The sequence below is a fragment of the Rhizobium sp. 01N447_2 genome (assembly GCF_056399245.1).
Genome location: NZ_JBFTQY010000020.1, coordinates 1 through 56,679 on the forward strand (window position 1 = coordinate 1; position 56,679 = coordinate 56,679).

Below are 56,679 nucleotides of genomic sequence, written 5' to 3' on the forward strand. Positions count from 1 at the left end.
GCAGGACATGGATGATTCCACTAATCACTCGACGGGCAGGACATGGATGATTCCACTAATCACTCGACGGTCGTCAGTGCGATGAGCACCGGGTTGGTTCGTGGGAAGTAGAGGCGCAATCACCGCCCACTGCTGATCATCAAGCCAGAACTCTCCTGCCATCATCAAAACTCCCATTGTCATCGTAATGAATCACAGCGATCCATTTTGATCAATGGCTTGATTGGGTTTGGAGCCTAAAGCAATTCCAGCAGAAGTGCACAGCGGTTTTGCGTCCGGAATTGCGCAGAACAAAAGACAGCGCAAATTCCAGCAAAACTGCGCAGCGGTCCGGAATTGCGTGAAAACAAAAGGTTAGGGCGGCCGGTTACAGCTCGCCTTTGTGAAAATACGCTTCGAGGCGGTAGCCGTCCGGGTCGATGATGAAGGCGGCGTAATAGAATTGCCCATAATCCGGCCGCACACCCGGTTCACCATTATCCGTGCCGCCGGATGCGACGGCCGCCGCGTGAAAGGCATCGACCGCGGCCTCATCAGGCGCGACGAAGCAGAAATGCAGCCCGGATCGCATGTCGGCAACCACGGGCTGTTCGACCTGCATCACCCAGAGCCCGACCCTTTCCGGGCCATAGCCGATCATGGTGTCGGAATTGGACAGGCGCTCATATCCGAGCGGCGCCAGCGCCRCATCGTAGAAACGGCGAGCTCTTTCGAGGTCTTTTACGCCGATGGAGATATGATCGAACATCAACTGCGAACTCCCTATCTTCCGCTAATCCCCGAAGGATTGCTCACACCCAAGATGGCTCGACGCCAACATCTTTCAACCAGATCATGTCGAGCAAAAGTCTACAGCGATTTTGCKACAACGACATGCGCAAAACAAAGACTTAAAGCGCTAGGAGCGAATCTGAAAGATTGCTATGCGCTTTAAGTCAACGAAGGGGCCTGTATCGTGGGTGTGGATCATTCATGGCCGGCGATCCTGTCCAGCGCCTTGGCGAAGAAATCGGGGGCGCCGAAATTGCCGCTTTTCAGCGCAAGCCCAAGCGGCCCGGAGCGGTCGGCAACGAGGACCGGCACGCCGGGATCGATCTCCGGCCCGATCATCATGTTTTTGAGACCGAGCGAGAAGTGGCCCTCCACTCGAAGACATCCGCACCGGCTTTCGGTGCGAGTCGGCCCTGAACCGGCAATGTGCTAGTTAAGACAAGGCGAGCAACGCTGTCACGTGATTTTGGGGGAGGGCGCAGTTCGGCCAGGAGCTACTGTGGGACAGGCAGTCCGCCGACTGCAGGCGCCTGCGGCAAAGCCTGAGGCTGGACATTGCCGCGCATCCGCCCGGGTCTCGTTCTAAACAGCGCCCCCGGCGACGCTTTGCATCTGTTGCAGGTTCGTCACCTCATAGGTCCAGACTCGAAACGCCTTCAGCACATGCGGACCGAAGGAATTGATGAGCGGTATGTCGGCGGCGTCGCGCCCGCGTGCGACGATGATACGACCAATCCGCGGCGTATTGTTGCGCGGATCGAATGTATGCCATGCACCGTCCAGGAAGACCTCGATCCAGGCGCTGAAGTCCATCGGATCGACGACCGGAATACCGATGTCGCCGAGATGGCCATTGATATATCGGGCAGGAATGTTGAGGCAACGGCACAACGCCACCGCGAGATGCGCAAAGTCGCGACAGACGCCGACACGTTCGTGAAACGCCTCGAAGGCTGTCCGCGTCGATCGCGCCTGCATGTAGTCGAATTGGATGTGGCCGTGAACGAAGTCGCAGATCGCCTGAACGCGGCCCCAGCCAGGTGAGACGGTGCCGAACATATCCCACGCAATTTGACTGAGACGATCCGTCTCGCAATAGCGGCTGCCCATCAGGTAGACGAGGCAATCATCCGGCAATTCCGAAACCGGGAGCTCCCTGGCGCCTGGCAGCGACCTGTCCGGTTTGCCGTCGTCTTCGATCGTCGCATCGCCCCATATGGTCAGGTCGCCCGCCGGGGCAATCAGCCGGAGACAGCGGTTGCCGAAGAGGTCGCGATAAGTCGAAGTGGGAACATCGGGCGTGGTGAAGACCGTTTCCGGAATTCTGATGTCGGCCGCACGATCATCATGAACCGACAACAGGCATACCAATGCGGTCGGCTGCGGGCAGGTCAGCGTAATTTCATAGCCGTAACGGATCAACATGGAGCGTTCTCGCGCGTCCGGATCCGCCTAGCGGAAGTCCGCCGCAGTTAGAGTATAGAAGGCGCGGCGGCGGTAGGAATAGGCTTTGTGTGCCACGTCCTGAATGGAGTTGCGCAGGGCGTCGAATAACGAAAGCCAATTCGTTTCCGAAGGCTCGGTTCTTTGCAATGCGGTGTCGGATTTCGCCAGAGCGCCAACCTCGATGAAGAACAACACCTGGAACATGCCGTCATGGCCGACGAAGCGCACAGCATTTCTCGCCGCATCGAAGCTACGGCTTTGGTTCAGGAAGGCTAGCGCCACGGTTGAACCGGCGGGGTCTCACGAGCACTCCGAGCGGCGTCCGACAGCCTGAGCCATTCCTTCCGGTATCCTATGTTGAGAAGATTGAAGGACATCATGTCGTTCCCGGCCTCCGAACGGCTCTTGCCGGTCATGGCATGGTCGGCGAGCACTGGAACGCCTGCTGAGACACGATAGACGGTCGACGAACGGGCGGATTCGATCCGGCGGTCGTGTTCGATCTCCATGGAGTAGCGACCGGACGCGCCACATTTGTCTTCCCATGTGCCGACGGCAAAGGCATTCCGTCTTCGTTCGGCTTCGTCTTCATGGCTGTTCACGATGTCAACCTTTCGTCATTCGGGCCGTGGCCATGGCCAAACGTCCTCTCGATCAGTGTTGCGCCGCTGCCGGCGGGCGATAGGTTTACCAGTTCCAGGCTGTCTTCCGTCGCGACCCGCTCATGACGTTCATCGTCACTGCGGATGCGGTATTGCAGCACATTTCCTCTCAGAGGCAGCGTAGCGGTAATGCGGTATGTCTCGGGGAGCTTGGAGGGAACGACCAGGAACCCGTCCTTCACCCGGACGGTCTGCCCCACCTTGAAGATATGTGTTGCTGCCTCGCGTCGGATCGAGCGTCCATTGCGTTGCGGGATGCGCGTAGCGGTCATGACAGTTTGTGGTCCTTTTCGAGCGCGGTTTCGAGATCTGACAGGTGGACAGGCATCATCTGCTGCGTCGAACTCTGCGCGGCGATCGCCGGCAAGTGGATGAAGGCGCCGACCCGTCGCCAGGCAAGCCTGGAAACGCTATCGATCAATTCCTCGTCATAATCGACGCGGTATTCTCCGGCTGGCTGCGCCCCGTCGAAACCGGGCAGGCGGAATGGAGATGAAAAACGGACGACGGTTTCTGTGGTGCGACTTGTCACGGCTGAGGCCTCCGCAGGAATACACTGAAGCGTTCCTGTATCGTTGAGATCCGAGCCGGACGAACTCGAGGCTGCCGGTACATCCGCGGTCAGCGCCAAGCTCATTCCGGATCGGAACAGGCGAAATGAACGCCGGAACGACGTCATACATTCGCTATCGAGAATTCAGTGGTGATGGCGGGTCGTAGGTCTCTGACACCGCGAAGCCAAGTCGGCCAAATCGACGAGGTCTATCATTGCGCCTTGATTGAGTTTAAATCAAGATAATTCGGATTTATCTATAAAAAACGCTAAATTAACGTCACGATATGCTAAATAAAATTGAGCGCGACGGCGAAAAAATTCTTTTCATTTCTGGATTAATACAAAATATCCGTTCAAATTGATTTCCTGAATTTTTCAAGAAATTCCCTTGGTGGACAATATTTATTAGCACTCCTATCAATCGAGTGCCACGGGTGCTATTTATGTACTGCAGCCGCCATACGCGCCGGCAGCAGAAAGACCTCTATGAAATTCCGTTCACTTCACGACCGCGTCGTCATTCGACGTGCGGAAGGCGATGTCAAATCCAAGGGCGGGATCATCATTCCAGACACCGCCAGGGAGAAGCCGCAGCAAGGTGAAGTGGTCGCAGTCGGCCCGGGCCTGCGCGACAAAAGCGGCACTCTGGTCCCGCTTGATGTCGAGGTCGGCGATCTCATTCTGTTTGGAAAGTGGTTGGGCACAGAGGTCACGATCGATGGCGAAACCCTTCTGATCATGAAGGAGACCGACATCATGGGCATCGTCGAAAAGACCGAAGCGGCTGCTGACAAAGCCGCCTGAGGGTCGAATTTCCGACCCGCATCTCAAGATCGAACTGGGAAGAAACATCATGTCTGCCAAGGAAATCAGATTCTCCACCGACGCGCGCGACCGCCTGCTGCGCGGCGTCGAATTGCTTAACAACGCCGTCAAGGTGACGCTTGGCCCGAAGGGTCGCAACGTCGTCATTGACAAGGCCTATGGCGCACCGCGCATTACCAAGGACGGCGTTAGCGTCGCCAAGGAGATCGAGCTCGAAGACAAGTTCGAGAACATGGGCGCGCAAATGGTGCGCGAGGTGGCTTCGAAGACCAATGATCTTGCCGGCGACGGCACGACGACGGCAACAGTGCTCGCCGCCTCCATCTTCCGCGAAGGCGCAAAGCTCGTCGCTGCCGGCATGAACCCCATGGATCTCAGGCGCGGCATCGATCTCGGCGTTACCGCCGTCGTCAAGGAAATCCAGGCGAGGGCGATGAAGGTCAAATCGTCAGCCGAGATCGCACAGGTCGGCACCATTGCCGCCAATGGCGACGCCACCATCGGCGAGATGATCGCCAAGGCGATGGACAAGGTCGGCAATGAGGGCGTCATAACAGTCGAAGAGGCGCGAACCGCCGAGACCGAACTCGATGTCGTTGAAGGCATGCAGTTCGATCGTGGGTATCTCTCGCCCTATTTCGTCACCAATGCCGAGAAGATGCGCGTGGAACTGGAGGAGCCCTATATCCTCGTTCACGAGAAGAAACTCGGCAGCCTGCAGGCGATGCTGCCGATCCTGGAAGCCGTCGTACAGACCGGCAAACCGCTGCTCCTCATCTCGGAGGACGTCGAAGGCGAGGCGCTGGCGACGCTTGTCGTCAACAAGCTGCGCGGCGGCCTGAAGGTCGCGGCCGTCAAGGCGCCGGGCTTCGGGGATCGCCGCAAGGCCATGTTGGAAGACATTGCCGTGCTGACCGCCGGCCAGATGATTTCCGAGGATCTCGGCATCAAGCTCGAGAACGTCACGCTCGATATGCTCGGCCACGCCAAGCGTGTGCTGATCGACAAGGAGACCACCACGATCATCGACGGCTCCGGCGAGAAGGCGGCCATCCAGGCGCGCATCCAGCAGATCAAGGCGCAGATCGAAGACACCACCTCCGACTACGACAAGGAAAAGCTGCAGGAACGCCTGGCGAAACTCGCCGGCGGCGTCGCGGTCATCCGCGTCGGCGGCGCGACCGAGACGGAGGTCAAGGAAAAGAAGGACCGCATCGACGATGCGCTGAACGCCACCCGTGCGGCGGTCGAAGAGGGCATCGTGCCCGGCGGCGGCGTGGCACTGTTGCGCGCGAAGTCGGCGCTGACGGGACTGACCGGGGAGAACGCCGACGTGACGGCGGGCATCTCGATCGTGATCAGGGCGCTCGAAGCCCCGATCCGGCAGATCGTCGACAATGCCGGGTTCGAGGGCTCGATCGTCGTCGGAAAACTCGCCGGCAGCAATGATCACAATCAGGGCTTCGACGCACAGACGGAGACCTATGTCGATATGATCGAGGCCGGCATCGTCGATCCTGCCAAGGTCGTCCGCACCGCTCTGCAGGACGCCGGTTCGATCGCGGCGCTGCTGATCACCGCCGAGGTGATGATCGCCGACATTCCCGCAAGAGACACAGCGTCTGCTGCCGGAAATGGTGGCATGGGCGCTATGGGATACTGAGCCAGCCTGAACCGTTCCGGCGTCGCCGGATGGCACAATCCGAACAACAGACAAGGAGAATTCCAATGTCCGTGCAGAGCAGCAGCAAGACATCGATTACCCAGCGTTTCGACAGTTATCAGCCATCCAAGACGCTTCTCGCCTGGGCCTGCGTCGTCACGGCGATCGCCACGATGATCATCGGATTCAGCTGGGGAGGTTGGGTAACAGGCGGCACATCAAGCAAAGCGGCAGCCGCCGCCGGCGACATCGCACGCGGAGAGCTGGCGTCCGCCATTTGCGTCGAGCGGTTCAAGGCGGCGCCGGATGCGAGCGCTAAACTGATCGAGTTCAAGGCGATTACCGAAGGCTACAAGCAGCGTCAGTTTGTCGAGGCCGGCGGCTGGGCGACCATGCCTGGGCAAACCTCTCCCGACAGCCGAAGTGTTCAAGCCTGCGCCACCGCGCTTGCCGTCTGACACCATTTTCCAGAGCGCTCCGATATGGTGCGGAGCGCTGCCACTGTCAAAGCAGGAAATGACCCGTGATCCGTTTCGTGAAAAAGACCGACCCGCAGCCAGCCGCAGAAGACGCGGGCGACAACCGCTTCCAGAAAATCCGCAAGGCAGCTGCCGACGAGCATAAGAAAGCCGCCAATGACAGCACGCGTCGCCGCGCGCCCCAGGCAACGGAAGATGACGATCAGCTTATCTGAGAGGGGGTATGAAGGCGTTCTTGGACAGATCTCCAGCGCAGCCGTGTAAAGCCGGCATACGGTGCGATCTGAGGAGAGGATCCTAGCTGTAATCCAGCCAGATCCCGCCAGCATCGGCGGACCGCACGCAGTTTTCCACCCAGCGCACCCCTTCCAGTCCGGCATCGACATCGGGAAAGACGAGGTCTTCGATCCCCGCAGGGGCGAGGCCGCGCTCATTGTTGATGGCAAAGCCGAAGCGGCGATAGAGGTTCGCCCAGGCTTCGAAGAGACCTTCCGGGTGACCGCCGCCGATCCGGTCGTCGATCCTGGCCTCGGGGTAGAGATAGTCCATGCCGCGCTCGAGGATGCGGGCCGGTTCGCCCTGGATCTCGTAGGAGAGCTGGTTCGGCCGCTCGTCCCACCATTCGATGCTGGCCTTCGAGCCAACGATGCGGATCTTCTGGCCATGCATGGAGCCGGCATTGACGGCGCTCGACCAGATGGTGGCGATCGCGCCATTGTCATATTCCATCAGGGTCACCGCATTGTCTTCGAGCGGCGCGCGGCTTTTGACGAAGCTCTGGCGGGTGCAGAGGAGCCGCCTGATCTTCAGGTGCGGCAAGATGACCTTGGCGATATAAAGCGGGTGGGTCCCCACATCGCCGAGGACATAGCTGGGGCCTGCGAATTTCGGATCGACGCGCCAGCGTGTCGCGGGGTTCTGCTCCCCCACCGCAGCGCTATGGAAACCATGGGCAAATTGCAGGTTGACGATGCGGATCTCGCCGAGATCACCATTCCTGACCATGGCACGCGCCTGTTCGATCATTTGGTGGCCGGCATAGCCATAAGTCACGCCGACGATACGGCCGCGCGCCTGGGACAGCGTCTTCAACTCCTCAGCCCCGGTGGTCGTGAAGCAGAGCGGCTTTTCGCAGATCACATGCAGATCATGTTCGAGCGCTGCCTTGCAGATCGCGAAATGGGTGTTGTTGGGTGTCGCGATCGACACGGCCTCGATGCCGTCGGCCCGCCGGGCCTCAGTCGCAAACATCGCCGCATAGTCCCGGTAGCTCCTGGCTTCGTCGAGCCCGAGATCGACGCCGAACGCGCGGCCGCGTTCCGGATCGATATCGAAGGCACCCGCCGCAAGGGCAAAGACGTCGTCGCGATGCGCTGCCGAGCGATGAATATAGCCGATCTGGCTGCCTCTGCCGCCGCCGACCATGCCCCAACGGATCGGCTTTCGCCTGTCATTCGTCATCATCTTTTCCCTAAAAACCAACCGACCTGAGGTAATCGCGGCTTTGCTTCACATCTTCGAGGCTGCCGGCGACATTCCTCGGATCACGCTCCTGCTCGACGGTGATGAAGCCGTGATAGCCGATCTCCTCGAGCGTTCGCTTGACGGCGGGATAATCGATGACGCCGCGGCCGATCGGGCACATCACGCCCTGTCCGCAGGCATCGAAGAAGCGGATCGTCTCGCCAAGCACACGATCGAAGACGGTCTGGTCGATGTCCTTGAAGTGGACGTAATCGAGCCTGTCGGCATAGCGGCGGAGCATCTCCACGGGATCCATGCCGGCATAATAGCTATGGCCGGTGTCGAGGCAGAAGCCGGCGATCTCCTGCGGAATGTCTCTTGCCACCCGCTCGATCTCATCGGCGAATTCGATATAGCCACCCGCATGCGGGTGGATGACGGCGCGCACGCCATATTTGCGCTGAGCGAGTTCAGCAATCGCCGTGATATTGGCGACCATCCCGGCCCAGGCCTTGTCATCGAGACGCGGTGCACGATCGGAATGGCCGGCGGCATAGTCGCGCTCGTCGTGGCCCCAGTCCATCACTGTGAGATAGGGTGTCCTGAACCGCTGGCCTGCCACCTGATCCGGCTGCGGCAACTTGGTGATGACGGCGCAAATCTCATCCGTCTGCCGCAGCAATGTCTCCCGGTTTTCAGGAGAGACCAGATCGTCGAAGATCGTGCCGGCGACGATGAAGAGATTGCGCTCGGTGAGCGCCTTGGCGACGAGCGCATCATCGAGCGGCACGTAACCATAGGGGCCGAGTTCGAGGCCGCCATAGCCGGCCGCCGCCGCCTCGTCGAAGACGCGTTCCCAGGCGGGAAGGTTTGGATTGTTGACGTCGTCCACGCCCCAGCAACAGGGGGCTGTCGTAATGGTGATGGTCACGGTTTTATTCCTGATAGTGGTGCCGGGGCGGATGTTGACGATCAGCCAAGTTTTCCGGGCCAGTATTTGTCGACATATTTCTGGATTTCGGAGCGCATGAAGCGCCCGGAATCGTCGGCGCGCTCCTCCCAGCCGAAGACGCAGGCGGTGATGATGCCGTCGAATCCGACCGCGGCGAGCGAGGAGAAGAAGACATCCCAATTGATCTCGCCTTGGTACATATCCATGTGCTGATGGATGGTGACCTTCGCGCCCGGCGGATTGATGATGTAGCGCAGCCCGGATGAGGCCTTGTGATTATAGGTATCGGCCACATGCACATGGGCAATCAGCGGGCCGGCATCGCGGATCATCTGCGCCATGTCGTCACCGAAATAGAAGGTATGCGGCGCGCAGTAGAGGAACTTGACGTTCTTCGAACCGATGGTCTTCAGCATGTCGATCGCCGGATGCAGCGTTTCGCACCAGTCTTCCGGATGCGGTTCCATGTTGAGCGTGACGCCTTCGCGCTCGAACACCGGAACGAGTTCTTCTATCGAGCGCCACCAGGCGGCCTCGCTGTGCTCGTGGGTATGCATGCCGCCGCAGCAGCTGGCGCGGTGGCTGCGATCCGGCGACGGCCCGCGGCCGAATTCCGAGTTCATCGTGTCGCAGCCCATTTCGGCGGCGATCGTGATCGCTTCCTTCCAGTAGCGCACCGCCGCCTGCCGCTCGTCCTCATGCGGGCTCGCCCAGCGGTACATCGGCAGGATCGAGGCGAGCTGGACGCCGTGATCCTTCAGGGCCGCCTTGAATTCCGCGATGCGTTCCTTGTGCGCCCGCGGGCGCACCCACCAGGGCAGAAAGTCGTCGCGCGGTGAAAGCTCGATATGCTCGTAGCCGAGCTCCGCCGCCTTGCGGCAGAGGTCGCGCAGGTTGAGGTGACGGTGCATATGCGGGTCGAGTGCGATCTTCATCTGGTTCCTCCGTCATCCCCCGGCCGCATCGGGCCGGCGGATGATCCTTGATCTCGTTTGTTTCGGACGTCCGGTGCTCCTCCCGGATTGCCAGCACGATACTGCCGCGGCGCCCCCATGCTCCAATGCTTCCTTGATCAAATTTGATCATTGACCGCGCAGCAGCCCGGTGCTCTGCTGTGTCAGCTTGGGGAGTGAGTGAGCTTGATGAAGGTGACTTTGAAGGATGTCGCAAGGCAAGCCGGCGTTGGCACCGCCACCGTCGAGCGCGTCCTCAACGGCCGCGGCGGCGTGCGGCCGGAGACGGTGGAGAAAGTCTTCCTGGCGGCAAGACGGCTTGAATACCGGCAAAGCCTGCCGGTCGCCCATCGCGGCCTGATCCGGATAGAGGTGATCCTCGTTCGTCCGGAGACCAGCTTCTACTCGCGTCTGAACCGGGCGTTCGAGCGCATCGCCGCCTCGCTCGACGACAGCATTGTCGTTCACCGCACCTTCGTCCGCGAGAACGAGCCGGCGCAATTCGCTCGCTACATCGCCAACCCGACGGCACGCCGGTCGGCGCTGATCGTGGTTGCGCCCGACCATGCCGATGTCGTCACCAGCGTGYGCAAGGCGGCCGGTCTCGGCATTCCCGTCGTCCAGATCATGACCCGTCCTGCCCCCGAATTGCCCTATGTCGGCATCGACAACTATGCTGCCGGACGCACTGCGGCTCACTACATGTCGGGCATGCTGGCGCAGCGCGCCGGTTCGTTCGTCGCTCTCTGCCACAGCGGCGCCTATGAGAACCATAAGGAGCGGATCCGCGGCTTCTCCAGCTATCTCGCGGACAAGGCTTCGAATGAGGGTTCAAACGAACATCGTTTCATCGAGGTCATGTTCGACCTCGATGACGAGCACAATGCCATCGAACTGCTGCAAGCGGCACTCCGGCGCGAACCCGGCATCATCGGCGTCTATAGTGCAGGCGGCGACAACAAGGGCGTTGCCAGGGTGCTCGAGGCAAACAGGGCTGGGCGGCCGTTCTGGGTCGGCCACGAATTGACGGGAGAGACGCAGGACTATCTCAGCCGCGGCATCATGTCGATCGTGCTCGACCAGGCGCCGGAGGTGCAGGCGAGGCGATCGATAGACCTTGCCCTGAACAGGCTGGGTCTGATTGAGGTGGAGGTCAGCGCCGAGCCGGTGCGCTTCCTGACAATCACACCGGAAAATCTCTGAGGGGGATAAGGATGCCCGGACAATCCGCTCGAATGAGCGCCAGCGGCTTTCACGACGTTGGCGCGACCTTACTGCAGCTGCGGTTTCTTAAGAAAGCTGTTGCGGTCGGCGGATTTGATGCGCAGCCAGGCTTCCCGGCCGTTCCTGAGGATCCGCATGGGGATTTCGGCGCCGGCCGGGCCGCTGCTCCAGAGCTTGCGGTAGAAATCGGCCAGGCCATCGACCTCTTCATCACGGATCTCCGAAATGATATCGCCCTGACGCAGGCCCGCCTGGGCGGCCGGACCGCCTTCGGCCACGCTCATGACCACCACGCCGCCATTGCTCTCGGCGGAGAAGGCGCCGAGCCAGGGCCGCGGCGGCCTGTTGACCTGGCCGCGGTTCAAGAGATCGTCAAGGATCGGCGGCAAAAGGTCGATCGGCACGACCATGTTGATATCGGCAACCTCGTCGCCATCACTCATCTGCAGGCGAAGCGAACCGATGCCGAGAAGCTTGCCGTCCGAACCGATCAGTGCTGCACCGCCCCATGAGGGATGGGCTGGTGCCGTGAAAATCGCCTCGTCGAGCAGATATTCCCAATAGCCGGCAAATTCCTGCCGGGCGACGATATTTGCCTGGACGAATTCTCCGATGCCATCGGCCAGCACGACGGGATCGCCGGCCTTGGCCGTCGCCGCGTCGCCGAGATCCACCGCAGGCGCATTCAGGGGTCCAAGCGCCTGCACCAGGCCGAAGCCGCTTTCCTGATCATAGGCAAGTGCATGCGCGGGAACCACGCGCCCCTCATGGGTCGTCAGCCAGACCTCTTCGGCCTCGGTGATGAGATAACCGATGGTCAGCACCAGCCCGTTGTCGCGAATGACCACGCCGCTGCCCTCCCGGACAGTGCCCAGCGTCTCCGCCGTGAATGCATCTTCCGGAATGGAGGAACGGACGGCCACGACTGACCGCAAAATCGGATCGATATTCATGCTTTCATCCCGATGGGCACCGGCGCGAAAGGCCGAAATCCGGCGCATTCTTCCTTGATAGGTAAGAGAATGGACGGCGGGTGCAAGACCGTATCGGACGGAATTTCGGCAGGCCAACGCGCGACCTCCCTCCGATGTCTGCACCAATCAAGGTTTCACTGAGGGCCGAGACTATCTCGCATGGCACCGGCGGGCGGCTGAGCGCGACCATATTGCCGCGGCGAGCATCCCATCACTCTCTTGAAAGCGGTGCTGAATGCGCTTTCGGATTCATAACCGAGCGACAGGGCGACACCGGCAATTGCTTCGGCCGAGTTTGTCAATCGGTCACCTGCGAGAAGCATGCGCCAGCGCGTCAGATAATCCATCGGCGCAAGCCCGACCTTTTCCTTGAAGTGGAGAGCAAAACTGGACCGGGACATCGAGGCCCGTTCAGCCAGCGACTGCAAGGTCCACTTGCGGGCTGGATCGGCATGCAGGGCAGCGATAGCCGCACCGATCCGCCGGTCGGTAAGCGCGAAAAGCCAGCCGACGCCGCGCGCATTCGGCGATGCGACATGGAGGCGCAACACCTGCATGAGCATGACATGAGCAAAATGCTCCGCCATCAGAAAGCCACCCGGCTGCTGGTCGCGCAATTCGCGCGTCATCCGATCGAGACACCAGCGCAGCACGGCGGCGTGATCGGAATCCCTCTTCACATGGACGATCGGCGGCAGGATTCCGAGAAGGATGTCCGAATTTCCTCCCGAAAAGGAAAAGCGGCTGCCGATCAGGAAGAAATCGCCGCCGCCGTTGCAAGTCGCAATGCCGTCGCGGGCGATCGAATAGATCGCATCGGAGGGGATCGCTTCGAGACCCGGATCGCTGGCGAGACGAAAGGCTCGGCGGCGCGTCAGCAGAAAGCAGTCGCTTTCCTCCAGGCGGACAGCTTCGGGGACGCCATCGACGCTCAGCCAGCAGGCGCCTGAAATCACCGCGTTGAACTTGATGCCATCAGGGGGCGGAAAATCGATCGCCCAGGCGCCGCCGGCGTCAAGCCCCGCGGAAACATAGCTGCGCGGTTTGAGCAATGCGAGAACATCGGATAACGGGTCCATGTAAAAATCCGGACGATGGCGAAGAGATGTCGGATTTTAGCGCATGGATCGTCTGGAGACCACGCCTTATTCTCGCGACCGTCATCCCGAGCGACGCCAACGTCGCAGAACAAAGGTAATTATCATGAATGACAAACAAGTCCCCATCGGCTCCGGATTTGGAGCCCACACGACGGCCGGCGAGGTTCTGGCCGGTCTCGATCTTTCCGGCAAGCGCGCCATCGTCACCGGCGGCCATTCCGGCCTCGGGCTCGAGACCACGCGCGCTCTGGCGGGCGCCGGCGCCAAGGTGACCATCGGCGCAAGGAGCATCGAGGCGGCGCGCAGCGCGGTCGCCGGTATCGATGGCGTAGAGATTGATCGGCTCGACCTTTCCGACCTCGAAAGCGTTCGCGTCTTTGCCGAGCGGTTCGTCGCGTCTGGCCGCAGCATCGACATCCTGATCAACAGCGCCGGCATCATGGCCTGCCCGGAAACGCGTGTCGGCGAAGGATGGGAGGCACAGTTCGCGACCAATCATCTCGGCCATTTCGCCTTGGTCAACCACCTTTGGCCGGCGATCTCGCGCGGCGCTCGCATCGTTTCGGTTTCCTCCGGTGGCCATGGCAACTCGGCCATACGATGGGAGGATGTGCAATTCGAGACCGGTTACGACAAATGGCAGGCCTACGGCCAGTCGAAGACCGCCAACGCACTTTTCGCCGTGCATCTGGACAGGCTCGGGCGCGACACCGGCATCCGCGCCTTCTCGCTGCACCCGGGCAAGATCTTTACCCCCTTGCAGCGCTATCTCGCAAAGGAGGAAATGGTCGGTGCCGGCTGGATCGATGCGGACGGCAATCCGATTGACCCGACATTCAAGACGCCATCCCAGGGCGCCGCCACGCAGGTTTGGGCGGCGACCTCACCGCAACTCGACGGTATGGGAGGCCTCTATTGCGAGGACTGCGATATCGCCATCCGCGCAGCCGATGGAGCACCCGGCGGCGTCAGCGACCATGCAGCCGATCCCGAGGAGGCGGCACGCTTGTGGATCTTGTCGGCAAGGCTGACCGGCATTGACGCTTTCGCGGCGCACGCCTGAAGCCATAGCGCGCGGCAAACCCTCGTCAATGCGCGCTGAAGACGCTGCCGATTGTCTTGCCATCCTCGCGCCTCACCCGGGCCCTCTCGGGTGAAAGCGTCATTGGCGCGCACGCTGCCGAAATCGGCCTGCGACAGCGCGGTCGCCATGCCAGATTGTATTTGCGCAAATAGTAGTCAAATCCGGCGACAATCCGTCATTAAACGTATCAAGGCGTGCGCAAAAGCTGTGGCATTCCGTCCTGCGTCGCTCTGCGGACTCGGAGGCGCGACATTTTTCGTGACAGCGGCATTGTGCAACAATATACGGTCAATCTCATCAGGAATCAGACTGACACGGATCACGACATGAAAGACTGGCATCCCGATCTCAGCCGCAGCAGCAGCCCCCGTTATATGGCGATCGCGGATGTGATTGAAATGGATCTGCGCAGCGGGCATCTGGTGGTTGGGGATCGGCTGCCGCCGCAACGCGAACTCGCCAAGCGGCTGAATGTCGATTTCACGACGGTGGCCAGAGGGTATGTCGAGGCGCAGAAGCGCGGGCTTGTGGATTCGCATGTCGGCCGAGGCACCTTCGTCACCGGTGGCGCGGACAAGGAGCGCCAGGGATTCGCGCCCGACGCTGCGCCCGATCCCCGCCGCGCCTCCATCGTCGATTTCTCGATGAACATGCCCCCGGAACCGGACGACCCCGAGTTGATCGCCCGCATGCGCGAGGGCATGTCGGCGGTGGCGGCGAGCCTCATTCCGCTTTTGCGCTACCAGGGTTTCGGCGGCTCCAGCATGGACAAGGAGGCTGCTGCCTCCTGGCTCAGCCGTCGCGGGCTGGTGCCCTCGCAAGAGCGCATCTTCGTCACACCCGGCGCCCATCCGGCCCTGCTGGCGATCTTTGGCCTGCTGGCGAAACCGGGCGAAACCGTGCTTTCGGAAATCATCACCTATCCCGGCATGCGCTCGATCGCCGCCCAGCTGCGGCTCAATCTGGTCGGCTTGCCGATGGACGAGGACGGTATCCTGCCGGATGCCTTTGCAGACGCCTGTGAGAGATTGAAACCGAAGGCGCTCTATCTCAATCCGACGCTGCAGAACCCGACGACGCTGACCATCCCGGCCAGGCGCCGCGAGGAGATCTGCGCCGTCGCCCGCAAATATCATGTACCGATCGTCGAAGACGATGCCTACGGTTTCATTCCGCAGCAAGGCCCGGCGCCGCTCGCCGCCATGGCGCCCGATCTGACCTGGCATATCGGCGGGCTGGCGAAATGCATCGGCGCGGGTCTGCGCCTTGCCTATGTCGTGGCGCCTGACAGCAAGGCCGTGTGGCCCTTCGTCAGCGCCATGCGCGCCAACAATGTCATGGCCTCGCCACTGACCGTGGCGCTCGCCACCCGCTGGATCGAGGACGGCACCGCCGATACGATCCTGCGTTTCATCCGCGCTGAGGCCGCCGCCCGCCAGCAAATGGTCGCTGCCATCCTGCCGGCCGGCAGCTACCGCGCCGATCCGATCAGCTTCAACATCTGGCTGCCGCTCTCCAACGGCTGGACCCGCTCCACCTTCGGCAGCCATACCCGTTCTTCCGGCATCGGCGTCGTCGCAAGCGATGCCTTCACGGTCGAGGGCACGGCACCCGAGGCCGTGCGCGTCTGCCTTGGCGGACCGATCACCCGGGAGAAACTGCAGGGCGCACTGGAATTCATGGCCCATGCGCTGGAAGGCCCGCCTGAGATGGCGGCGTCGTTCTTCTGACGCAGAATTCCGCCACGGGCTGATTAGGCACTGACAAAAGCCGGAAGCGGTCAAGAATCAGATCGGCCGCACCCAAATGCTGCTTCGGAAATCTGCAGTCAGCTTGCTGCCGGCCTGCGCTGGGAGCTCTGCGGCATTCTGGCGAATTGACTGGTAATTTCCTTCCAATGTAATTATATTGCGTGCAGTCATTATAGGGTATTGATCGCATCAATGTCTGCGGCACAGAAAAGCGAGATCGTCATGGATACGGAATATCCCCCACTTCCTCCGATACAGACCGGTATCAGGGGGCGCTGCCCGCGCTGCGGCCAAGGTCATATGTTCAAGGGCTTCCTGACGCTGCAGCCGGAATGCGRGGTTTGCGGCCTCGATTATTCCTTCGCCGATCCGGCCGACGGCCCGGCCTTCTTCGTCATCTGCTTCGCCTGCATCCCGAGCGTGCTGCTCGGCGTCTGGCTGGAGGTGGCCTTTTCGGCGCCGATCTGGGTGCAGCTTCTGGTCACCGGTCCCTTCATGCTCGCCACCTGCATTCCGCCGCTGCGGCCGCTGAAGGGCTGGCTGGTCGCCAGCCAGTATTTCTACAAGGCGGAAGAGGGCAAGCTCGCCTAAGCATGTCGCGCAAAACTGTGCAGCGGTTTTGCGATAACGACATGCGTAAAAACAAAGACCTAAAGCGCGAGGGGCGAATCTGAAAGATCGCGACGCGCTTTAGGGCCTGTTCAGCGTAGCGCGCAGGCGCGGCGTCGCGAAATCGAGCAGCGCCCGCAGCTTCAGCGGCACCAGTCCCTGCGCGGGATAGACGAGATGCACCGGCGCCGGCGGCGGTTCGAAATCTTGGAGCAGCGGCACCAGCAGGCCGGCCATCTCGGCGCGTGCGGCCTGGTAGGAGAGCACGCGGGTGATGCCGAGGCCGGCGACAGCCGCATCGACCGCGGCCTCGGCAGTGTTGACGGCCAGCCGCGAGCGGATCGGCACTGCGAGATCATGTTTCCCCTCGGTGAATGTCCAGCTTAGCATCGAGGCCATACCCTCGAAGGTGACGCAGTCATGCCCAGCGAGATCGCCTGGATGCCGGGGCAGGGCGTGCCGCGTCAGATAATCCGGACTGGCATAGACCGTACGGCGGATCGCGCCGAGCCTTGTGGCGATCAGGTTGCTGTCCGGCAGGTTGCCGATCCTGAGCGCTACGTCGATATGATCCTCGACGAGGTTCGATAACCGGTCGCCAAGCATCAGCCTCAGATTGATATCGGGATAGGCTTTCAGGAAATCCACGACGACGGGTAGGACATGCAGCCGCCCGAAGACGATCGGTGCGGTCATCGTCAGCTCGCCCTTCGGGGTGCTGTATTCACCGGCTGCCGTCCGTTCCGCCTCTTCCACCCGATCGAGAATCTCCCGCGCCGCCTCGACATAGGAGCGGCCGGCTTCAGTCAGCGTGATCTTCCGGTTGCTCCGCTGCAGCAGCTGGGCGTTGAGATGTGCTTCCAGTTCTGAAACCTTGCGGCTGACGGTCGCGAGCGGCGATCGCAGATGCCGTGAGGCGGCCGACAGGCTGCCCTGTTCGACGACGGCAAGGAGCACGGTCATGGCGTCGAGGCGATCCATTCTATCCTTCCATAAATTGGTAACATGCCTTCCAGATTAGCATTCTACTGCAGTCAGATGGAAGGCAGTAAATTATGTAGCAGATGGTTCGAAGCGGCCATCGGCAACCGCGTCCCGTCGATTAGAAGACCAAAGGAACCATCATGAAACTCTATCATCACCCGCTTTCCGGCCATTCGCACCGGGCTCACCTGTTCCTGTCGCTGCTTGGCGTGCCCTATGAACTGGTCGAGGTCGACATGGCGGCAGGCGCCCACAAGGCTCCGGACTTTCTGAAGCTCAATCCCTTTGGCCAGGTGCCGGTGCTAGACGACAATGGCACGGTCATTGCCGATTCCTCTGCCATCCTCGTCTATCTCGCGCGCAAATACGGCCGCACCGACTGGCTGCCGGAAGAGGCGGTGGCCGCGGCGCGGATACAGAAATGGCTCTCGGTTGCATCAGGCGAGATCGCCTACGGACCATGTGCTGCGCGCCTGGTCACCGTATTCGGCGCCGATTTCCGCACCGACGAGGTGATCGGCCGGGCGCACCGCATTCTCGCGCTGATCGAGGCGGAGCTCCACGGCCGCAGCTTCCTGCTCGGCGACAATCCTGTGATCGCCGACGTGGCGCTCTACAGCTACATCGCCAATGCGCCGGAGGGTAATGTCGATATCTCGGCCTATCCAGGCGTTCGTGCCTGGCTTGCGCGCATTGAGGCGCTGCCGGGTTTCGTCGGTTTTCGCAAGACCAAGATCGGCCTTGCCGCGTGACAAGCCGCCGGGGCAGGTCGCTGTCCCGGTTCCCCAAATGGTGCTCAAAAGGAGGCCGTGATGCTCGAGCAGACAAGACAGGACGCCACATCGCCCTGGCATGTGGGTGAACTCGCCATGCAGCGCAGTGTCGGTGTCGCTGAACGCATGGATGGGCCGGGAAGAAAATTCGTCCGCAAGGCCATGCCGGAGCAGCACCGCGCCTTCTTTCCGATGCTGCCTTTCGTCGTGCTCGGCGCCGTCGATGCCAAGGGCGATGTCTGGGCAACGGTGCGGGCTGAGCGCCCGGGTTTCATGGCTTCGCCGGAGCCGGAGATTCTCGAGGTCCGCCTGCCGCGCGACGCAGCCGATCCTGCCGACGCCGGCATGGAGGACGGCGATGCGATCGCGATGCTCGGCATCCAGCTCGAGACCCGGCGGCGCAACCGGCTGAACGGCGTGATCCGCAGGACGGATGCTGGAGCTTTCCAAGTGCGCGTCGGCCAGAGCTTTGGCAATTGTCCGCAATATATCCAGCTTCGCTCTTCCGCCTTCGTCCGCGATCCCGATATGCCCACGACGATGCCACCCATTCATTCCGGCCAACTCGACGATCGGGCGCGACAGATGGTGGAGGGCGCCGATACGTTTTTCGTCGCCTCCTATGTCGACCGCGACAATGGCGAGCGGCAGGTGGACGTGTCCCATCGCGGCGGCAATGCCGGCTTCGTCCATATCGGCGCCGACGGCGTGCTGAGCATTCCCGACTTTCCCGGCAATCGGTTCTTCAACACGCTCGGTAATTTCCTCGTCAACCCGAAGGCGGGGCTGGTGTTCATCGATTTCGAAAGCGGCGACATGCTGCAGATGACGGGAAAGGTCGAGGTGCTGCTGGATTCGCCTGAGATCGCCACCTTTCAACGGKCGGAACGGCTGTGGCGCTTCACGCCCGAAGCGATCGTGCTTCGCCCGGACGCCCTGCCGCTGCGATGGAGCCAGCATCGCGACCTCTGAGGCGAAACGTCGCTTCGAGCCAGCTTGCCAACGAGTGCACCGATAGGTACAACAATAACCAATCAGTACAGGAGAGTTCATGTCCAGCCTCGTCCCGCCTTTCACCCTTGAGACCGCCACCCAGAAAGTCCGTCTTGCCGAGGATGGCTGGAACAGCCGTGATCCCGAGCGCGTCTCGCTCGTCTATACGCCGGACAGCCGCTGGCGGAATCGTGCCGAATTCATCACCGGCCGCGCCGAGATCGTCGCCTTCCTCACCCGCAAATGGGCAAAGGAGCTGGATTACCGGCTGATCAAGGAGATCTGGGCCTTCACCGATCATCGCATCGCCGTGCGCTTCGCCTATGAATGGCACGATGACAGCGGCAACTGGTTCCGCTCTTATGGCAACGAGAACTGGGAGTTCGACGCCGCCGGCTTGATGCAACGCCGCTTCGCCTGCATCAACGACCTGCCGATCCGGGAATCGGAGCGCAAGTACCATTGGCCGCTCGGCCGACGACCGGACGACCATCCCGGTCTGACCGAACTCGGCCTCTAAACAAGCCAAGGAAGCCGCGGGTGAAGACCGTCTACGAACGCGCCGACATCGTACCGCTGCTGGCGGAAATCTTCCGCGAGCTCGGCTATGAGGGCACGTCGCTCAGCCGCATCACCGAACGCACCGGCATCGGCAAGGGCAGCCTCTACCACTTCTTTCCCGGCGGCAAGGAGGAGATGGCGGGCGCCGTGCTCGCCGATGTCGATGCCTGGTTCGAACATGCGATCTATCAGCCGCTAAGAAAGGACGACGCCGATCAGGCGATCGCGGCGATGTGGACGAATGTGAGCGATTATTTCCGCTCCGGTCGTCGCATCTGCCTCGTCGGCGCCTTTGCGCTTGACGAGACCCGCGAGCGGTTTTCAGCAGCGATCGGCGATTATTTCATCCGCTGGATCGACGCCTTGCGTTCGGCGCTGATGCGGGCAGGCTGCCCCGAGGGGGAGGCGCAAACGCTCGCCGAAGAGGGCGTCGCGGGCATTCAAGGCGCGCTGGTGCTGTCGCGCGCGCTGGACGACAGGATGGTTTTTACCCGATCATTGGACACGCTGGCGAAACGGTTTGATTCTGTGATGCGATGAGGGGCGGTAATGTGATGAAGGGGCAAACCGCTGGGACGTTGATTGCAACTGTGAAAAATTCACCCGGCCACATCGACTGGCCGGGGCATTGATCGAGCGCAGCGCGGCGCTCGAGCTTACATTGGTAACGTTTTGCGTGTATTTCAGCGTTGTTGTTGAGGCTGCTGGGCCGGGCGCGTATTTTCCCGTTCAGGGCGAACCTGGCGCCATTCGTTTTCCATCTGATCGACGACATGCTGAGGAATGGTGGTTTGGCTATTGGCGGGCGTCTGCATCGGAAGTCTCCTCTGTTCGTGGTAAGGCTTCGGGGCAAGAAGATGCATTGCATAAGACAAAAGGCGTGTAAATCAGTGGTTTAAACACTTTAAACGATTAAATGGAATTTAATCGATTAAGACGGTTTTAACCATGATATTTCGAGGGAAGCGCGGAATGGTTGTCCACATGGACCGGGCATTCTTTTTCGATACGGTACGGCACCGACTCTTCAAAGGAAACCTGACTCAGCCTCAGGTAGTGGGCATCACGGCGATTCTCGACGCTTGGGAAGAACGGTTTGCCGATGCCGACCGGCGGTGGCTCGCCTATATCCTGGCAACCGCTTATCACGAGACTGCCTATACGATGCAGCCGGTGCGTGAGACGCTGGCGGAAAGCGATGCGCGCGCGGTCGAGATCCTGGAGACGGCCTTTGCCGCAGGCCGGCTCTCCTGGGTGAAGACGCCCTACTGGCGGCCGGACGAGGATGGCTGCAGCTGGCTCGGCCGCGGCCTGGTGCAGCTCACCCATAAGCGGAACTATGAGGCGATGAGTGCGCTGACGGGGATCGACCTCGTTGCCGAACCCGACCGGGCGATGGAGATGGATGCGGCGGTGACGATCCTGATCGAGGGCATGCTGCAGGGCAGCTTTACCGGCCACAAGCTCGCCGATCATCTGAATGCAACGACCGCCGACTGGGTGAATGCGCGCCGCATCGTCAATGGCACCGACCGGGCGGAAAAACTCGCAGCTTACGCCATGGATTTCGATGCGGCGATACGTCCCGATGCTGCGCATGGCATGCTCGCGCGGTTGAAGGCCTGGGGCTCGCATGTTATCGCYCGGCTGACGCCTGGAGCGCCACGCATCCGATAGGATGCGCCAAGGTCGCTCCATCATTTTGATAAATCTGACAGGAGCTTCCGCGTGATCCGTCATATCGTCTTCTTCACTGTGCAGGAGGAACATCTGCAGGAGGTGAGGGCCGGGCTTTCGATTCTGACCGGCATTCCGCATGCGCGGCTGCTGGAAATCGGCACCAACGTGAAGACCGATCAGCTGGGCACCGAGATCGATCTTGTGGTCTATGGCGAATTCGACGATGAGGCGGCCCTTGCCGCCTACAAGGCGCATCCCGATTACCAGCTCTCGATCGAGCGCGTGCGGCCACTCCGGGAAAAGCGCATCGCCGCCGATTACGACAGCCGCACGGCGGTGACGCGGCCGCTCTGAATTGCCAAAGCATTTAACTGCCAAGTTAGATTCAATTGAAATTTCAAATGGATGACTGACTGTCCGGATTCGGATCGTTGCGAAGCTGACTCAGCTTCTGAGCCACCGAACTCAACTTTCGAAAAAGCGGCGGCAAGCGATTCAAAAGATTCATCAAAAGGGGCTGTTGGTTCATGGTCTGGTTGCCGCAGCGGTTGCGGCGCGCGGGCTAAAAGCCGCTTTCGTCCATGCGTGGGTGATAATCAGGAGACATTAAGAATGGCTGACTCGGATGCGCGGGCGCCGCGCACCAGCGCCATCAGCATCAGCACGAAGGTGATCGACAATGCCGCGAGAACGGCGCAGGCGGCGAGCGCCGGGCCGGTGCCGGCGCGGTCGAGGATGGCGGTGAAGATGACCGGGGCGATGGCGTTGGCGAGATTTTGCGGCAGCGACAGCCTGGCCGATTGCAGTCCGAATTCGCGCGGTGAAAACAGCGCCAACGGCAGCAACGCGCGGGCGACGGTCATGACGCCGGCACCGAAGCCGTAGAGCAGGATGAAGGTGACGAGCAGCGGTGTCGACGGGCTGGCGACCAGCATTGTCAGGAAACTGAACATCACCAGACTGATACCCGTGATCGCACTGAGCATGGGGTTGCCGCGCCGGCCGAGCAGCATGTCGAGGAAACGCGCCGAGATGCCGATGACGCCGCGCGCCGAGCCGAGCTGCAGCGCAACGGCCGGCGAGGCGCCGGATTGGCGGAAGATCTCGAGCAGCGATGGGGAGATGCCGAAGGTGATGAAGGTCGAGATCGTCGTCGCCGCGGCAATCAGCAAGAAGGCCTTGCGCTGCGCCGCTTTCGATAGCGGCACCGGGGCGATTTCAGCCGCCCCGCCTTCGACATGCGTTGCGATCGGTTTCGGCAGGGCGAAAAGATGCAGCGGCAAGCAGACGAAGAATTGCAGCGCCGCGCAGACGAGAAAGGTGAGGCGCCAGCCGACCGTCTCGTTGAGCAGGCTGAGGATCGGCCAGAAGATGGCGCTCGACAGCCCGGTGAACAGCATCAGGATGGCGATGACGCGTTTGCCGTTCGCCCCCTCGCGCTCGACGACGGCGGTATAGGCTGGTGCCGAGAGGCCAAATGCGCCGCCGATGCCGATGATGACCCAGGCGCTGCCATAGAGCACGATGCCGTTTGCGGCGGCAAGCAGAAGCAGGCCAAGCGCAAAGGTCAGCGAGGCGGCCGAAAGTATACGGGCAGCACCATAGCGGCCGAGCCATCGGCCGGTCGCCGGACTGACGATGGCGCTGACCACCATCATGATCGTCAGGCCGGCAAATACCACCTCGTTCGCCAGGCCGAGATCCGGCGCTACGACGCGGCCCATGACCCCGAGCATGTCGAACGTCGTGYCCCAGCCGATCAGCTGGGTAACGGCAAGGACGGTGACCGTCTGCGCCGAGCGGAAGCGGGAGGATTTTGGCATTGGTGCTGAAACGGTCTGAAATGCGGGGGCAGCAAGGACATAACAGTTTCAACCGGCCCGGTGAAAGCGGCGGTCGGCAGGAATGAGAAGAGCGCGGACGATTCGCAGACAGAGACTATGGTGTCGGTCCCGCCGGCTCCCCACCTTTACGGGAGGGTGATAAAGAACGCGTGGATTCCAAGGCTGGAGGGCATCGTTTTGGCGCGCTATGGCGGCAGTTTCCAGGCGCTGAAACAGGCCGCCCCGAACAGTCGAGAACAGTTCTAAACACCCTGCATTACGGGGCATTCATTTGCCATTCAGGTCGCGTGAGTACATATTCGGGGCAAGTTGGAATTACCTTGAAAGCATAACACATGGCCTTTCCTCTGAGCGTCGCAGCATTGGCCGCCGGACTGGTGGTATCGGCGCCCTCACCGGACGCCACGAGCACTTTTGTCGTGCGTGTCGGAGGCGATTGCAGCGCCGCCGCAGCCCAGGTCGTCGAGCAGACCGGCGGCCAGCTGCTGTCCGTGCAACCGGTGGGTGATACCTGCATCATCACCGTTCTTGTGCAGGGCAACGGCCAGCGCCCACGCAAAGTCACGGTAAAGGTTCCGATGTAGGCGGAATCGGCTTATTCAGGACATTGATCGATTTGAAGCGGACGAAGGCGGACCGATGCGCATCCTGGTAGTCGAAGACGACGTTAATCTGAACCGGCAGTTGGCCGACACGCTGAAGGAGGCGGGCTATGTCGTCGACCAGGCGTTCGACGGCGAGGAAGGCCATTTCCTCGGCGACACCGAACCCTATGACGCCATCATCCTCGATATCGGCCTGCCGGAGATGGACGGGGTCACCGTTCTTGAGAAATGGCGCGGCGCCGGCCGCGGCGTGCCGGTGCTGATCCTGACGGCGCGCGACCGCTGGAGCGACAAGGTCGCCGGCATCGATGCCGGTGCCGACGATTACGTCACCAAGCCCTTCCATGTCGAGGAAGTGCTGGCCCGCATTCGGGCATTGATCCGGCGTGCGGCCGGGCATTCCTCATCCGAGATCATCTGCGGGCCGGTGCGCCTCGATACCAAATCCTCGAAGGCGACGGTCAACGGCACGACGCTGAAGTTGACCTCGCACGAATATCGGCTGCTTTCCTATCTTATGCATCACATGGGCGAGGTCGTCTCGCGCACGGAACTGGTCGAGCATATGTACGACCAGGATTTCGACCGTGATTCCAACACGATCGAAGTCTTCGTCGGCCGCCTGCGCAAGAAAATGGGCGTCGACCTGATCGAAACGGTGCGCGGTCTCGGTTACCGCATCCAAGCGCCGAAACATGCGAATTAAGTCGCTCACCGCACGTGTGTTGTTGCTGACCACGGTCTGGTCGACGGTGGCGCTGGTGGTGATCGGCCTCTTGATCTCCACCCTCTACCGCAAGAGCGCCGAACGCGGGTTCCAGGATCTGTTGAGGGCGCAGCTCTACAACGTCATCAATTCGGTGACGATCGGCGATCAGGGCGCACTCAGCGGCAGCCCGCAGCTCGGCGACCTGCGCTTTGCCCAGCCGAAGACCGGCTGGTACTGGGTGGTGGAGCCGCTCGGCACCTATACGACAGCTCCGCTGGTGTCGCCTTCGCTCGGCTCGGCGCTCATCCCGGTTCCCTCCGTCGTCGAGGCGCCTTTCGACAAGAATTACGAGCGGTACTATCAGGTGACGGATGCCTCCGGGAACCGTGTGCAGGTGGCCGAGACCGAAGTGGTGCTTGATACCGACGGGCGCGCGGCACGCGTCCGCGTCACCGGCAATGTCGATGTCGTCGAGGACGACGTGCGCACCTTTTCCCACAGCCTCTATCTCGCGCTTGCCGGTTTCGGCGTCGGCAGCCTGATCGTCAACGCCCTGGCGATTCTCTATGGCCTGAAGCCGCTCGACAAGGCACGCGCCGCACTGGAGCGTATCCGCGCCRGCGAGAGCGAGCAGCTGAAAGGCGACTTCCCGCGCGAAATCCTGCCGCTCGCCAACGAGGTGAATGCGCTGATCGACAGCAACCGCCGCATCGTCGAGCGGGCCCGCATGCAGGTCGGCAATCTCGCGCATTCGCTGAAGACGCCGATCGCCGTGCTGCTCAACGAGGCGCGCGTCCTGGAGAAATCCCATGGCGAGCTGGTCCGCAGCCAGGCGGAATCGATGCAGGGGCAGGTGCAGTCCTATCTCAATCGGGCGCGCATTGCCGCGCAGCGCGAATCCGTGCTCGCCCGCACCGATGCCGAGCCGGCGCTAGAGCGGCTGGTGCGCGTCATGCGCCGGCTGAACGTCGATACCGAATTCGATCTCGTCGTTTCGCCGCCGCATCTGGCCGTTGCCATGGAGCAGCAGGATCTCGAGGAGACCGTCGGCAATCTCCTGGAAAATGCGGCGCGTTTTGCCAAGAGCAGGGTGCGGCTCTCGGCCGTCGAGGCCGGCGAGGATGTGAAGGGGGTTGAGGCGAGCGCGCGCCGCCACTGGGTGGAGCTCGCCGTCGAGGATGACGGGCCGGGCCTGGAGCCGGATCAGATCCGCGAGGCGCTGAAACGTGGCCGCAGGCTCGACGAAAGTAAGCCGGGAACCGGGCTCGGCCTTTCGATCGTCACCGAGATTTCCAATGAGTACCAGGGACGGCTCGAGCTTTCCCGCGGTGAATGGGGCGGGCTGAAGGCGAAGCTTATCCTGCCTGGCGTCACAAAGGATGTTGCATGAGCAACTGCTTGATGTCACAAAGATACTGGCAAATGCATAGCATGCTTTGCCTTAATGCTGACACGGGGACGCTGCACTTCGATCGGCTGAAATTGACCCCTGATCGTGGTTCGACGCAATGATTTTACGCTCGCAAGGCATGATCGCTTCCGCTCTTCTCGTCGCCGTCGCGCTGTCCGGCTGCACGACGACGAAGAGCGCCGCCTCGCGCGGCATTTTTTCGAGCAAGCCCTCGGCATCGGCTGCCTTCATCACCGCGCTGCAGGGCGGCATCGTCGGCCGCAGCGGCGTGACGCTGAACGACAGCGACAAGCAGCGGGCGCTCGAGGCGGAATATCGGGCCTTGGAAGGGGCCGCCGTCGGCCAGCCTGTGCTCTGGACCGGCAAGGACGTGATCGGCAAGGTCGTTGCGGCTGCGCCCTATCAGGTCGGTTCGCAGAACTGCAGGCAATACACCCACACGCTGACCGTCGACGGCAAGGACACGGTGGCGCGGGGCGCTGCCTGCCGCAACGACGACGGTAGCTGGTCACCGCTCTGAATTGCGGCTTATAGAGCGCCGCGCGTCCGACAGGACGAGCTAAGGACGCTCTATCACTTTATACCAGCACATAGGGATTATGTGCTAGCCTCAAATCTTCGTCATTCCGGCTTTGGCAGTTGGAATGAAGGCGCGCTTCACGTATTTGGGCGACATGCTGTTCTGGATTCTCGTTGCCGCTTTGACGGCAGCCCTCGCCGTCATCCTGCTCTACCCCCTTCTGCGCGGAGCGAAGGCGGCGGATAATATCCGTGCGGGCGAGACGGCGGTCTATCGCGACCAGTTGCGCGAACTCGACCGCGATCTCGATGGCGGGCTGATCACCCCGGAGGAGGCTGACTATGCCAGGGCGGAAATCGGTCGGCGGCTGATCGCCGTGTCTGCTGACGAGCCGGCTGAGACACTGAAACCCGCGCGGCATCACCGTTTCACCGAGGCCTTCGTCCTCCTGCTCTTGCCGGTTCTCGGCCTCTGTCTTTATTTGACGACGGGCAGGCCGGACCTGCCCTCGCAGCCGCTCGAAGCGCGGCTGGAAAACCCTGGCAACGACGTGGCGGTGCTGATCACCAAGGCGGAACGGCACCTGGCTGAGAAACCTGATGACGGCAAGGGCTGGGACGTGCTGGCGCCGATCTATTTCCGCACGATGCGCGTCAACGACGCGCAAGTGGCCTACCGCAACGCCATCCGGCTTCTCGGCCCGAGCCCGGTCCGGCTCGATGGCCTTGCCGAGACGCTGATGGCGGTCTCCGATGGGGTGGTGACGGAGGAGGCGCGCCAGGTGCTGGAACAATCGCTGATGCTGGAGCCTGACAATCCGCGCGCCCGCTTCTATATCGCCCTTAGCATGGAGCAGGCGGGACGGCCCGATGAGGCGCGCCAGGCCTTCGAGGCGCTGGCGAAACAATCGCCCGCCGATGCGCCCTGGCTGCCGCTGGTCAACCAGCATATCGCCATGAACGGCGGCGCGCCGGCAGGCGCCGGTTCGGCTGCCCCGGGCGCCGGTTCGGCTGCCCCGGGCACCAATCCAAGTGCCCCAGGCAATCCCACGCAGCAGGATATGGCGGCGGCCGAGGCCATGAACGCCGGCGACCGGCAGCAGATGATCCGCGGCATGGTCGAAAGCCTCGATGCCAAGCTCAGCGAGGATCCGAACAATTTCGAGGGATGGATGCGGCTCGTCCGCTCTTACGCCGTATTGAACGATAAGGATCGCGCCGCCGGCGCCCTGAAGCGCGGGCTTGCGGCCTTTCCGCCGCCCGGCGAACAGGGCAGGCAATTGCTGGCGCTTGCCAGGGAACTCGGCATAGCCACGGAGGGAGCGACGCAATGACGCGCAAGCAGAAGCGCCTCGCGGTGATTGCGGGCGGGATGGGATTCATCCTCGCCGCCGTGCTGCTGGTGATGTTCGCCTTCAGCCAGTCGGTCGCCTATTTCTACATGCCGGCGGATCTGGCCAAGACGCCGGTGGCGCCGGAAACCCGCATCCGTCTTGGCGGCCTGGTCGGGGAAGGCAGCGTCGTGCGCGGCACCGGCTCGACGGTGGAATTTGCCGTTACAGACGGCAGCACCAATGCCGTGAAGGTCAAATATACCGGCATCCTTCCCGATCTCTTCCGCGAGGGCCAGGGCGTCGTCACCGAAGGCATGTTCACTGCCGGAACGAACGTCTTCGTCGCCGACACCGTGCTTGCCAAGCATGACGAGACCTATATGCCGAAGGACGTGGCCGACAGGCTGAAAGCCCAGGGGCTGTGGAAGGAAGGCCAAGGCCAGGAAGCTCAGGGCCAGGAAAACTCTGGGAAACAAGCTCAGGGGAAACAAGTTCAGGGGCAGGAAGTGAAGGCGACGCCATGATCATCGAGATCGGCCACTACGCGCTGGTGCTGGCGCTGGCCACGGCGCTCATCCTCTCCATCGTGCCGGTGATCGGAGCCCGTCGTCACGACCGGGCGATGATGGATGTGGCGACGGTTGGCTCGCTGGCGATGTTTGCGCTTGTCACCTTCTCCTTCGCCGTGCTGACCTATGCCCATGTCGTCTCGGATTTCTCTGTCAAAAACGTCTGGGAGAATTCGCATTCGCTGGTGCCGCTGCTCTACAAATACTCCGGCGTCTGGGGCAATCACGAGGGATCGATGATGCTCTGGCTGTTGATCCTGACGCTGTTCAGCGCGCTGGTCGCCGTCTTCGGCCGCAATCTGCCGGAGACGCTGAAGGCCAACGTATTGGCCGTGCAGGCCTGGATTTCGGTCGCCTTCACGCTGTTCATTCTGTTGACCTCCAATCCCTTCCTGCGGCTTGACCCGGCGCCGGCCGAGGGCCGCGATCTCAATCCGGTGCTTCAGGATGTTGGTCTGGCGATCCACCCGCCGCTGCTCTATCTCGGTTATGTCGGCTTCTCCGTCTGCTTCTCCTTTGCCGTTGCTGCCCTGCTAGAAGGACGCATCGACGCCGCCTGGGCGCGCTGGGTGCGGCCCTGGACGCTGGCCGCCTGGACCTTTCTGACGCTTGGCATCGCCATGGGCTCCTACTGGGCCTATTACGAGCTCGGCTGGGGCGGCTGGTGGTTCTGGGACCCGGTGGAAAACGCCTCCTTCATGCCATGGCTCGCCGGCACCGCCCTGCTGCATTCGGCGCTTGTCATGGAAAAGCGCGAGGCGCTGAAGATCTGGACGGTGCTGCTCGCCATCCTCACCTTCTCGCTGTCGCTGATGGGCACCTTCCTGGTGCGCTCCGGCGTGCTGACCTCGGTGCATGCCTTTGCCAGCGACCCCTCCCGCGGCGTCTTCATTCTCTGCATCCTGCTGATCTTCATCGGCGGGGCGCTGTCGCTGTTTGCCTTCCGCGCGCCGAAGCTCGCCGCCGGCGGGCTGTTTGCGCCGATCTCGCGCGAGGGCGCGCTCGTCGTCAACAATCTGATCCTGACGGTCGCCTGCGGCACGGTGCTCACCGGCACGCTCTATCCGCTGCTGCTGGAAACGCTGACCGGCGACAAGATCTCCGTCGGACCGCCTTTCTTCAACCTGACCTTCGGCCTGCTGATGGCGCCGCTGATCGTCATCGTGCCGTTCGGGCCGATGCTGGCCTGGAAGCGCGGCGATCTGCTCGGCGCGCTGCAGCGGCTCTATGTCGTCGCAGGCCTCGCCTTCCTTGCCGCAGTGGTCTTCTTCTACATCGAACATGGCGGGCCGGTGCTTGCCGTCCTCGGCCTGGCTGCCGGGCTGTTCCTGGTCCTCGGTGCGGTCGCCGATCTCTGGTATCGCGCCGGCATCGGCAAGGTCGCGGGCAGCCTTGCCTGGCGCCGGCTTTCCGGCCTGCCGCGTTCGGCCTTCGGCACGGCGCTTGCCCATGCCGGGCTCGGCGTCACCGTGCTCGGCATCGTCGCGGTGACGACCTTCCAGAGCGAACACGTCATCGAGATGAAGCCCGGCGAGGTGACCGAGGCTGGCGGTTACAGCCTGCATTTCGACGGCATGCAGCCGGGGACCGGGCCGAACTATACCGAGGAGCGCGGCCACTTCACCATCCGTCGTGCCGGTGTCGCGGTTGCCGATACCTGGTCGGCCAAGCGGCTCTATACCGCCCGGCAGATGCCGACGACGGAGGCGGGCATCCTGACCTTCGGGCTCAGCCAGCTTTACGTATCGCTCGGTGACGCCACCAAGGATGGCGGCATCGTCGTGCGCATCTGGTGGAAGCCGTTCATTCTCTGCATCTGGGGTGGAGCGGTGATCATGGCCTTTGGCGGCCTTGTCTCGCTCAGCGACCGGCGCCTGCGTGTCGGCGCCCCGCGCCGCAAGGCGAAGCCGGCAAAGCCGGCAGCTCCTGCAATGGAGCCGGCCGAATGATGCGCCGTCTCCTCCTGGCTGTCGCTTTGCTGCTGATGGCCGCCCCCGCCTTTGCCGTCAATCCGGACGAGGTGCTGGCCGATCCGGCGCTCGAAGCGCGCGCCCGCGCCCTTTCGGCGGAACTGCGCTGCATGGTCTGCCAGAACCAGTCGATCGACGATTCCAACGCCGACCTGGCCAAGGACCTGCGCCTGCTGGTGCGCGAGCGCATCACCGATGGCGACAGCGACGAAGCGGTGCTGACCTATATCGTCTCGCGCTACGGCGAGTTCGTGCTTTTGAAGCCGCGTGTCAGCATGAAGACGGGGCTGCTCTGGGGCGCACCGCTGCTGCTGGTGCTCGCCGGCGGGCTGTCACTGCTGGTCTTTGCCCGCAACAGGGTCGGCAAGCCGACCGGAAGCAAGCTGACGGCCGACGAGCAGGCGAAGCTGAGCGAGCTTCTGAAGAAATAGCCTATCGGGCAGAGCCAGTTGGCCGCATCCAGGCCGCCAGAGAAGCCAGCGGCGCGGTTGGCCAAAAGCAAACCTTGCAAACATTACCAACTTTTCATTGGCCGGACAGTTCGCAGTAAGGTGCGGCGTCCTATATCCTTAGTCATCGACTGATCCGGCGTCGCCGGTCTGAAGATCTAAGAACAAGAGAAGGTGCTCCAATGCTCAAGAATTTCAACGGACGTCCGTCCCTCGCCACTGTGCTCAAGGCTTCTACCGTTGCCGGTATCGCAGCCGCTGTGCTCGCAACCGGCGTTCCGCTCGAAATCACCCGGTCTTATGCCGAAGCTGTCAAGGTTCAGGCGCCTGCCGTTCCGAGCTTCGCCAATGTCGTCGACGCCGTTTCGCCGGCCGTCGTTTCCGTCCGGGTCGAAAACCGCGTCAATCCCGTCTCCGACAACAATGACGGCTTCTCCTTCGATTTCAACGGCCGCGGCTTCGACGACCTTCCCGACGATCATCCGCTGAAGCGGTTCTTCAAGCAGTTCGGCCAGGATCCGAATGACCAGCAGGGCCATCCCAAGCGTTTCGGCCAGAACGGACCGAATGGTGGTCCGAATGGTCCGGGCGGCAAGGGTCGCCTCCGCCCCGTTGCCCAGGGCTCTGGCTTCTTCATCTCCGAGGATGGCTATATCGTCACCAACAACCACGTCGTTTCCGATGGGCAGGCCTTCGTCGCCGTCATGAATGACGGTACCGAGCTCGATGCCAAGCTGATCGGCAAGGATCCGCGCACCGACCTCGCCGTGCTGAAGGTCGACGGCAAGGGCAAGAAGTTCACCTACGTCAACTGGGCCGACGACAACAATGTCCGCGTCGGCGACTGGGTCGTTGCCGTCGGCAATCCCTTCGGTCTCGGCGGCACGGTCACGGCCGGCATCGTCTCGGCTCGCGGCCGCGATATCGGCTCCGGTCCTTATGACGATTACCTGCAGGTGGATGCCGCCGTGAACCGCGGCAACTCCGGCGGTCCGACCTTCAACCTCAGCGGCGAAGTCGTCGGCATCAACACCGCAATCTTCTCGCCGTCGGGCGGCAGCGTCGGCATCGCCTTCGCCATTCCCGCCTCGACCGCCAAGGACGTCGTCGCCGATCTGATGAAGGATGGCCAGGTCTCGCGCGGCTGGCTGGGTGTCCAGATCCAGCCGGTGACCAAGGATATCGCCGAATCCATCGGCCTTTCCGAGCCGAGCGGCGCCCTCGTCGTCGCCCCGCAGGCCGGGTCGCCGGGTGACAAGGCAGGCATGAAGGCCGGCGACGTCGTCACCGCGCTGAATGGTGAGACGATCAAGGATGCCCGTGATCTCAGCCGCCGCATCGGCGCGATGCAGCCAGGCAGCAAGGTCGAGCTTTCGGTCTGGCGCGCCGGCAAGGCCCAGCCTCTCACCGTCGAACTCGGTACGCTGCCGGTCGACCAGAAGGATGCGGCTGCCGATGACAACAGCCAGCCGCAGCAGCCTGAGGCACCGGCTTCCGAGAAGGCGCTTGCCGATCTCGGCCTGACRGTCGGCCCTTCCGATGACGGCAAGGGCCTGGCGATCACCGGCATCGACCCGGACTCCGACGCTGCCGACAAGGGCATCAAGGAAGGCGAGAAGATCACTTCGGTGAACAACCAGGAGGTCTCCAGCCCCGACGAGGTCGTCAGGGTGCTGAACCAGGCCAAGAAGGACGGCCGCACCCGCGCGCTCTTCCAGATCCAGTCCAATGAAGGAAGCCGTTTCGTAGCGCTTCCGATCAACGGCCAGGGCTGATCCCTAAGACAACTTGGAGCCGTGCGGACGAAAGTCCGCGCGGCTCGATTCTTCTGACCTTTGAAGGATGATCGCGATGAGCGCCGCCCCGCAGGAAGATGCTTTGAGCCTTGCCGAAACGCAGCTGGTGGGTAATGTCGGCCGCATGAAGATTCTCATCATCGAAGATGATCTCGAAGCCGCGGTCTACCTCACGAAAGCCTTTCGCGAGGCGGGCATCGTCGCCGATCACGCCAGCGACGGCGAGAGCGGCCTGTTCATGGGGTCGGAAAATACCTACGACGTCATCGTCATCGACCGCATGCTGCCGCGCCGCGACGGGCTTTCCGTCATCAGCGAGTTGCGCCGCAAGGCCATCCATACGCCGGTCCTCATCCTCTCCGCGCTCGGCCAGGTCGATGACCGCGTGACCGGTCTTCGTGCCGGCGGCGACGACTACCTGCCGAAGCCCTATGCCTTCAGCGAGTTGCTGGCGCGCGTTGAGGTGCTCGGCCGCCGCAAGGGCACGCCGGATCAGGACGTCGTCTATCGCGTCGGCGATCTCGARCTCGACCGSCTCTCCCAYGAGGTSCGCCGYGGCGGCAAGGARATCCYGCTGCAGCCGCGCGAATTCCGCCTGCTCGAATATCTGATGAAGAATGCCGGCCAGGTGGTGACCCGCACCATGCTGCTCGAAAACGTCTGGGACTATCACTTCGACCCGCAGACCAACGTCATCGACGTTCATGTCTCGCGCCTGCGTTCGAAGATCGAAAAGGACTACAGCCAGCCGCTCCTGAAGACCATTCGCGGCGCGGGGTATATGATCAAGGATGAGGGATGAGCCGTTTCAAGGTTCTCTTCAAGTCCACTGCAGTCCGCCTTTCGGCACTCTACATCCTGCTTTTCGCCATCTGCGCCGCGACGCTCGTCTTCTATGTGACGGCGATGTCGGAGCGGCTGCTGACGGGCCAGATCCGCGACGCCGTCAGGCAGGAGGTGGAGCAGGTGCAGCGCGCCTACGACACCGGCGGCATGAACCTTCTGCTGCGCACGATGGAGCGGCGTGCCCGCCAGCCGGGTGCCAACCTCTACATCATCGCCGGCCCCTCGGGCGATATTCTCGCCGGCAACGTCGCCTCGGTGCAGCCGGGTGTCTTCGAGGAGATCGGCTGGACTTCCGCGCCCTTCGGCTACCAGCGTTATACCGACAGCGGCGTCGAGCGCCGCCATAGGGCGATCGCCAATATCTTCGTGCTCGACAATGGCCTCAGAATCCTGATCGGCCGCGACCTCGGCGACCCCGAGCGTTTCCGTCTGCTGGTGCGCCAGGCGCTGATGGTGGCCCTGGCGATCATGGGGCTTGGCGCGATCATCATCTGGTTCGCCATCGGCCGCAACGCGCTGAAACGCATCGACCGCATGTCGGATGCCAGCAAGAAGATCATGGCCGGCGATCTGTCGCAGCGCCTGCCGGTGGGCGGATCGGGCGATGAATTCGACCGCTTGTCGATGTCTTTGAATACCATGCTGGAGCGCATCGAGAAGCTGAACGAGGGCCTGCGGCAGGTCTCCGACAACATCGCCCATGATCTCAAGACGCCGCTGACGCGGCTGCGCAACAAGGCGGCCGATGCGCTCGATATCGCCGACGGCGAGACGCGGCGCACCGCGCTCGAAGGCATCATTTCCGAATCGGATCAGCTGATCCGCACCTTCAACGCGCTGTTGATGATCTCCCGCGTCGAGGCCGGATCGGTCGCGGCTGAAATGTCGCCAGTCGAGCTTTCGGCCATCGTCTCCGATAGCGCCGAGCTTTACGAACCGGCGGCGGAGGAGGCCGGGCTCGGCCTGAGCTCCAGCATCGAACCGGATGTCGAGGTGCAGGGCAATCGCGAGCTGATCGGCCAGGCGATCTTCAACCTGCTCGACAATGCCATCAAATATTCCGCCGATACCGAAGGCGCGGGCAAAGTGTCGCTGAAACTCGCCCGCCGCCCGGACGGCATCTGCCTTTCCGTGGCCGACTACGGACCGGGCGTTCCGGCCGACCGGCGAGACGACGTGGTGAAGCGCTTCGTCCGCCTCGATGAAAGCCGGTCGAAGCCCGGGACGGGGCTCGGGCTTTCGCTGGTGGAAGCGGTGATGGAGCTGCACAATGGCCGGTTGGAACTCTCCGATACCGATCCTGATAAGCCGGAACAGCGCGGATTGACCGTCAGCATGATCTTCCCGGCCAAGGCTGCCTGATGGTTCGATGCCGATGATCGGCTGAATCGCGTATTGGCGGTTTTCCGCCGAGACCCTAGTTTAATGCCGGTTGAAGGAGGCGTTCCCGCGATTCTGCGGGACCGTTCCTGAGGCGCGAAAGCAGGGAGAGCGTATGCTGACGAAATCGACGCATGGCCTGAAGGATGTCGCCGAAGGGCTGCTGCGTCCGCTGAACCAGACGGAGTTGAAGCTGGCGCTGGCCGACCTTCAGGAGGCCGGCAGGAGCGAGCCGTCGGTGGCTGCGATGCTGAAGACGGAAGGCCCGCTTCGCGATTTCATTGCTGCCGTGCTGACGCTGTCGCCTTATCTGCGCGAAATCGTCAATCTCGATCCCGCTATCCTCGCCGGCGCCATCACCGAACCGCTGGAGCCGCAGATCGAGGCGCTGGTCGCCGAGGCGCGGCGCTGCTGGCAACGGGACGGCGAGGGGGCGGCGCCTTCGGAATCCGTGGTGATGAGCAGGCTGCGCATCATCAAGCGCAAGGTGGCTTTCCTCGTCGCACTCGCCGATCTTGCGCGCATCTTCGACGGCCGGGCGACGACAGCCTGGCTGAGYGAGCTTGCCGAAGCTTCGGTTGCCGCCGCGATCGACCATCTGCTGCTGGCGGCGCATGAGGGTGGAAAGCTGCGGCTGCGGGATCTGGCAGCACCGAGCGACGGCTCCGGGCTGATCGTGCTCGGCATGGGCAAACTCGGCGCATCCGAACTCAACTATTCCTCCGATATCGACCTCGTCGTCGTCTTCGACGAAGAGGCCGGTATCGTGCCCGACCCGGACGACGCGATCGAGGTCTTCCCGAGGATGATGCGCCGGCTGGTGCGCATCCTGCAGGAGCGCACAGCCGACGGCTACGTCTTCCGCACCGATCTCAGATTGCGCCCCGATCCCGGTTCGACGCCGCTGGCGATCCCGGTCGATGCGGCGATGATCTATTACGAGGGCAGGGGCCAGAACTGGGAGCGGGCGGCCTTCATCAAGGCGCGCGCCGTTGCCGGCGACCTTACGGCGGGCGGCGATTTCCTGCGCGGCCTTGCCCCTTTCGTCTTCCGCAAATATCTCGATTACGCGGCGATTGCCGATATCCATTCGATCAAGCGGCAGATCCATGCGCATAAGGGCCACGGCGCCATCGCGGTCAAGGGTCATAACGTCAAGCTCGGCCGCGGCGGTATTCGCGAGATCGAATTCTTCGTCCAGACCCAGCAGCTGATCGCCGGCGGTCGCATGCCGGCCTTGCGCGGCCGGGCGACGGAGGAAACGCTCGGAGAACTCACCAAGGCGAAATGGATCGACGCGGAAACCCGCGACGAACTGACGGAGGCCTACTGGTTCCTGCGCGATGTCGAGCATCGCATCCAGATGGTGCGCGACGAGCAGACCCACCTGCTGCCGGAAACGGATGCCGACCTGAAGCGCATCGCCTTCATGATGGGATTTTCCGACACGCCGAGCTTCTCCGAACGGCTGGTCGGCGTGCTGAAGACGGTCGAGCGGCGTTATGCCCACCTCTTCGAACAGGAGAGCAGGCTTTCCACCGACACCGGAAATCTTGTCTTCACCGGCCAGGGCGACGACCCGGATACGCTGGAGACGCTGAAGAAACTCGGTTTTACCAGGCCGTCCGATATTTCCCGCATCATCCGCACCTGGCACTATGGCCGCTACCGCGCGACGCAATCGGTTGAAGCGCGTGAAAGGCTGACGGAGCTGGCGCCGTTGCTCCTGCGGGTCTTCGGCGAAAGCAAGCGCGCCGACGAGGCGCTGCTGCGCTTCGACAGCTTCATCTCCGGCCTTCCCTCCGGCATCCAGCTCTTCTCGCTGCTCGGCAGCAACCCGGCGCTGCTGTCGCTGATCGTCAACATCATGTCCTCGGCACCCCGGCTTGCCGAGGTGATCGCCGCCAAGCCGCATGTCTTCGACGRCATGCTCGATCCCGGCCTGATGGCCGAGCTGCCGACGCGCGATTATCTCGGTGAACGGCTGAAGGGTTCGCTTGCCCAGGCGCGCCACTATGAAGAGGTGCTCGACCGGCTGCGCATCTTCGCCGCCGAGCAGCGCTTCCTGATCGGCATCCGCCTGCTCACCGGTGCGATCAACGGCGTGATGGCCGCACGCGCCTTCACGCATCTCGCCGACCTCGTCATTGCGGCGGCACTCGATGCCGTGGTGAGCGAGATGCGGGCAGCACATGGCGATTATCCCGGCGGGCGCATCGCGGTCGCCGGCATGGGCAAGCTCGGCAGTTTCGAGCTGACGGCCGGTTCCGACATCGATCTGATCCTGCTCTATGATTATGACGACGCGGCCTCCGAATCCGATGGGCCGAAGCCGCTCGACGCGACGCGTTACTTCACCCGCATCACCCAGAGGCTGATGGCCGCCTTGTCGGCGCCGACCGCCGAAGGTGTGCTCTATGAGGTCGACATGCGGCTGCGCCCATCCGGCAACAAGGGGCCGGTCGCCACCCGCATCAATGCCTTCGGCAAGTACCAGCGCGAAGAAGCATGGACCTGGGAGCATATGGCGCTTAACCRCGCCCGGCTGATCTGCGGCAATGAGAGCTTGATCGCCGAAGCGGAACTGATCGTCCGGGAGGTGCTGTCGGCCGATCGCGATATTGCCAAGGTGGCGCATGACGTCGCCGAAATGCGCGAACTGATCGACAAGGAAAAACCGCCATCCGGCCCGTGGGACCTGAAGCTGATCCCCGGCGGCGTCATCGATCTCGAATTCATCGCCCAGTACCTGGCGCTGATCGCGCCGACCAGGGGCGTCGGCATTGCCGTCAATGGGATGAGCACCGGCGAGGCCCTGAAGGTGCTTGGCGACCGGCTGATGGCAACCGTCGATCTCGACATATGCCTCGAGGCTTTCGCGCTTTATACCGGCCTTTCGCAACTGATCCGCCTCTCCATCGACGGCCTGTTCGATCCGAAGGACGCGCCGGCGGGCCTCGTCGAACTCGTCTGCCGCGCTGGCGACTGCCCTGACATCAAGACGCTGGAAGGAGAGGTGAAGCGGCTTTCGAAAGCGGTTCGGAAAATATTCCTGAATGTCGTGAAAGCCTGATCTCACATCAGATGGAACAACCGCGAGGATTATCGCGAGCATCGCCTGTCGGAATCTCGTTTAGCCAATCGTCTTCAGGACAGGCAAGCGATGGAGAACACCAATGACGATTACCATTACCGCTTTTGAACGGTCGCCCGATCGCGGCAGGGGTCTGGCGCGCGACATGCGCGTTCGCTGGGCGCTCGAAGAGGTTGGCCAGCCTTACGACGTTCGTCTTGTTTCGTTCAAAGAGATGAAGGAACCGGCGCATCTGGCGCTGCAGCCTTTCGGGCAGATCCCGACCTATGAAGAAGGCGATCTCGCTTTATTCGAGTCCGGCGCCATCGTCTTCCATATCGGCGAGCGCCATGCAGGCCTGCTGCCGGACGATGCGAATGCCCGGGCGCGCGTGCTCACATGGATGTTTGCTGCGCTCAACACGGTGGAACCACCGATCTTCGACCGTGCTCTCGTCATGATCCTCGAGCGCGACAAGCCTTGGTACGACCAGCGCCTTTCTGCCCTCGAGGGCAGCATCCGGAAACGGCTGAGCGACCTCTCCCGTCGCCTTGGCGATGCCGACTGGCTCGACGGTGCGTTCAGCGCCGGTGACCTGCTAATGGTGTCGGTGCTGCTCAGGTTGAAAGGATCTGCTATCCTGGAGGAATATTCGAACCTCTCTGCCTATGTCGCCCGCGGCGAAGCGCGGCCCGCCTACAAGCGTGCTTTCGCCGCTCAATTGGCGGTTTTCACCACCGCGTCGACCGACTGAAAAAAGGTCGACTCTGGTCCTGGCCTAGATATCGTCGGGGATGCGCAGCGAGATCACCGTGCCGACCGCTTCGCGTGAGCGGATCTTCATGCGGCCGCCATGCAGCGAGGTCAGTGAGCGGGAGATGGCGAGCCCGAGGCCGGAGCCCCCCTTGCTCTTGGCATACTGGCTCTGCACCTGCTCGAAGGGCTGGCCGATCTTCGACAGCGCCGAGCGTGGAATGCCGATGCCGGTGTCGGCAATGGTGACGAAGACGGCGCCGTCGACGCGGCGTGTACGCAACGCAATGCGTCCGCCATTGTCGGTGAACTTCACCGCATTGGAGAGCAGGTTGAGCAGCACCTGTTTCATTGCCCGGCGGTCGGCCATCAGCGTCAGGCCGGAGCAGATGCGCTGTTCGATGACGATGTTCTTTTCAGCTGCGGGCATGGCGGTGAAGCGCAGGCTTTCCTCGATCAGCGGTACGAGGTCGATGCGCTCGCAGTGCAGCCTGACATGGCCCGCCTCGATCTTCGACATGTCGAGGATATCGTTGATGACGTTGAGCAGATGTTTGCCGCTGTCATGGATATCGCGGGCATATTCGTCATATTTCAGCGAGCCGAGCGGCCCGAACATCTGGTTCTGCAGGATCTCCGAGAAGCCGAGGATGGCGTTGAGCGGCGTGCGCAGCTCGTGCGACATGTTGGCGAGGAACTCCGATTTCGCCTTGTTGGCGGCCTCGGCGCGTTCCTTCTCCGCCTGGTAGTTGGCGTTGGCCGTCGACAGCTCGGATTTCTGGGTCTCCAGCGTCTGGCGCGAGGCGGAAAGATCGCCGATTGTCGCCATCAGCCGGCGTTCGGATTCGCGCAGCCGCTCCTGATGACGTTTCATCAACGTGATGTCTGTTCCCACCGAGACCTTGCCGCCGTCGCGGGTGCGTCGTTCGTTGATCTGCAGCCAGCGCTCGTCGGCAAGCTGCACTTCCGTCGTACGCGAATAGCCGGAGCCGTCCGCATCGGAAATCCGCCGCTCGATGACAGGACGGGCCGCCGCCGCATTGACGGTCGAGCGCTCAGTGCCGGGCACGAGTACGCTGTCCGGCAGGCCATAAGCCTGCTGGAAATGCGTGTTGCACATGACGAGCCGATCGTTCTTGTCCCAGAGCACGAAGGCTTCCGAGGTGCATTCGATCGCGTCGGCCAGGCGCTGGTCGGCTTCTGCGTAGCGCTGGGCGAGCCGATGCTGTTCGGTCACGTCCATGGCGATGCCGATCAGGTGCATGCGGCCGGAATTGCTGCGGATCACCTGGGCACGCGCCCGCATCCAGACATAGTGGCCGCCGGCATGGCGCATGCGGAAGATCTGATCGACCTGGCCGGAAGCGCCCTTGCCGATGGCGCGGGCGATCTCGTAGAGCCCGCCGTCATCGGGATGCATCAGCCGGGCGGCTTCGCCGAAGCCCATCGTCTTGTCGGAACCCGGCAGGCCGAGCATGTCGTACATCGAGCGCGACCAGAAGAATTCGCGGTTCTCGAAATCGAAGTCCCAGAGGCCGCAGCGGCCACGCGACAGCGCCGTCTCGACGCGCAGGTTCGACTCCAGGAAGATGTCGTCGGCATCGCGGGCGCGCTTCACCTGCGTGTAATAGGCATAGAGGATGACGAGCAGGATCGAGGAGATGCCGGCAAACAGCGTGACGTTGAGCGCCAGTTCCTCGCGCCAGAGCCGGCCGATCTCGTCGAGCGAGGTGGCGGCGACGATATAACCGCCGGCATTGCCCATCAGCGTGATCTCGGCATAATGCGGTACGCCGCCGATCGTCGTCTCGATGACGCCGGCGCGATCGCCGAAACGCCGGATCGCCGAAACCTCGGGGAAGAAATCGCCGACATTGGTGCCCACATGCGAAAGACCGGCGGTGGTCGCCGCAAAAACCTTGCCGCTTGCCTGCACGAGCAGCACGAAGGCGCCGCTGTCCAGCCGGTCCTGCGGCAGGAATTTGGCGAGGCGAGCCTGCGCCCCGCTGATATCGCCGCTGTCGAAGATGTCGGCCGCATCGGCAAACACCGCAGAGGCGGTCGCCGCCGAAAGGGCTGTGGCATGGCGCGCAGAGGCCTCCAGGCGCCCATATTCGCTCATCATGCCGAAGAAATGCGAGGCGGCGACGACGGAGAGGAATGCGACGATCAGTGCCGGAATGGCCCGCTTCAAGACGAGCTCGGCCTTCGGCAGATAACGGAGAAGTGGTTCCGATGTCGCATGGCCCGAAAGGCTGTCGCGCCAGGCTTTCAGCCCGTCAAATTCGACACGCAGCCGTCCTCCGGCCACGGTTGCCCGCCGCACGTCCATCATCTCTTCGCCTTGTCCCTCATGTGATTCGCGCGCCGCTCGCTCGAACCTGACCTAGAGAATCATGGGTGATTCGCCTTGTCCAGAGGCAAAGGTAAAAATCCGTTAACTATTTATAATTTCGGGTTTTTCCAGGTGATTCGGGGGAGCTGGGCGACCGGCCGCCGAATTTTTCGGGACGGCCGGTCGAATCAAATTACCCTTTAAGCGTGCGCTCGACGATATCGCGCACGTCGGTCGAAAGATCGGCGGCCCGCTCGATCTCGATCAGCGCCAAGCGGGCGTGCTCGGCACGTGCCGGTTCGAGCGAGCGCCAGGAGCGCATCGAGGTGAGAATGCGGGCGGCAAGCTGCGGGTTGCGCTCGTCGATATCGAGAATCTGACCGGCGAGGAAGCGATAGCCGTCGCCGTCGGCGCGGCCGAAGCCGGTCGGATTGGCAAAGGCGAAGGTGCCGACCAGTGCCCGCATCCGGTTCGGATTGGTCCGCTTGAAGAGCGGATTGTCCATCAGGGCGCGAATCCGTTCCAGGGTTTTGGCGCCCGGAATACCGGCCTGGATCGCGAACCATTTGTCGATGACGAGCGCATTTTCCGCGAAGCGGTCACGGAAGCTTGCCAGCGCTTCGCTGGTCTCCGCGCTGTCGGGGAAACGATGGGCGAGGATCGTCAGCGCATGGCTGAGATCGGTCATGTTGTTGGCCGCATCGAAGGCGGCCTTGGCGCGGGCCGGCGTCTGCTCGGCATGCGAGAGGTAGGTGAGGGCGGTATTGCGCAGTGCGCGCAGTCCGGCGCTCTTCGCATCCGGGCTGAAATCGCCTGATGTCGTCATTGCTGCGTAGAGGCCGGCAAAGACATCCTTTCCGGCATCGGCGATCTGTTTCAGGATCGCCTGCCGGCCGGCATGGATGGCATCGGGATCGTTGTTGCCGCCAAGTTCGCGGGCGATATCGGATTCGCTCGGCAGAGCCAGCGCCTGGGCACGGAAGGCAGGCTCGAGGGCATCGCCGGCGGCGGCTGCGATCAGCGTCTCGATGAAGGTCGCCTCGCAGCCGACAGGCTTGCCCTCGCGGGCGTCACGTGCCGCTTTCAAGAGGTTTGGCAGCGCCAGATCGGTCAGCGCCTGCCAGCGGGCGAAATGATTGGTCTCATGGCGGGCGAGAAGAGCGAGATCGGCCGGGCTCTGGTCGAAATGCAGGTTGATCGGCGCCGAGAAGCCGCGGTTGATCGAAACGACCGGTCGCGAGGCGATGCCATGGAAGGTCGCCGTCTGGGTGCGGCCTATGAGATGCAGCACCTCGCCGATATATTCCGCGCCGTCGACCGAGGTCGGCTCGATCTTGCCGCYGTTTTCGCCAAACAGCGCGAGGCTGAGCGGAATATGCATCGGCTCCTTGCTCGGCTGGCCGGGCGTTGCCGGGATCATCTGTTCGAGCGACAGGGTGAAGCTCGCGGCAGCCGCATCATAGCTGCCCGATGCGGTAACGAGCGGCGTGCCGGCCTGATGGTACCAGAGCGAGAATTGCGTCAAATCGCGCCCGCTTGCATCCTCGAAGCATTTGACGAAATCCTCGATCGTCACGGCTTGGCCGTCATGGCGGTCGAAATAGAGGTCCATGCCCTTTTTGAAGCCGTCCTTGCCGAGCAGCGTCGCGATCATGCGCGTGACTTCGCTGCCCTTTTCGTAGACGGTCGTCGTGTAGAAATTATTGATCTCGCGATATTTCGTCGGCCGCACCGGGTGGGCGAGCGGGCCGCCGTCTTCCGGGAACTGCTCCGATTTCAGGTGACGGACTTCGGCAATGCGTTTGACGGCGCGCGAGCGCTGGTCGGAAGAGAATTCATGGTCGCGATAGACCGTCAGGCCTTCCTTGAGGCACAGCTGGAACCAGTCGCGGCAGGTGATGCGGTTGCCGGTCCAGTTGTGGAAATATTCATGCGCGATGATCGCCTCGATATTGGCATAGTCGGCATCGGTCGCGATTTCCGGATCGGCAAGGACGTATTTGTCATTGAAGACGTTGAGGCCCTTGTTCTCCATCGCGCCCATGTTGAAGTCGGAGACGGCGACGATCATGAAAATATCGAGATCGTATTCGCGGCCGAACCTCACTTCGTCCCACTTCATCGAACGTTTCAGCGCGTCCATGGCATAGGCTGCGCGCGGTTCCTTGCCGTGCTCGACATAGATTTTCAACACCACCTCGCGGCCGGACATGGTCGTGAACGTGTCTTCGATGACGCCGAGATCGCCGGCGACGAGCGCGAACAGGTAGCTCGGCTTCGGATGTGGGTCGAACCAGGCTGCAAAATGTTTGCCCGGGCCGTAGCCGGCGCCGCCGAGGAAGTTGCCGTTCGACAAAAGCAGCGGGTTGGCGTCCTTGTCGGCGATGATGTTGACCGTGAAGGGCGCAAGCACGTCGGGCCGGTCCGGGAAATAGGTGATGCGGCGGAAGCCCTCCGCCTCGCACTGCGTGCAGTAGATGCCGCCGGTGCGGTAAAGGCCCATCAGCTTGGTATTGGCCTCGGGGTTGATGACGGTGGTGATTGTCAGCTCGAAGGGCGCGCTCTCCGGCAGGTTGCGCACCGTCAGGCTTTCCGGGGTTGCGTCATAGCGTGAAGGGTCCAGCTCCACCTGGTCTAACAGCAACCCCGACAGCGTCAGTTCGTCGCCGTCGAGAACGATCGGCGCCGCCGGATCGGCGCCCGGGCGACGATGAAAGATCAGGCGCGCCTCGACCTTTGTCTCCGTCGGGTCGAGTTCAAAAGTGAGGTCCACGCGTTCCAGCACGAAGTCGGTGGGACGGTAATCTGCCAGATGAATGACCTGGCCGGTATCTGTTCGCATGGTGTTTCCTGAAGACCGTTATTTGACAACCGCGGAATACAGAGGCGGGCGCACTCTGCCATAAATTTTGCCGGGCATGATTACATTAAAGTCTGAACTAAACTTAAAGCAAATTGCCCGCGAACACCAAGTTCGCGGGCAAAATATCTTATTGGATACGGATGAACGCAGCTGACGGGGGAAGTCCTCTACTTCAGATTGAGTGCAGCCTTGATCGTCGCGTCGTTTTCGGTCTGCTGCACGACGACGCCGTACCAGCCGAGCCCGTCGTAATCCTCGTAGCCAAGAGTGCGCGCAAAGGCGACGATCGAGCCGTTATTGTCGTAGTAGCTGCCTTTCGCCTGGCCGGACGGATTGGCGAGCGCGAAATGGGAAAAGAGCAAGGCGGGATTGGTGGTGGCGATGACCCGGCTCTTGCCGTCGAGCAGCATGACCGTCGTTCTTTCCGCCAGCTGCGGCGGCAGGTTCGCCTCTTTCTCGACGATCGCCTGGCCTTGGTTCTGCCAGTCGAAATAGACGCCGAGCGTGCCGACCAGCCGCCCGTCGAGCTTGCCCTCTTCGCGGATGCCTGTGGCATAAACGAGCGCATGCCTGTTATCGTGCAGCGGGCTCCCTTTGACGTCGTCGACGATATAAGCGTCGCCGGAGGAGCAGGCCGACGCTGCGCGGAACCACGGATCGCCGGCAAGGCTCGTGCCTACGATCTTGCGCTGGAACTTGGGATTGGCGGATGCGACCACTTTGCCCGACAGATCGGTCATGACGAGATCGAGATAGACGGTGTAGAAGCGGTTGATGGCGCCGAGACGCTCCGCTGCAAAGGCGGCGGTTTCCCGGCTCGGGTTCTGCAGCGCCTGCCAGAGTGACGGGTCCGTCGCCCACCAGCGCACATCGGCCGTGCGCTCGAAGAGATTGCGGACGATGAGCTGCACCAGCGTCTGCGCCAGATCGGTGAGGCGAACGCCCTCCATCTCTTCGACCAGCGAATCGGCCATGGCGCGGCTGAGGCCGATGCGGCCGAGCACGTTGCTCTCGAACCTGCCGGTAATGTCGGTTGCGATCTGCGCCAGTCGCTGCACTTCGTTGGCAACGACGGCAAAGCCCTTTCCGGTCTCGCCGGCTCTGGCCGCCTCGATCAGCGCATTGATCGCCAGCAGCTTGATCTGCTTGACGATATGGGTGTTGTCGGCGCTGAAGCGCTCGAGGTCAGTGCTGATGCCGTCGGTGACGACGCGCATGGACCGCGGTGTCGCATTCTGCGACTGGGCAATGGTTTCGGCGCTAAGCGGCTTCATCAAATATGATCCTGGAAGGAGCGGGCAATTGTTTGTGTGGTGAAGAAAATTTCGAGATCAGCGATAAAAAACGATGCTTGCCTATGGTTTTCAATTGGTTAACGTCGAGCAGCCAGAGGTGAACATTTTAGGGAGAATGGCTGAAAAGAGGGTGATTTCGGAGCTGTGGCGCACATACGGCACGATTGAGCCTGCGGCTGAAAGGCGATTTGCGATTCTCCCGATTTGCTCGCGATTTTTTCGCCAATCGGTTTTTTCTTTCGCTACGATGAAAGACGTCACCCGTTGCGTTCCCGAGTCGAACGCGTCCCCCCGTTCCGGTTAAGTCAGTATCAAGAGCCAGGATCATGCACTCGGTTCTCAGAAACCCGATGAGAGGCATTGCGCTGAAAGTCTCGTCGGTCGTGGTCTTCCTGGCCATGCAGACCTTCATCAAGCTGGCCGGCTCGGACATTCCGCCGGGTCAGGTCACCTTCTGCCGGTCCTTCTTCGCGCTTTTCCCGATCATGGCCTATCTGGCCTATAACAGGCAGCTGCGCGCCGCCTTCTACACCGCCAATCCAATCGGTCACCTCAAGCGCGGCACGATCGGCATCTTGTCGATGGCTTTCGGTTTCTACGGCCTCCTGCATCTGCCGCTGCCGGAGGCGATCGCGCTTGGCTATGCGTTGCCGCTCGTCGCCGTCATCTTCGCTGCCGTTTTCCTCGGCGAGACCGTGCGCATCTATCGCTGGAGCGCCGTCCTCGTCGGCATCGTCGGCGTCGCCATCGTTTCCTGGCCGAAACTCACGCTGTTTCGCGACGGCGGCATGGAAGCCGAACAGGCCGTCGGCGCGCTCTGCGTGCTGTTCTCGGCCGTTCTCGGCGGCATGGCGATGATCCAGGTGCGCCGCCTCGTCGAAGAGGAGAAGACGGCGACAATCGTGCTGTATTTCTCGATCACCGCCTCGGTCTTTTCGCTGGCTTCTCTTCCCTTCGGCTGGCTCGTCCTGCCATGGCCGACAGCGCTCTATCTGATCGCCGCCGGATTTTGCGGCGGCGTCGCGCAGATCCTGCTGACGGAAAGTTACCGCCATGCCGATGTCTCCACCATCGCGCCGTTCGAATATACCTCGATCCTGCTCGGTGGCATCGTTGCCTACTTCGTCTTCGGCGACGTGCCGAGCGTGACCATGCTGATCGGCACCGCCATCGTCGTCGCCGCCGGCATCTTCATCATCTATCGCGAGCATCAGCTGGGCATCGAACAGAGGGAGGCGCGCAAGGCCACGACGCCGCAAGCCTGACGCCCGCCAGCGCGCAATATCGGTTTTAACGCGAAGATTGCGGTGGCTTGAAACTTGCTCTCAACGAGTGAAAAGAGTGGTGAATTCTTGGGATACCGTCGGCCTGTGGAATATGGTTGTTGAAGATGAGAGAGTATCATTTATTCCAAGCTGTGCATGTCTGAATGGCCGCTGATGCCGGAGGAGCTCTCGGTGTCGTTGCTCCGAACGCTGGCCGGCGAGCGGAGGTGGAGAAAAGCATAATGGCATTCACAGCGGAGCAATTGGTGGGGAACTCTTCCTTTCTGATGAGCATTCGCTTTTTGGCTGGGCAGATGCGCGGCATGTTCGATGCCGGTCCGCGGCTGGCGCGATTGCTCGCTTCTCATCAACGCTGGCTTCTGACCCAGACTGCCTATGCTCTCCACCTGGAATATGATCCGCGCGACCCGACGTCGGGTTTCACCGCCGTGCGGTTGACGGGGCGCATCACCGCGCACAAGGTGGCGAGCCGCAACACCGTGCTCGCCTTTATCGAGGAACTCTATACCTACCGCTTCATAACCCACACGCCCGGCGACGAGCGGCGGCGGCCCCGCCATTTTGAACCGGCCGATGTCAGCCATCAGGGTATGTTTGCCTGGCTTTTCTCCAATCTCGGTGCGCTCGACCTGCTCGACGGCGGTCAAAGGGCGGCCTTTTTCCAGGCAAATCCATCACTGATGCGGCTCATTCAGCCGCGCATTGCCCGCCATTGCCTCGAAGATGTCGCCTGGCGCGAACCGCCGGAACAGGTGGCGCTGTTTCTCTGGACGGAAGCCGGCGGCCTCGTCGTCGACAATTTCATCGCTCGGATGGATATGGAAAGCAGCGAGCCGCGGAGATTGTCCGTCGGCCGCGTCGAAACCCGTGCGCTCGCCGCCGATTTCATGATGTCGCGCACCCATCTGCAGCGGCTGTTGGCAAAGGCGGCGCAACGCGGCTGCGTCGGCTGGTATGACGAGCCGCGCAAGACGCATCTTTGGATATCGCGGGATTTCGTCGAGGAATATTGCGCCTGGCAGGCGGTCAAGTTCGCCTATGTCGACGAGGCCTTCGAATGGGCAAAGGCCCAGATCGAAGAAATGGCCATCTGACCAGAGCACTTCCAGCAAAAGTGCGCAGCGGTTTTGCCTCCGGAATGCGCGAAAACAAAGAGATAGAACATTTCCATGACTCGGAAATGTTCTAGAGAACGATCGCCGCTGTACCTGCGCCAATGCGCGTGCTGGCATCGGCCGGCTTGACTGAAAGTTCGCGCTCATATTCCCGCGCGGCGCAGACGGCAACGCGGATATGCTCGAAGGTTTCGATGTTGCGCAGAAGCGATATCAGGATCGTCGACATGTTGGGTACTCTTGACGCGGAAGAGCAGGCGAAGCGCCTGCCGCTCAATATTGCTGGAAGTCCGAAAAAATGGCGTTCGGGCGCGCCGTGCGGCTGTTGATGCCGGTGCCGCGGGCAATCATCTGTTCGTTCGTGGCAAAGCCGAAACGGCTGTAGCCTTGAGTGGAACGAACCTGGTCGCCGGCAAGGCGAAGGGTTTCAAACCCGCTATGGATAGGACGAAAACGCTTGTTCATGGCCTTGGTTCCTGTGATTCCTCCCAAGACACAGCTGATATTGCGATGCAGCATAGATTCCGCAATGCATCACGGCGGGATGCAGCCATGCGAAAAACGCATGGATTGATTCACAAATTATTCAACTTTGGCTAATTTCTAAGCAAAGAGAGGGACTTAAGCTTCGCTTGAAAGGCCAGCAGGTCGTTCCAGGCCAGCCGCTTGTTTACAGGTGCGGTTAACAGATCCTGCGGATGCAGGCTGGCTATGGCAGGAATGACACAGTCCGCAACGGCAATCTCCTTCCAGCGGCCACGCAGGCCGTGAATCGTATCGTTTTCGCCGAAGAAGAAACGCGCCGAAAAATTGCCGAGAAGCAGGATCGCCTTCGGTTCGGCAAGTGCGATCTGCCGCTCGATGAAGGGTCGGCAGATGTCCATTTCCGCCGCCGAGGGCGCACGATTGCCAGGCGGGCGCCAGGGGATGACCTGCGTCAGCAGAATGGCTGAGCGGTTCAGCCCGATCGCCGTCAGCATCTTGTCGAACAGCTGGCCGGATTTCCCCGAGAAGGGCATGCCCTCGCGATCGTCTTCGGCGCTCGGCGCCGAGCCGATCACCATGATCCCGCTTTCGGCATCGCCGCTGGCAAAGATGGTCGAGCGGGCGCTGTGCTTGAGGTTGCAGCTGTTGAAGGCTTCGATCGCGGTCTTGAGTTCGACAAGCGATCGCGCGGTTTCGGCGACGAAGCGCGCCTGCTGCACCGCCTCGCCGTCCGGGATTGCCGGCTGCGGACCGGACGCTGCGCGTTCGGCAGGCGCTGGGCGCGTCGCTGCATTCGGACGCGGCGGTGCCTGACCTGGGGCAGGGCGTTCCCCAGCGGCAGGATGTTGCTGCTGCGCCTGCGCCGCCGCCGGGCGGCGCGCGGCCTTCATCGCCTCGAACTCGGCGAAGCGGTCGATCGCCTCTTCCTCCAGCAGCCATTCCACGCCGGCATCCGCATGGAAATGCAGAAGCGCTGCAAGCTCGGCGGGGGAAAGGTCGTTGGCGGAGATCATGCGGCAAGTCTAGCGGAGTGACAGGGGCATTGAAAGGGCGGGCGGCAGATTGCCCGCCCTTGTCGGCGCTATTGCACAGTCCATTGCGCGATGTCGTCGCGTTCGCCGATCAGCGCCAGGCCATGGGCGATCGACAACAGTTCGCCGCCGCTTTCGATCCGGTCGCGCTCGAAGCGTTCCGTGAAGATGCGGCGCACTGCCGGCACGAAGGAGGTGCCGCCGGTCAAGAACACCTTGTCGATCTCCGCAGGCTTCGTCTCGGTCTTGTCGAGCACGTCGTCGAGCGCGCCTTCGATGCGGGCAAGGTCCTCGGCGATCCAGCCTTCGAAGTCGCTCCGCTTGATGCTGCGATGTCCACCGCGACCAAGCGGCGCGAAATCGAAAGGCGCTTCCTCCGAGGCCGACAGCGCCATCTTCGTCGCCGACACCGCCTGATAAAGCGGGTAGCCCTCGTCATGGTCGATGAGGTCGATGAAGATCTCGAGCTTTTCCGGCTCCAGGCTGGTGCGCACCAGCTTCTTCAGATCCTCGAATTCGCGCGTCGTCTTGAAGATCGACAGCTGGTTCCAGCGGCCGAAGCTGGAATAGTAGTTGGACGGCACTTCGAGAATCTTGTCGAAGCTTTTGAAATGGCTACCCTTGCCGATCAGCGGCGCGACGATGTTGTCGATCATCCTGTAGTCGAAATGGTCGCCGGCGACGCCGACGCCGGAATGGCCGATCGGCGTTGCCGTCAGCTTGCCGGCGACGGTTTCGAAGCGGATCAACGAATAGTCGGTCGTGCCGCCGCCGAAATCCGCTACCAGCACGGTGGCATCCCGCTTCAGGTTCTGCGCGAAGTAGAAGGCCGCGGCGACCGGCTCATAGACATAGTGGATCTCGGGAAAACCGAAGCGCGACAGCGCCTCATTGTAGCGTTCGGTCGCTAGCGCCGGATCGGGGCTGGCGCCGGCAAAATGCACCGGCCGGCCGGTGACGATGCGGCTGACGTCTGAAGGCCAGTTGTCGCCGGCGTAGTTGCGCAGGCGCCGCACGAAGACCTCCATCAGATCCTCGAAATTATGCCGCTTGGCAAAGATCAGCGTGCCCTGGAACAGCGCGCTCGCCGCAAAGGTCTTGATCGACTGCAGAAAGCGACATTCGCCGGGATTGTCGATGAATTGGCGGATCGCCGCATGGCCCGCCTCCACCTTCAGTGCTGACGCGCCGAGCTGGGCATCCTTCATGAAGGAAAGCGCCGTGCGCATGCTGTCTGCCGTACCCTCCGTGCTCGTGAACGCCATCGAGCGCGTCGCCCCGCCATCCGCCATGGCGAGAACCGTATTCGTCGTGCCGAAGTCGAAACCCAGCGCCTGAGCCATGCCCGCACCTCTTCATGCCGATTGTTGTTGGAGACGGAGCATCGCTCCGCAAAAGGGCGTGAGACGCCCGGATTCAGGAGGGCGGGTGATGCCACAGGGGCGCGACACATTCAAGGGGATTGAAGAGCTTATATGTCTCGTAGCTACGCTGCTTTCCCTTCTTCTCCCTGGCAGGAGAAGAAGGTCGTCGCAAGGCAAGTCAGCACTGCCGAGGCTCGTTGGCCGCCGTCACTCGGCGGCCATTGCTCTTGCCTCTTCCAACTCCGGCTCCTCGGCCTTCTTGTGGCCGATCAGGCGGCCGAGGAAATTGCCGAAGCGGTCCATCTCGACGAAGATGACGGGGGTGATGAAGAGGGTCAGCATCTGCGAAACGATCAGGCCGCCAACGACGGCGATGCCGAGCGGCTGGCGCAGTTCCGAGCTTGCGCCGGTGCCGAGCGCGATCGGCAGGGCGCCGAGCAGGGCGCAGAAGGTCGTCATCATGATTGGCCGGAAGCGTCGCACGCAGGCTTCGTGGATCGCCGCCGTCGCCTTCTCGCCTGTCGTTCGCATAGTCTCCACCGCCACGTCGATCATCATGATCGCGTTCTTCTTGACGATGCCGATCAGCATCAGCAGGCCGATAAGGGCGATGATCGACAGGTCGAAACCCATGATATCAAGCGCCAGCAGCGCACCGAATGCCGCCGCAGGCAAACCGGAGAGAATGGTGAGCGGATGGATGAAGCTTTCATAGAGCACGCCGAGCACGACATAGATGGTCAGCACCGCCGCCAGGATCAGATAAGGCGTATTGCCCTGCGACTGCTCGAAAATCTCAGCCGTACCGCCATAGGACGTGAAGACGTCGGCCGGCATGCTGAGTTCCGTCTTGATCTGATCGATCCTGGCCGTCGCGTCGCTGAGCGATACGCCCTCCGGCAGGTTGAAGGAAACGGTGGTCGAGACGAGCTGGCCCGTCTGGTTGATGGTCACAGGGCCGACAGTGCGCTCGACATGCGCGAAGTTCGAAAGCGGCACCAGGCTGCCATTGGCCGATGCGACACGGATTTCCGAGAGCTTCTGGTCATCCCAGGGCTTGCTCGTGTCGTATTCGACGATAACGTCGTAGCTGTCGCCAGTCGACTGGATTTCCGCAGCGGAATATCCGCTGAAGGATTCCTGTAGCGTCGTGCGCAGCGTGTCGTTGTCGATCCCGTAGGCGGCTGCCCGCTCGGTATCGATGACGATATTGGCCTGCAGGGCGTTGTTCTGGGCGTCCGACGTCACGTCGGTGAACAGCCGATCCTTGCGCATCGCTGCCTGGATCTTGCCGGACCAGAGGTTGGTCTGGTCGACGTTCAGCGCCTGCACGACCAGCTGATATTGGCTGGCGGTCTGGCGGCCGCCGAAGCGCAGGCTTTGGTTCGGTGTCACGAAGGCTTGTAAGCCTGGGATCTTGTTGATCGCCATGCGCAGCTCGCGCAGCGTCTGGTCAAGCGGCGCACGCTGTTTCTTGTCCTTGAGTTCGACGAACATCGAGCCGTTGTTCTGCGGCTTGTTGGGGTTGCCGCCGATTGTCGACATCACATGGTTGACTGCCGGGTTCGCTTTCACGACGGCTGCCGCCTGCTGCTGCAGCGCCGACATCGCGGAATAGGAAATGTCCTGCCGGGCTTGCGTGCTGATTGTCAGGCGGCCGATATCCTCCTGTGGGAAGAAGCTTGTCGGCAGCGCCATGAAGAAATAGATCGTCAGCGCCACCGAGCCGAGAAAAACGCCGAGGATTATGACGCGATGCTGAAGGCACCAGCCGACCGCCCTGTCATAGCCGCGCAGCGTCCGCTCGAAGCCGGCATCGAAGATGCGGATGATGAGCGGCGGGCGGCTCTGGTGGTTGGACAGACGTGAGGCGAGCATCGGCGTGACGGTCAGCGAGACGATTGCCGAGGAGATGATGGCGATGGCAACCACCATGCCGAATTCGTTGAACACACGGCCGACAACGCCGCCCATCAGCAGGATCGGGATGAAGACCGCGATCAGCGAGACCGACATGGAAATGATGGTGTAGCTGACTTCGCCCGCACCTTTGATCGCCGCTTCCCGCACCGGCATGCCTTCTTCGACATGGCGCAGGATGTTCTCGAGCATGACGATGGCGTCATCCACCACGAGCCCCACCGCGAGCGTCAGCCCGAGCAGCGAGATGTTGTCGATACTGTAGCCCAGCACATACATCATCCCGAAGGTCGAGATCAGCGACAGCGGAACGGCAAGCCCGGGAATGATCGTTGCTGTGGCATGGCCGGTAAAGAGGTAGATGACGAGAACGACGAGGCCGATCGTCAGGAGCAGCGTGAACTTCACATCGGAGATGGCATCGCGAATCGGCTTTGCGGCGTCGTTCATGACGACCGTGTTGACCGAGGGCGGGATTTCAGCGTGAAGCTGCGGCAGCTTGGCGTTGATCGCATCGACGACATCGACCGTGTTGGCATCTGGCTGGCGCTGGATGGCGAGGATGATGCCGCGCTGGCCGTCATACCAGCTGCCAGTATACTGGTTCTCGACGCTGTCCTGTACGTCGGCAATATCGCCAAGGTGGATCGGCGCGCCGTTCGGATTGGCAATGACGAGCGAACGGAATTGCTCGGCGCTGGTGCGCTGCGTGTTCGCCGTGATGGTCATGCTCTGCGAATTGTTCTGCAGCGTTCCCACAGGCTGCTGGCTGTTGGCGGCAGCAAGCGCCTTGTTGACGGTGTCGATGCCGATGCCGCGGGTCAAAAGCTTGTTGGGATCGACCTCGACCCGTACGGCATAGGTCTGCGCACCGTAGACGCTGACCTGGGCAACGCCGGGAAGCGTCGAAAGCGACGGCGAGATGATGTTCTCGGCGATATCGTCAAGCTTGCTGCGCGGCATGGTGTTGCTCTGCACCGAGAGCAGCATGACAGGCGCATCGGCGGGGTTCGTCTTGCGATAACTCGGCGGCGTCGTCAGATTGTCGGGCAGTTGCCGGGTGGCATGCGAAATCGCGGCCTGCACGTCGGCTGCGGCCGCATCGATATTGCGGCTGAGGTCAAACTGCAGCACGATGCTGGTGCTGCCGAGCGAGCTGGAGGCGCTGATTTCGGTGATCCCGGGAATGGTCTCGAACTGCTTGATCAGCGGTGTCGAAACCGAGGTCGCCATCGTCTGCGGCGAGGCGCCGCTTAACTGCGCCGAAACGTTGATGGTGGGAAAATCGACCTGCGGCAACGCCGCGACCGGTACGAGTTGATAACCGGCAAGACCGGCGAGAATGACGCCGATGGCAAGCAGCGTCGTCGCGACGGGGCGCTGGATACAGAAATTGGGGATCATTGCTGAGCTCCCACCGCGATCGTCTCGGACGGCTACTGTTGCCGAGGCTCTTCGGCGGAGGCGACATCAAGCGCCTTTTCGTCGAACTGCTCGTTGATCGCCTGCTGGTCGCTGAGCTGGCCCTGGCCCTCGACGACGACGTGATCGCCTGCCTGAAGACCCGATTCTATGGCGGTGAAGCCGCCATTTGCGCGGGCAATGGTGACGGCCGTCAGATGCGATTTGCCGTCTTTGGCGACGAAGGCGAAGAAACCCTCCGGGCCGGGACTGACGGCAACCGTCGGCACCACCACCTGCTGTTCGTCATTGTTGAAATGCACGACGATGTTGACCGACTGGCCGGGCCAGAGCGCACCGGAGGCATTCTCGAATTTCGCCTTGGCAAGGATCGTGCCCGAGGCGGTGTCGACCGTGTTGTCGTAGAAGCTGATTTCGCCCTTCCTGACCTGCCCCTTGGTGGAACTGGGAGCGGTGCTGACTTCGACCGGACCGCTTGCCAGAGCGCTCTTCAGCTCCCGCAGGTAGCGTTCCTGCAGGTGAAATTTGACATAGATCGGATCGTATTTCGCGATGGTGACGATTGCAGAGCCGGCATTGAGGAAGGCACCCTTGCTGACAACAATGTCGCCGAGCCGGCCGTCGAAGGGAGCGCGGATGTCGGTGTGCTCGAGCAAGATCTGATCGGAGGCCAGCGACGCCTTGTCGGCGTCAACAGTGGCTGCAGCGGTATCGCGAGCGGCGACCGCCTGGTCGAGGGTCTGCTGGGTGCCGGCCTTCTGGTCGAAGAGGTCCTGCGCGCGGGTCAGTGCGGTTTCGGCCTCCGAAAGCGTTGCCGTGTCGCGCACGATCATCGCGTTGTCCTTGTCGACGGTCGCCTTGGCCGTACGGTCGTCCAGCTTGGCGATCAGGTCGCCGGCTTTGACCGTCGCCCCATCCTCGGCATCGATGCTGACGATCAGACCCTGTTCCTGCGCGGCAATGGTCGTGTTGTCATCGGCATCGGCCCAGCCGGTCGCCGTCACATCCATCGGCAGCGTCGTTTTCACGGCTGCAACAGTCTTGACGACGGTTGGGCCGCCGCCGCGTCTGCGCCCGCCGCCCTGATGCTGCCCACCATCCTGCGCCTGATTGGCCTGGCCTTGATCGGCCTGCGCCTGCTGCCCGCCGCCATTGCCGGCTTCCGGCTGCTTGATGAACTGCGAGAGGTAGGGAATGCGGGAGGCATAAGGGACCAGATTCCCGAATTGCCAGACGCCGACGGCGGCAACTGCGATAACGCTGACGGTGATCCAAAATTTCTTCATGGGCGAGACCGGTCTTTGGGCAAGGTTGCGGGGAGCAAGGTTGCGAATATTATGCCCCGATTGAGCGACTGATATTGCGGCGCAAAAAAGACATAATTCCCGGGGTGCGATCACTAAGTGGTTATAACGGCTTAAATTTTTGTAATGAATATTCCGTAATATTCAAACTATACTAATATAGTCCCAGTGTAACCCGATGCCGTTTGACGGCGGAGGGGCAGGCGGCTCGCGACAAGAGGATGTCGATCCGTGCGCGGTCATTTGGGCCCCGCGAAGAACACGGAAAAACCAAGAAGGCAGGTCGTCATGACCGAGTTGGACACCAGCGAATTTCGCTCTCTCATAACAGGCGTGTTTCCTGAACTGACGGCCTCCGTCTTCAAGCTGGCGGCGAGGGGCTGGGATTCGCTTGCCGTCGACGTCGATGACACGCTGATCTTCAAATTTCCCCGCAATCTCGGCGCGGAAAGAGCGCTTGTGAAAGAAGCCGCCTTGCTCGACATTGTTCGACCGTCGCTGTCGATGGCGGTTCCCGACATGCGCATTCACGACGGGCCGCCGATCTTCTCCAGCCATGCCAAGCTCGAGGGCGAACATCTCATTGCCGAAGATTACGATGCGCTTGGCGAACGCGATCGTCAGCGCCTCGCGGAAGATCTCGCGCGTTTTTACGCCGAGTTGCATGTGCTCGATGTCGATCGCATACGGTCGGCCGGTGCAGGAACGATCCAGCCATGGCAATCGCCCGAGACGGTGCGAATAAAGGCTTTGCCGCTGCTGCCGCCTGAGATCAAGAGCTTTGCGCAGGCCATTATTTCGGATTTCGAAGCCTTGCCGCCCGACCCTTACGGCAACATCTACGGCTTCTTCGACGGTCATGGTTGGAACATGGCCTTCGATCATGCGCAAAGGAGGCTGAACGGCATTTATGATTTCGCCGATTCAGGCTTTGGCCCGCTGCACCAGGAATTCATCTACTCGAATTTCATCTCGCCCGATCTGACCGCCCGCATCGTATCCGCATATGAAATGCTGACTGGACGCAGGCTCGACCGGTGGCGCATTGCGATCATGACCGGATTCCATCGTCTGTCCGAGCTCGCCGAACTTGCGGACGATCCGGCGAACGTCGAACAGATGATCCGAAGTGTGGCGACATGGGCGACGACGGCCCACGTCGGCTGAGAGGGAATGGTCAGACGGACCGCGCCGCGCCGCCGTCGCAGCGGATGAGCGAGCCGGTGATATAGCTTGCCGGCTGGCTGCACAGGAAGGCAGCCGTTGCGGCAAATTCCTCGACCTTGCCGTAGCGGCCGACCGGAATGCGCGCCTGCTTGTCGGTACGGATCTCCTCGAGGCTCTTGCCGGTCCGCTTTGCCGCAGCTCCGTCGAGATCGTCGAGCCGCGCCGTCAGGATGCTGCCGGGCAAGAGCAGGTTGGTGGTGACGCCGAAGCCCGCCACTTCGGAGGCAAGCGTCTTGCTCCAGCCGGCAAGGGCCGGGCGCAGCGTATTC

General features: G+C 61.9%; 54 protein-coding genes and 2 pseudogenes (1 of these 56 only partly in view). 30 read left to right on the top strand and 26 right to left on the bottom strand.

The genetic code is table 11. The annotated features are described in order from the left end of the window. Positions 1-36 precede the first annotated feature (36 nt). The 8 genes and pseudogenes from AC1ECN_RS16445 to AC1ECN_RS16480 all read right to left on the bottom strand — a co-directional run. Positions 37-162: pseudogene (locus AC1ECN_RS16445) on the bottom strand (transposase); the annotation flags it as partial. 205 nt (positions 163-367) lie between these two features. Next, positions 368-748, bottom strand: a complete 381-nt coding sequence (locus AC1ECN_RS16450; RefSeq protein ID WP_477953554.1) for a VOC family protein — start codon at positions 746-748, stop codon at positions 368-370. 218 nt (positions 749-966) lie between these two features. Continuing rightward, positions 967-1,131 (bottom strand): annotated as a pseudogene (locus AC1ECN_RS16455) (nucleotide-binding domain containing protein); the annotation flags it as partial. Positions 1,132-1,353: 222 nt separating this feature from the next. Continuing rightward, positions 1,354-2,196: a transglutaminase-like domain-containing protein gene (locus AC1ECN_RS16460; RefSeq protein ID WP_018070942.1), complete on the bottom strand. Its 843-nt coding sequence runs from the start codon at positions 2,194-2,196 to the stop codon at positions 1,354-1,356. Positions 2,197-2,223: 27 nt separating this feature from the next. Continuing rightward, positions 2,224-2,499 carry a DUF1488 family protein gene (locus tag AC1ECN_RS16465; protein ID WP_075224839.1) on the bottom strand — a complete coding sequence of 92 codons (276 nt, stop codon included), beginning with the start codon at positions 2,497-2,499 and terminating at the stop codon, positions 2,224-2,226. Continuing rightward, positions 2,490-2,819: a hypothetical protein gene (locus AC1ECN_RS16470; protein ID WP_024322843.1), complete on the bottom strand. Its 330-nt coding sequence runs from the start codon at positions 2,817-2,819 to the stop codon at positions 2,490-2,492. Before AC1ECN_RS16470 ends, AC1ECN_RS16465 begins: the two co-directional genes overlap by 10 nt. After that, entirely contained in the window at positions 2,816-3,151 is a 336-nt protein-coding gene (locus AC1ECN_RS16475; RefSeq protein WP_018070945.1) for a hypothetical protein, read from the bottom strand. The genes AC1ECN_RS16470 and AC1ECN_RS16475 overlap by 4 nt, the downstream gene beginning before the upstream one ends. Beyond that, positions 3,148-3,411, bottom strand: coding sequence for a hypothetical protein (locus tag AC1ECN_RS16480; RefSeq protein WP_026170811.1), 264 nt, complete (start codon positions 3,409-3,411; stop codon positions 3,148-3,150). The genes AC1ECN_RS16475 and AC1ECN_RS16480 overlap by 4 nt, the downstream gene beginning before the upstream one ends. 510 nt (positions 3,412-3,921) lie before the next feature. On the opposite strand from AC1ECN_RS16480, the gene AC1ECN_RS16485 reads away from it, so the two are divergent. From AC1ECN_RS16485 to AC1ECN_RS16500, 4 genes are all read left to right on the top strand, one after another. Further along, a complete protein-coding gene (locus tag AC1ECN_RS16485; protein WP_075224840.1) occupies positions 3,922-4,239 on the top strand; it encodes a co-chaperone GroES in 318 nt (105 codons plus the stop codon). Positions 4,240-4,288: 49 nt separating this feature from the next. Beyond that, positions 4,289-5,923 (top strand): chaperonin GroEL, encoded by a 1,635-nt coding sequence (gene groL / locus AC1ECN_RS16490; RefSeq protein ID WP_018070948.1) that lies wholly within the window; start codon positions 4,289-4,291, stop codon positions 5,921-5,923. A gap of 65 nt (positions 5,924-5,988) precedes the next feature. Next, on the top strand, positions 5,989-6,381 hold the full coding sequence (locus AC1ECN_RS16495) for a hypothetical protein (protein ID WP_024322846.1): 393 nt from the start codon (positions 5,989-5,991) through the stop codon (positions 6,379-6,381). Between the two features lie 65 nt (positions 6,382-6,446). Then, positions 6,447-6,617 (top strand): hypothetical protein, encoded by a 171-nt coding sequence (locus tag AC1ECN_RS16500; RefSeq protein ID WP_165406124.1) that lies wholly within the window; start codon positions 6,447-6,449, stop codon positions 6,615-6,617. 82 nt (positions 6,618-6,699) lie between these two features. On the opposite strand, the gene AC1ECN_RS16505 is transcribed toward AC1ECN_RS16500, so the two are convergent. Genes AC1ECN_RS16505 through AC1ECN_RS16515 form a run of 3 tightly spaced genes read right to left on the bottom strand, consistent with a single transcriptional unit; the run spans position 6,700 to position 9,753 of the window. After that, entirely contained in the window at positions 6,700-7,866 is a 1,167-nt protein-coding gene (locus AC1ECN_RS16505) for a Gfo/Idh/MocA family protein (protein WP_477953559.1), read from the bottom strand. 7 nt (positions 7,867-7,873) lie between these two features. Further along, complete coding sequence (locus AC1ECN_RS16510; RefSeq protein ID WP_130725835.1) at positions 7,874-8,797, bottom strand: TIM barrel protein; 924 nt, start codon at positions 8,795-8,797, stop codon at positions 7,874-7,876. A 41-nt stretch (positions 8,798-8,838) separates the two neighbouring features. Continuing rightward, positions 8,839-9,753, bottom strand: a complete 915-nt coding sequence (locus AC1ECN_RS16515) for a sugar phosphate isomerase/epimerase family protein (RefSeq protein ID WP_130725836.1) — start codon at positions 9,751-9,753, stop codon at positions 8,839-8,841. A 207-nt stretch (positions 9,754-9,960) separates the two neighbouring features. Here AC1ECN_RS16515 and AC1ECN_RS16520 point away from each other — a divergent pair, with 207 nt between their 5' ends. Then, positions 9,961-10,974: a LacI family DNA-binding transcriptional regulator gene (locus tag AC1ECN_RS16520; protein ID WP_477953600.1), complete on the top strand. Its 1,014-nt coding sequence runs from the start codon at positions 9,961-9,963 to the stop codon at positions 10,972-10,974. A gap of 68 nt (positions 10,975-11,042) precedes the next feature. On the opposite strand, the gene AC1ECN_RS16525 is transcribed toward AC1ECN_RS16520, so the two are convergent. Both AC1ECN_RS16525 and AC1ECN_RS16530 read right to left on the bottom strand, forming a co-directional pair. Then, entirely contained in the window at positions 11,043-11,948 is a 906-nt protein-coding gene (locus AC1ECN_RS16525; protein ID WP_130725838.1) for a S1C family serine protease, read from the bottom strand. 155 nt (positions 11,949-12,103) lie between these two features. Beyond that, positions 12,104-13,048, bottom strand: coding sequence for an AraC family transcriptional regulator (locus tag AC1ECN_RS16530; RefSeq protein WP_130725839.1), 945 nt, complete (start codon positions 13,046-13,048; stop codon positions 12,104-12,106). A gap of 124 nt (positions 13,049-13,172) precedes the next feature. On the opposite strand from AC1ECN_RS16530, the gene AC1ECN_RS16535 reads away from it, so the two are divergent. From AC1ECN_RS16535 to AC1ECN_RS16545, 3 genes are all read left to right on the top strand, one after another. After that, a complete protein-coding gene (locus AC1ECN_RS16535) occupies positions 13,173-14,132 on the top strand; it encodes an SDR family NAD(P)-dependent oxidoreductase (RefSeq protein ID WP_130725840.1) in 960 nt (319 codons plus the stop codon). A 347-nt stretch (positions 14,133-14,479) separates the two neighbouring features. Beyond that, a complete protein-coding gene (locus tag AC1ECN_RS16540) occupies positions 14,480-15,883 on the top strand; it encodes an aminotransferase-like domain-containing protein (RefSeq protein WP_018070958.1) in 1,404 nt (467 codons plus the stop codon). A gap of 243 nt (positions 15,884-16,126) precedes the next feature. Continuing rightward, positions 16,127-16,495, top strand: a complete 369-nt coding sequence (locus AC1ECN_RS16545; RefSeq protein ID WP_477953562.1) for a DUF983 domain-containing protein — start codon at positions 16,127-16,129, stop codon at positions 16,493-16,495. A 99-nt stretch (positions 16,496-16,594) separates the two neighbouring features. On the opposite strand, the gene AC1ECN_RS16550 is transcribed toward AC1ECN_RS16545, so the two are convergent. Further along, positions 16,595-17,494, bottom strand: a complete 900-nt coding sequence (locus AC1ECN_RS16550; protein WP_018070960.1) for a LysR family transcriptional regulator — start codon at positions 17,492-17,494, stop codon at positions 16,595-16,597. Between the two features lie 143 nt (positions 17,495-17,637). Between AC1ECN_RS16550 and AC1ECN_RS16555 the strand changes: the two genes are divergently transcribed. The 4 genes from AC1ECN_RS16555 (at position 17,638) to AC1ECN_RS16570 (ending at position 20,364) form a co-directional block, all read left to right on the top strand. Beyond that, positions 17,638-18,249, top strand: a complete 612-nt coding sequence (locus tag AC1ECN_RS16555) for a glutathione S-transferase family protein (RefSeq protein WP_018070961.1) — start codon at positions 17,638-17,640, stop codon at positions 18,247-18,249. Between the two features lie 60 nt (positions 18,250-18,309). Next, positions 18,310-19,242, top strand: coding sequence for a flavin-nucleotide-binding protein (locus AC1ECN_RS16560; RefSeq protein WP_477953564.1), 933 nt, complete (start codon positions 18,310-18,312; stop codon positions 19,240-19,242). A gap of 79 nt (positions 19,243-19,321) precedes the next feature. Next, positions 19,322-19,783 (top strand): nuclear transport factor 2 family protein, encoded by a 462-nt coding sequence (locus AC1ECN_RS16565; RefSeq protein ID WP_017963583.1) that lies wholly within the window; start codon positions 19,322-19,324, stop codon positions 19,781-19,783. 20 nt (positions 19,784-19,803) lie between these two features. Continuing rightward, positions 19,804-20,364: a TetR/AcrR family transcriptional regulator gene (locus tag AC1ECN_RS16570; RefSeq protein WP_018070963.1), complete on the top strand. Its 561-nt coding sequence runs from the start codon at positions 19,804-19,806 to the stop codon at positions 20,362-20,364. A gap of 143 nt (positions 20,365-20,507) precedes the next feature. Here AC1ECN_RS16570 and AC1ECN_RS16575 read toward each other — a convergent pair whose 3' ends face one another. Continuing rightward, a complete protein-coding gene (locus AC1ECN_RS16575) occupies positions 20,508-20,639 on the bottom strand; it encodes a hypothetical protein (RefSeq protein WP_003546730.1) in 132 nt (43 codons plus the stop codon). A gap of 157 nt (positions 20,640-20,796) precedes the next feature. On the opposite strand from AC1ECN_RS16575, the gene AC1ECN_RS16580 reads away from it, so the two are divergent. Together AC1ECN_RS16580 and AC1ECN_RS16585 are read left to right on the top strand one after the other, a co-directional pair. Next, complete coding sequence (locus AC1ECN_RS16580) at positions 20,797-21,501, top strand: hypothetical protein (RefSeq protein WP_018070964.1); 705 nt, start codon at positions 20,797-20,799, stop codon at positions 21,499-21,501. Between the two features lie 51 nt (positions 21,502-21,552). After that, the gene (locus AC1ECN_RS16585; RefSeq protein WP_007626707.1) at positions 21,553-21,858 is read left to right on the top strand and encodes a Dabb family protein; all 306 of its coding nucleotides are present in this window, start codon (positions 21,553-21,555) and stop codon (positions 21,856-21,858) included. Positions 21,859-22,100: 242 nt separating this feature from the next. On the opposite strand, the gene AC1ECN_RS16590 is transcribed toward AC1ECN_RS16585, so the two are convergent. After that, on the bottom strand, positions 22,101-23,327 hold the full coding sequence (locus AC1ECN_RS16590) for an MFS transporter (RefSeq protein WP_477953566.1): 1,227 nt from the start codon (positions 23,325-23,327) through the stop codon (positions 22,101-22,103). Positions 23,328-23,683: 356 nt separating this feature from the next. Between AC1ECN_RS16590 and AC1ECN_RS16595 the strand changes: the two genes are divergently transcribed. The 13 genes from AC1ECN_RS16595 (at position 23,684) to AC1ECN_RS16655 (ending at position 38,763) form a co-directional block, all read left to right on the top strand. Further along, the gene (locus AC1ECN_RS16595; protein ID WP_017963587.1) at positions 23,684-23,932 is read left to right on the top strand and encodes a hypothetical protein; all 249 of its coding nucleotides are present in this window, start codon (positions 23,684-23,686) and stop codon (positions 23,930-23,932) included. Between the two features lie 55 nt (positions 23,933-23,987). Further along, positions 23,988-24,659, top strand: a complete 672-nt coding sequence (locus tag AC1ECN_RS16600) for a response regulator transcription factor (protein WP_003546765.1) — start codon at positions 23,988-23,990, stop codon at positions 24,657-24,659. Further along, on the top strand, positions 24,649-26,052 hold the full coding sequence (locus AC1ECN_RS16605) for an ATP-binding protein (protein WP_477953569.1): 1,404 nt from the start codon (positions 24,649-24,651) through the stop codon (positions 26,050-26,052). The genes AC1ECN_RS16600 and AC1ECN_RS16605 overlap by 11 nt, the downstream gene beginning before the upstream one ends. Positions 26,053-26,170: 118 nt before the next feature. Further along, positions 26,171-26,593, top strand: a complete 423-nt coding sequence (locus AC1ECN_RS16610) for a hypothetical protein (protein WP_130661270.1) — start codon at positions 26,171-26,173, stop codon at positions 26,591-26,593. Between the two features lie 154 nt (positions 26,594-26,747). Then, complete coding sequence (gene ccmI, locus AC1ECN_RS16615; protein ID WP_456320605.1) at positions 26,748-27,926, top strand: c-type cytochrome biogenesis protein CcmI; 1,179 nt, start codon at positions 26,748-26,750, stop codon at positions 27,924-27,926. Then, on the top strand, positions 27,923-28,450 hold the full coding sequence (gene ccmE / locus AC1ECN_RS16620) for a cytochrome c maturation protein CcmE (protein ID WP_130661272.1): 528 nt from the start codon (positions 27,923-27,925) through the stop codon (positions 28,448-28,450). The genes ccmI and ccmE overlap by 4 nt, the downstream gene beginning before the upstream one ends. Then, entirely contained in the window at positions 28,447-30,444 is a 1,998-nt protein-coding gene (locus AC1ECN_RS16625) for a heme lyase CcmF/NrfE family subunit (RefSeq protein WP_024322861.1), read from the top strand. Before ccmE ends, AC1ECN_RS16625 begins: the two co-directional genes overlap by 4 nt. Then, a complete protein-coding gene (locus AC1ECN_RS16630) occupies positions 30,441-30,896 on the top strand; it encodes a cytochrome c-type biogenesis protein (RefSeq protein WP_018070971.1) in 456 nt (151 codons plus the stop codon). The genes AC1ECN_RS16625 and AC1ECN_RS16630 overlap by 4 nt, the downstream gene beginning before the upstream one ends. A gap of 200 nt (positions 30,897-31,096) precedes the next feature. Beyond that, positions 31,097-32,689: a Do family serine endopeptidase gene (locus AC1ECN_RS16635; RefSeq protein WP_130672290.1), complete on the top strand. Its 1,593-nt coding sequence runs from the start codon at positions 31,097-31,099 to the stop codon at positions 32,687-32,689. 67 nt (positions 32,690-32,756) lie between these two features. Continuing rightward, a complete protein-coding gene (locus AC1ECN_RS16640) occupies positions 32,757-33,512 on the top strand; it encodes a response regulator transcription factor (RefSeq protein ID WP_477953572.1) in 756 nt (251 codons plus the stop codon). After that, positions 33,509-34,918 (top strand): sensor histidine kinase, encoded by a 1,410-nt coding sequence (locus AC1ECN_RS16645; RefSeq protein ID WP_018070975.1) that lies wholly within the window; start codon positions 33,509-33,511, stop codon positions 34,916-34,918. Before AC1ECN_RS16640 ends, AC1ECN_RS16645 begins: the two co-directional genes overlap by 4 nt. Before the next feature lie 133 nt (positions 34,919-35,051). Then, positions 35,052-38,009, top strand: a complete 2,958-nt coding sequence (locus AC1ECN_RS16650; RefSeq protein ID WP_477953574.1) for a bifunctional [glutamine synthetase] adenylyltransferase/[glutamine synthetase]-adenylyl-L-tyrosine phosphorylase — start codon at positions 35,052-35,054, stop codon at positions 38,007-38,009. Between the two features lie 103 nt (positions 38,010-38,112). Continuing rightward, entirely contained in the window at positions 38,113-38,763 is a 651-nt protein-coding gene (locus tag AC1ECN_RS16655) for a glutathione S-transferase family protein (protein ID WP_075224851.1), read from the top strand. Between the two features lie 24 nt (positions 38,764-38,787). Here the strand turns inward: AC1ECN_RS16655 and AC1ECN_RS16660 are convergent, their stop codons facing one another. From AC1ECN_RS16660 to AC1ECN_RS16670, 3 genes are all read right to left on the bottom strand, one after another. Then, on the bottom strand, positions 38,788-41,097 hold the full coding sequence (locus tag AC1ECN_RS16660; RefSeq protein WP_130672291.1) for a PAS domain-containing sensor histidine kinase: 2,310 nt from the start codon (positions 41,095-41,097) through the stop codon (positions 38,788-38,790). Positions 41,098-41,290: 193 nt separating this feature from the next. Next, positions 41,291-43,939 (bottom strand): aminopeptidase N, encoded by a 2,649-nt coding sequence (gene pepN, locus AC1ECN_RS16665; RefSeq protein WP_477953576.1) that lies wholly within the window; start codon positions 43,937-43,939, stop codon positions 41,291-41,293. Positions 43,940-44,127: 188 nt separating this feature from the next. Further along, complete coding sequence (locus AC1ECN_RS16670; protein ID WP_130672293.1) at positions 44,128-45,234, bottom strand: methyl-accepting chemotaxis protein; 1,107 nt, start codon at positions 45,232-45,234, stop codon at positions 44,128-44,130. A 347-nt stretch (positions 45,235-45,581) separates the two neighbouring features. Here AC1ECN_RS16670 and AC1ECN_RS16675 point away from each other — a divergent pair, with 347 nt between their 5' ends. Next, positions 45,582-46,520 carry a DMT family transporter gene (locus AC1ECN_RS16675; RefSeq protein WP_130672295.1) on the top strand — a complete coding sequence of 313 codons (939 nt, stop codon included), beginning with the start codon at positions 45,582-45,584 and terminating at the stop codon, positions 46,518-46,520. A 242-nt stretch (positions 46,521-46,762) separates the two neighbouring features. After that, complete coding sequence (locus tag AC1ECN_RS16680; RefSeq protein ID WP_477953578.1) at positions 46,763-47,635, top strand: hypothetical protein; 873 nt, start codon at positions 46,763-46,765, stop codon at positions 47,633-47,635. Between the two features lie 91 nt (positions 47,636-47,726). On the opposite strand, the gene AC1ECN_RS16685 is transcribed toward AC1ECN_RS16680, so the two are convergent. The 6 genes from AC1ECN_RS16685 to AC1ECN_RS16710 form a co-directional block, all read right to left on the bottom strand. Further along, positions 47,727-47,885, bottom strand: coding sequence for a hypothetical protein (locus AC1ECN_RS16685; RefSeq protein ID WP_165406125.1), 159 nt, complete (start codon positions 47,883-47,885; stop codon positions 47,727-47,729). A 44-nt stretch (positions 47,886-47,929) separates the two neighbouring features. Next, entirely contained in the window at positions 47,930-48,121 is a 192-nt protein-coding gene (locus AC1ECN_RS16690; protein ID WP_003546802.1) for a hypothetical protein, read from the bottom strand. A 131-nt stretch (positions 48,122-48,252) separates the two neighbouring features. Continuing rightward, positions 48,253-49,155: a uracil-DNA glycosylase gene (locus tag AC1ECN_RS16695; protein WP_130672296.1), complete on the bottom strand. Its 903-nt coding sequence runs from the start codon at positions 49,153-49,155 to the stop codon at positions 48,253-48,255. A 68-nt stretch (positions 49,156-49,223) separates the two neighbouring features. Then, complete coding sequence (locus tag AC1ECN_RS16700) at positions 49,224-50,516, bottom strand: Hsp70 family protein (RefSeq protein WP_130672297.1); 1,293 nt, start codon at positions 50,514-50,516, stop codon at positions 49,224-49,226. Between the two features lie 228 nt (positions 50,517-50,744). Further along, on the bottom strand, positions 50,745-53,861 hold the full coding sequence (locus AC1ECN_RS16705; RefSeq protein WP_130672298.1) for an efflux RND transporter permease subunit: 3,117 nt from the start codon (positions 53,859-53,861) through the stop codon (positions 50,745-50,747). A gap of 32 nt (positions 53,862-53,893) precedes the next feature. Further along, positions 53,894-55,165, bottom strand: a complete 1,272-nt coding sequence (locus AC1ECN_RS16710) for an efflux RND transporter periplasmic adaptor subunit (RefSeq protein WP_477953581.1) — start codon at positions 55,163-55,165, stop codon at positions 53,894-53,896. 306 nt (positions 55,166-55,471) lie between these two features. On the opposite strand from AC1ECN_RS16710, the gene AC1ECN_RS16715 reads away from it, so the two are divergent. Beyond that, a complete protein-coding gene (locus tag AC1ECN_RS16715) occupies positions 55,472-56,350 on the top strand; it encodes a phosphotransferase family protein (protein WP_130672300.1) in 879 nt (292 codons plus the stop codon). A gap of 10 nt (positions 56,351-56,360) precedes the next feature. Here AC1ECN_RS16715 and AC1ECN_RS16720 read toward each other — a convergent pair whose 3' ends face one another. Next, positions 56,361-56,679: the end of an SDR family oxidoreductase gene (locus AC1ECN_RS16720; RefSeq protein WP_130672301.1), read on the bottom strand. Its footprint extends 470 nt past the window's final position; only the last 319 of its 789 coding nucleotides appear in the window; its start codon lies beyond the right edge, outside the window; its stop codon occupies positions 56,361-56,363.

Excerpts from the sequence above, each read along its gene's own strand:
- AC1ECN_RS16710 (WP_477953581.1), bottom strand. The coding sequence starts at position 55,165 with ATGAAGAAATTTTGGATCACCGTCAGCGTTATCGCAGTTGCCGCCGTC.
- ccmE (WP_130661272.1), top strand. The coding sequence starts at position 27,923 with ATGACGCGCAAGCAGAAGCGCCTCGCGGTGATTGCGGGCGGGATGGGA.
- AC1ECN_RS16705 (WP_130672298.1), bottom strand. The coding sequence starts at position 53,861 with ATGATCCCCAATTTCTGTATCCAGCGCCCCGTCGCGACGACGCTGCTT.
- AC1ECN_RS16530 (WP_130725839.1), bottom strand. The coding sequence starts at position 13,048 with ATGGACCCGTTATCCGATGTTCTCGCATTGCTCAAACCGCGCAGCTAT.
- AC1ECN_RS16555 (WP_018070961.1), top strand. The coding sequence starts at position 17,638 with ATGAAACTCTATCATCACCCGCTTTCCGGCCATTCGCACCGGGCTCAC.
- AC1ECN_RS16525 (WP_130725838.1), bottom strand. The coding sequence starts at position 11,948 with ATGAATATCGATCCGATTTTGCGGTCAGTCGTGGCCGTCCGTTCCTCC.
- AC1ECN_RS16485 (WP_075224840.1), top strand. The coding sequence starts at position 3,922 with ATGAAATTCCGTTCACTTCACGACCGCGTCGTCATTCGACGTGCGGAA.
- AC1ECN_RS16685 (WP_165406125.1), bottom strand. The coding sequence starts at position 47,885 with ATGTCGACGATCCTGATATCGCTTCTGCGCAACATCGAAACCTTCGAG.
- ccmI (WP_456320605.1), top strand. The coding sequence starts at position 26,748 with ATGCTGTTCTGGATTCTCGTTGCCGCTTTGACGGCAGCCCTCGCCGTC.
- AC1ECN_RS16645 (WP_018070975.1), top strand. The coding sequence starts at position 33,509 with ATGAGCCGTTTCAAGGTTCTCTTCAAGTCCACTGCAGTCCGCCTTTCG.
- AC1ECN_RS16675 (WP_130672295.1), top strand. The coding sequence starts at position 45,582 with ATGCACTCGGTTCTCAGAAACCCGATGAGAGGCATTGCGCTGAAAGTC.
- AC1ECN_RS16515 (WP_130725836.1), bottom strand. The coding sequence starts at position 9,753 with ATGAAGATCGCACTCGACCCGCATATGCACCGTCACCTCAACCTGCGC.
- AC1ECN_RS16610 (WP_130661270.1), top strand. The coding sequence starts at position 26,171 with ATGATTTTACGCTCGCAAGGCATGATCGCTTCCGCTCTTCTCGTCGCC.
- AC1ECN_RS16565 (WP_017963583.1), top strand. The coding sequence starts at position 19,322 with ATGTCCAGCCTCGTCCCGCCTTTCACCCTTGAGACCGCCACCCAGAAA.
- AC1ECN_RS16550 (WP_018070960.1), bottom strand. The coding sequence starts at position 17,494 with ATGGATCGCCTCGACGCCATGACCGTGCTCCTTGCCGTCGTCGAACAG.
- AC1ECN_RS16495 (WP_024322846.1), top strand. The coding sequence starts at position 5,989 with ATGTCCGTGCAGAGCAGCAGCAAGACATCGATTACCCAGCGTTTCGAC.
- AC1ECN_RS16715 (WP_130672300.1), top strand. The coding sequence starts at position 55,472 with ATGACCGAGTTGGACACCAGCGAATTTCGCTCTCTCATAACAGGCGTG.
- AC1ECN_RS16655 (WP_075224851.1), top strand. The coding sequence starts at position 38,113 with ATGACGATTACCATTACCGCTTTTGAACGGTCGCCCGATCGCGGCAGG.
- AC1ECN_RS16600 (WP_003546765.1), top strand. The coding sequence starts at position 23,988 with ATGCGCATCCTGGTAGTCGAAGACGACGTTAATCTGAACCGGCAGTTG.
- AC1ECN_RS16680 (WP_477953578.1), top strand. The coding sequence starts at position 46,763 with ATGGCATTCACAGCGGAGCAATTGGTGGGGAACTCTTCCTTTCTGATG.
- groL (WP_018070948.1), top strand. The coding sequence starts at position 4,289 with ATGTCTGCCAAGGAAATCAGATTCTCCACCGACGCGCGCGACCGCCTG.
- AC1ECN_RS16625 (WP_024322861.1), top strand. The coding sequence starts at position 28,447 with ATGATCATCGAGATCGGCCACTACGCGCTGGTGCTGGCGCTGGCCACG.
- AC1ECN_RS16505 (WP_477953559.1), bottom strand. The coding sequence starts at position 7,866 with ATGATGACGAATGACAGGCGAAAGCCGATCCGTTGGGGCATGGTCGGC.
- AC1ECN_RS16460 (WP_018070942.1), bottom strand. The coding sequence starts at position 2,196 with ATGTTGATCCGTTACGGCTATGAAATTACGCTGACCTGCCCGCAGCCG.
- AC1ECN_RS16695 (WP_130672296.1), bottom strand. The coding sequence starts at position 49,155 with ATGATCTCCGCCAACGACCTTTCCCCCGCCGAGCTTGCAGCGCTTCTG.
- AC1ECN_RS16540 (WP_018070958.1), top strand. The coding sequence starts at position 14,480 with ATGAAAGACTGGCATCCCGATCTCAGCCGCAGCAGCAGCCCCCGTTAT.
- AC1ECN_RS16475 (WP_018070945.1), bottom strand. The coding sequence starts at position 3,151 with ATGACCGCTACGCGCATCCCGCAACGCAATGGACGCTCGATCCGACGC.
- AC1ECN_RS16660 (WP_130672291.1), bottom strand. The coding sequence starts at position 41,097 with ATGATGGACGTGCGGCGGGCAACCGTGGCCGGAGGACGGCTGCGTGTC.
- AC1ECN_RS16595 (WP_017963587.1), top strand. The coding sequence starts at position 23,684 with ATGGCCTTTCCTCTGAGCGTCGCAGCATTGGCCGCCGGACTGGTGGTA.
- AC1ECN_RS16535 (WP_130725840.1), top strand. The coding sequence starts at position 13,173 with ATGAATGACAAACAAGTCCCCATCGGCTCCGGATTTGGAGCCCACACG.
- AC1ECN_RS16575 (WP_003546730.1), bottom strand. The coding sequence starts at position 20,639 with ATGCAGACGCCCGCCAATAGCCAAACCACCATTCCTCAGCATGTCGTC.
- AC1ECN_RS16630 (WP_018070971.1), top strand. The coding sequence starts at position 30,441 with ATGATGCGCCGTCTCCTCCTGGCTGTCGCTTTGCTGCTGATGGCCGCC.
- AC1ECN_RS16700 (WP_130672297.1), bottom strand. The coding sequence starts at position 50,516 with ATGGCTCAGGCGCTGGGTTTCGACTTCGGCACGACGAATACGGTTCTC.
- AC1ECN_RS16690 (WP_003546802.1), bottom strand. The coding sequence starts at position 48,121 with ATGAACAAGCGTTTTCGTCCTATCCATAGCGGGTTTGAAACCCTTCGC.
- AC1ECN_RS16670 (WP_130672293.1), bottom strand. The coding sequence starts at position 45,234 with ATGAAGCCGCTTAGCGCCGAAACCATTGCCCAGTCGCAGAATGCGACA.